General features: G+C 52.2%; 41 protein-coding genes and 1 other RNA gene (1 of these 42 running past the window's edge). 20 read left to right on the top strand and 22 right to left on the bottom strand.

The window, feature by feature from the left end; genetic code table 11:
* The 7 genes from HOV93_RS05945 to HOV93_RS05915 form a co-directional block, all read right to left on the bottom strand.
* Positions 1 to 316 carry the beginning of a Holliday junction DNA helicase RuvB C-terminal domain-containing protein gene (locus tag HOV93_RS05945; RefSeq protein WP_207395567.1) on the bottom strand. Its footprint begins 641 nt before the window's first position, so only the first 316 of its 957 coding nucleotides appear in the window; the start codon lies at positions 314 to 316; its stop codon lies beyond the left edge, outside the window.
* A 52-nt stretch (positions 317 to 368) separates the two neighbouring features.
* Positions 369 to 590 (bottom strand): hypothetical protein, encoded by a 222-nt coding sequence (locus HOV93_RS05940; RefSeq protein WP_207395566.1) that lies wholly within the window; start codon positions 588 to 590, stop codon positions 369 to 371.
* A 67-nt stretch (positions 591 to 657) separates the two neighbouring features.
* A complete protein-coding gene (locus HOV93_RS05935) occupies positions 658 to 1278 on the bottom strand; it encodes a hypothetical protein (RefSeq protein WP_207395565.1) in 621 nt (206 codons plus the stop codon).
* A gap of 117 nt (positions 1279 to 1395) precedes the next feature.
* Complete coding sequence (locus HOV93_RS05930) at positions 1396 to 2298, bottom strand: ArdC family protein (protein ID WP_207395564.1); 903 nt, start codon at positions 2296 to 2298, stop codon at positions 1396 to 1398.
* Positions 2299 to 2648: 350 nt separating this feature from the next.
* Complete coding sequence (locus HOV93_RS05925; protein ID WP_207395563.1) at positions 2649 to 4544, bottom strand: ATP-dependent helicase; 1896 nt, start codon at positions 4542 to 4544, stop codon at positions 2649 to 2651.
* Positions 4513 to 6315 carry an ATP-dependent nuclease gene (locus tag HOV93_RS05920; RefSeq protein WP_235989928.1) on the bottom strand — a complete coding sequence of 601 codons (1803 nt, stop codon included), beginning with the start codon at positions 6313 to 6315 and terminating at the stop codon, positions 4513 to 4515. The genes HOV93_RS05925 and HOV93_RS05920 overlap by 32 nt, the downstream gene beginning before the upstream one ends.
* 140 nt (positions 6316 to 6455) lie before the next feature.
* Entirely contained in the window at positions 6456 to 6803 is a 348-nt protein-coding gene (locus tag HOV93_RS05915; RefSeq protein WP_207395561.1) for a helix-turn-helix domain-containing protein, read from the bottom strand.
* A gap of 141 nt (positions 6804 to 6944) precedes the next feature.
* Here HOV93_RS05915 and HOV93_RS05910 point away from each other — a divergent pair, with 141 nt between their 5' ends.
* The 6 genes from HOV93_RS05910 (at position 6945) to brxL (ending at position 19443) form a co-directional block, all read left to right on the top strand.
* Positions 6945 to 7736, top strand: coding sequence for a BrxA family protein (locus HOV93_RS05910; RefSeq protein WP_207395560.1), 792 nt, complete (start codon positions 6945 to 6947; stop codon positions 7734 to 7736).
* On the top strand, positions 7723 to 8295 hold the full coding sequence (locus HOV93_RS05905) for a BREX protein BrxB domain-containing protein (protein ID WP_207395559.1): 573 nt from the start codon (positions 7723 to 7725) through the stop codon (positions 8293 to 8295). The genes HOV93_RS05910 and HOV93_RS05905 overlap by 14 nt, the downstream gene beginning before the upstream one ends.
* Positions 8292 to 11750 carry a BREX system P-loop protein BrxC gene (brxC, locus tag HOV93_RS05900; RefSeq protein WP_207395558.1) on the top strand — a complete coding sequence of 1153 codons (3459 nt, stop codon included), beginning with the start codon at positions 8292 to 8294 and terminating at the stop codon, positions 11748 to 11750. Before HOV93_RS05905 ends, brxC begins: the two co-directional genes overlap by 4 nt.
* A gap of 290 nt (positions 11751 to 12040) precedes the next feature.
* Complete coding sequence (locus HOV93_RS05895) at positions 12041 to 15028, top strand: Eco57I restriction-modification methylase domain-containing protein (protein WP_207395557.1); 2988 nt, start codon at positions 12041 to 12043, stop codon at positions 15026 to 15028.
* Complete coding sequence (pglZ, locus tag HOV93_RS05890) at positions 15025 to 17388, top strand: BREX-1 system phosphatase PglZ type B (protein WP_207395556.1); 2364 nt, start codon at positions 15025 to 15027, stop codon at positions 17386 to 17388. Before HOV93_RS05895 ends, pglZ begins: the two co-directional genes overlap by 4 nt.
* Positions 17389 to 19443, top strand: coding sequence for a BREX system Lon protease-like protein BrxL (gene brxL, locus HOV93_RS05885; protein WP_207395555.1), 2055 nt, complete (start codon positions 17389 to 17391; stop codon positions 19441 to 19443).
* Between the two features lie 311 nt (positions 19444 to 19754).
* Here brxL and HOV93_RS05880 read toward each other — a convergent pair whose 3' ends face one another.
* From HOV93_RS05880 to ssrA, 8 genes are all read right to left on the bottom strand, one after another.
* Positions 19755 to 20468 (bottom strand): hypothetical protein, encoded by a 714-nt coding sequence (locus HOV93_RS05880; RefSeq protein WP_207395554.1) that lies wholly within the window; start codon positions 20466 to 20468, stop codon positions 19755 to 19757.
* 76 nt (positions 20469 to 20544) lie between these two features.
* Positions 20545 to 21210 (bottom strand): hypothetical protein, encoded by a 666-nt coding sequence (locus HOV93_RS05875; RefSeq protein ID WP_207395553.1) that lies wholly within the window; start codon positions 21208 to 21210, stop codon positions 20545 to 20547.
* Positions 21211 to 21268: 58 nt separating this feature from the next.
* Positions 21269 to 21814, bottom strand: coding sequence for a hypothetical protein (locus tag HOV93_RS05870; RefSeq protein WP_207395552.1), 546 nt, complete (start codon positions 21812 to 21814; stop codon positions 21269 to 21271).
* Entirely contained in the window at positions 21798 to 22025 is a 228-nt protein-coding gene (locus HOV93_RS05865) for a hypothetical protein (RefSeq protein WP_207395551.1), read from the bottom strand. Before HOV93_RS05865 ends, HOV93_RS05870 begins: the two co-directional genes overlap by 17 nt.
* Positions 22026 to 22304: 279 nt before the next feature.
* On the bottom strand, positions 22305 to 23174 hold the full coding sequence (locus tag HOV93_RS05860; protein ID WP_207395550.1) for a DNA-methyltransferase: 870 nt from the start codon (positions 23172 to 23174) through the stop codon (positions 22305 to 22307).
* Positions 23175 to 23286: 112 nt separating this feature from the next.
* Complete coding sequence (locus HOV93_RS05855) at positions 23287 to 24171, bottom strand: AAA family ATPase (protein WP_207395549.1); 885 nt, start codon at positions 24169 to 24171, stop codon at positions 23287 to 23289.
* Positions 24172 to 24497: 326 nt separating this feature from the next.
* Positions 24498 to 26210: a helix-turn-helix domain-containing protein gene (locus tag HOV93_RS26335; RefSeq protein ID WP_207395548.1), complete on the bottom strand. Its 1713-nt coding sequence runs from the start codon at positions 26208 to 26210 to the stop codon at positions 24498 to 24500.
* Positions 26211 to 26421: 211 nt separating this feature from the next.
* Positions 26422 to 26781: a transfer-messenger RNA gene (gene ssrA, locus HOV93_RS05845) on the bottom strand.
* Positions 26782 to 27042: 261 nt separating this feature from the next.
* On the opposite strand from ssrA, the gene HOV93_RS05840 reads away from it, so the two are divergent.
* Positions 27043 to 27969: an MBL fold metallo-hydrolase RNA specificity domain-containing protein gene (locus tag HOV93_RS05840; RefSeq protein WP_207395547.1), complete on the top strand. Its 927-nt coding sequence runs from the start codon at positions 27043 to 27045 to the stop codon at positions 27967 to 27969.
* Here the strand turns inward: HOV93_RS05840 and HOV93_RS05835 are convergent.
* Positions 27945 to 28910: a DUF368 domain-containing protein gene (locus HOV93_RS05835; protein WP_207395546.1), complete on the bottom strand. Its 966-nt coding sequence runs from the start codon at positions 28908 to 28910 to the stop codon at positions 27945 to 27947. The two genes, HOV93_RS05840 and HOV93_RS05835, sit on opposite strands and share 25 nt — an antisense overlap.
* Positions 28911 to 29678: 768 nt before the next feature.
* On the opposite strand from HOV93_RS05835, the gene HOV93_RS05830 reads away from it, so the two are divergent.
* From HOV93_RS05830 to HOV93_RS05780, 11 genes are all read left to right on the top strand, one after another.
* On the top strand, positions 29679 to 30911 hold the full coding sequence (locus HOV93_RS05830; RefSeq protein ID WP_207395545.1) for a tetratricopeptide repeat protein: 1233 nt from the start codon (positions 29679 to 29681) through the stop codon (positions 30909 to 30911).
* Between the two features lie 43 nt (positions 30912 to 30954).
* Positions 30955 to 32637, top strand: coding sequence for a tetratricopeptide repeat protein (locus tag HOV93_RS05825; protein WP_207395544.1), 1683 nt, complete (start codon positions 30955 to 30957; stop codon positions 32635 to 32637).
* 313 nt (positions 32638 to 32950) lie between these two features.
* Positions 32951 to 33907, top strand: coding sequence for a 4-(cytidine 5'-diphospho)-2-C-methyl-D-erythritol kinase (ispE, locus tag HOV93_RS05820; RefSeq protein ID WP_207395543.1), 957 nt, complete (start codon positions 32951 to 32953; stop codon positions 33905 to 33907).
* 31 nt (positions 33908 to 33938) lie between these two features.
* Complete coding sequence (locus HOV93_RS05815) at positions 33939 to 34571, top strand: SpoVG family protein (RefSeq protein WP_207395542.1); 633 nt, start codon at positions 33939 to 33941, stop codon at positions 34569 to 34571.
* A gap of 285 nt (positions 34572 to 34856) precedes the next feature.
* Positions 34857 to 36281 (top strand): class II fumarate hydratase, encoded by a 1425-nt coding sequence (locus HOV93_RS05810; protein ID WP_207395870.1) that lies wholly within the window; start codon positions 34857 to 34859, stop codon positions 36279 to 36281.
* A 98-nt stretch (positions 36282 to 36379) separates the two neighbouring features.
* Complete coding sequence (locus HOV93_RS05805; RefSeq protein WP_207395541.1) at positions 36380 to 36808, top strand: hypothetical protein; 429 nt, start codon at positions 36380 to 36382, stop codon at positions 36806 to 36808.
* Between the two features lie 88 nt (positions 36809 to 36896).
* Positions 36897 to 37139, top strand: coding sequence for a hypothetical protein (locus HOV93_RS05800; RefSeq protein ID WP_207395540.1), 243 nt, complete (start codon positions 36897 to 36899; stop codon positions 37137 to 37139).
* Positions 37140 to 37306: 167 nt separating this feature from the next.
* The gene (locus HOV93_RS05795) at positions 37307 to 38365 is read left to right on the top strand and encodes a tetratricopeptide repeat protein (RefSeq protein WP_207395539.1); all 1059 of its coding nucleotides are present in this window, start codon (positions 37307 to 37309) and stop codon (positions 38363 to 38365) included.
* A gap of 636 nt (positions 38366 to 39001) precedes the next feature.
* Entirely contained in the window at positions 39002 to 41095 is a 2094-nt protein-coding gene (gene fusA, locus HOV93_RS05790) for an elongation factor G (protein ID WP_207395538.1), read from the top strand.
* Between the two features lie 292 nt (positions 41096 to 41387).
* Complete coding sequence (locus HOV93_RS05785; protein ID WP_207395537.1) at positions 41388 to 42542, top strand: LLM class flavin-dependent oxidoreductase; 1155 nt, start codon at positions 41388 to 41390, stop codon at positions 42540 to 42542.
* 100 nt (positions 42543 to 42642) lie between these two features.
* Positions 42643 to 43425, top strand: a complete 783-nt coding sequence (locus HOV93_RS05780) for an alpha/beta fold hydrolase (RefSeq protein WP_207395536.1) — start codon at positions 42643 to 42645, stop codon at positions 43423 to 43425.
* Here the strand turns inward: HOV93_RS05780 and HOV93_RS05775 are convergent.
* The 4 genes from HOV93_RS05775 to HOV93_RS05760 all read right to left on the bottom strand — a co-directional run bounded on the left by HOV93_RS05775 (position 43422) and on the right by HOV93_RS05760 (position 48155).
* Entirely contained in the window at positions 43422 to 44225 is an 804-nt protein-coding gene (locus tag HOV93_RS05775) for an SDR family NAD(P)-dependent oxidoreductase (protein ID WP_207395535.1), read from the bottom strand. The two genes, HOV93_RS05780 and HOV93_RS05775, sit on opposite strands and share 4 nt — an antisense overlap.
* Positions 44226 to 44289: 64 nt before the next feature.
* Entirely contained in the window at positions 44290 to 45147 is an 858-nt protein-coding gene (gene sdhB / locus HOV93_RS05770; RefSeq protein ID WP_207395534.1) for a succinate dehydrogenase iron-sulfur subunit, read from the bottom strand.
* An 83-nt stretch (positions 45148 to 45230) separates the two neighbouring features.
* A complete protein-coding gene (sdhA, locus tag HOV93_RS05765; RefSeq protein ID WP_207395533.1) occupies positions 45231 to 47225 on the bottom strand; it encodes a succinate dehydrogenase flavoprotein subunit in 1995 nt (664 codons plus the stop codon).
* 81 nt (positions 47226 to 47306) lie between these two features.
* Positions 47307 to 48155, bottom strand: coding sequence for a succinate dehydrogenase cytochrome b558 subunit (locus HOV93_RS05760; RefSeq protein WP_315853357.1), 849 nt, complete (start codon positions 48153 to 48155; stop codon positions 47307 to 47309).
* Positions 48156 to 48619: 464 nt separating this feature from the next.
* Between HOV93_RS05760 and HOV93_RS05755 the strand changes: the two genes are divergently transcribed.
* Positions 48620 to 49021 (top strand): response regulator, encoded by a 402-nt coding sequence (locus tag HOV93_RS05755; protein WP_207395531.1) that lies wholly within the window; start codon positions 48620 to 48622, stop codon positions 49019 to 49021.
* Positions 49022 to 49117: 96 nt separating this feature from the next.
* On the opposite strand, the gene ftsH is transcribed toward HOV93_RS05755, so the two are convergent.
* Positions 49118 to 51181 carry an ATP-dependent zinc metalloprotease FtsH gene (gene ftsH / locus HOV93_RS05750; protein ID WP_207395530.1) on the bottom strand — a complete coding sequence of 688 codons (2064 nt, stop codon included), beginning with the start codon at positions 51179 to 51181 and terminating at the stop codon, positions 49118 to 49120.
* A gap of 444 nt (positions 51182 to 51625) precedes the next feature.
* A complete protein-coding gene (locus tag HOV93_RS05745) occupies positions 51626 to 53440 on the bottom strand; it encodes an alpha/beta hydrolase (protein ID WP_207395529.1) in 1815 nt (604 codons plus the stop codon).
* Positions 53441 to 53755: 315 nt separating this feature from the next.
* On the opposite strand from HOV93_RS05745, the gene HOV93_RS05740 reads away from it, so the two are divergent.
* Positions 53756 to 57671, top strand: a 3916-nt coding sequence (locus HOV93_RS05740; RefSeq protein ID WP_207395528.1) for a DUF6340 family protein, incomplete at its 3' end; no start/stop codon positions are given.

Raw genomic sequence — 57671 nt, 5'->3', positions numbered from 1 at the left:
CATGCACTTCGTCGATGTGGATAAGTTCGCCATCCTTCGCGTTCAACAGCAATGCATTGAGTTCAGCGGGTCCTGAGATCGACTGACCCAACGTCTCGTGTAGTGCGGTCGCTAACTCGTGTGCGATAACATTGGCGAGACTGCTCTTTCCCATACCGGGTGGTCCTGTCAACAGACAATCGCAGAAGCGAACTTGATCCTCAAAGGCCGCATCGAGTGCGACCTGAACTTGTTGCCGCACATGATCGTTTCCGATCAAGTGGCGGAGGCTCGTTGGCGTAAAGTCCTGTACATCATTCGCTTTCGTTTCACTCATGTCGCCGTTTTTCCTTTCTGCGTGATTGTTCGCGTCGATTTGAATGTAGTCATCAGCTATCCCATTGCTGATGCAAATATCGGTCTTGATATCGCTTCGTCCTCTGTTCCCATCGTGGTCCGCAAATCATATTACAGTTGGCGATGATACGTTGAGCCTTTTCGAGCTTGCCCTGGTCTTCGTATTCGAAGATGTTCAGTCGAATGCGTCGAAGCATTCGTTCGTATTTGTAGTGGCGACGATTGTTTCGAATCGCTTTCTTCAGCGTTCTCATGGCTGGCTCTCCTCTCGCAGTATTAACGCCGACCGAAATTGGTCGGCGTTCCTGTGAATTGGTCCAACTACTCGTTGTTGGTTCGTTCGAAAAGTGCATTCATTGCCCGTCGCATCGCTTCCTCGGATGGGTAGCCGCCCTGGTCGCTCGTGCTTTCAAGTTCACCGGAATCATTGTCTGACAACCACGAATAGACTTCGTATTGCCAGTCATCAGGCAACTCGAATTCGTCATCGAGTGACCTTGCAGCATCGACAATGTTTTCAACAGTCGCTTCGTATTCCCGATTCGAGTAATCCTCCTCATCGAGAATCGGATATTGGTCCATCGCCTCGTTCAGTTCGGCGTATCGCTTGAATGCTTCGGTCACCTTGCCCGCTGGGTCCAAGCATCGAATTGAAAATCCAGCGATCCAGCCAACGGCAAAGTGACTGTGTGTTTCCATTACCACATCGGGATCGTCATCATCTCTCTCAGTGAACGGCATCATCGCCTTGCCGATCACACCAGCATTGCTGCCGTCCAGCAATCCTGACTCTCGATGATGCGTGTAGATGATTGCCCAATGATCACTGTCATCGATCTCGCTTTCCCGAAACCAAGCGAAGGAATCCATCCGCTTCCAATTGCCCGCCAGTTCATTGGCGAGGTCCAAAACTTCGCTGTCTGTCAGTGTTGCCGTCGTCATTTTCTTGTCTCCGTTGAGGGGCGGTTGCCGTTACAGAGATCAAGGTTGGTCCGATGTTTCGAACACAAATGCAAAGAGCCAGCGACACGAGATCGCTGGCTCTCCATTGGTCACGGACTACACCGCAACCGGTTCTTCTTGCCGACTGAAACTCAGCACGAAATCGGCGGCTTTGCTTGCAGCGGTTGACGCCTTGAATATAAACTTCGGATCATTGTCCAAAGCGGACAACCAATTCTGCAAATATGCTTTGACGTTGGTCAGATCATCGCTGTTTGGGATATCCAATTCGGCACACATGAACGCTGCCGCCATTTCAGCCCGAAGCTCACCTTCGGCGTAGTTGCCGGTCCAGTCACATCGTTTCTCGCTCCAGTGACTCAGTTCGTGAAGTAGTGCGGCATAGAACTCCTTTTCGAACTCAAATCGATGTTTCTTCACCATCTGGATGTGGTCCGTTGACGGGGAGTAGAAGCACCTGTCGCCACCACACATGATTGTTGCACCAGTTGCCCGAATCGCTGCTTCAGCAGGAGCGAAGTCGATGAACTCACCGTTCTTCGATTCTGGTTCAACATCAGCCAAGTGTTGCAGATTTTCGGGCAATTCAACTTGTTCAGCATTGAACACGCTGTACTGCTTCATCATCGGGAAATTGACTTCGACCTCCTCACCGGTCCGAGGGTCTTCCTTAGTCCGTTTGATTGGGGCGTAGAAAATGATTCCCGCACCCCACTCACCCGGTGCTACGTCGTTCGGACGCCGCATCACGTTGGCACCAAGGTCCCGCCACTGGTTCCATGTTGCGTACCACTTGCTACGGAAGTCGTTCTCATGGCGATGCAATTCCAAGAGCAGTGGATTAATACCTCTGTAACGCTTTCCGCTCACGAGGTTCGTGGGTGCTCCGCAGTTCGGCGAAGTCGTCCACGGTTTCCGCCACGGAATCGTGCCTTGCTTGAGCGACTCGATGATCTTGTTGGTGATGTCTTCTTGAATTTGTTTGGCGGACTTTGCCATCGTGTGTCTCCTGAGTGGTTGAGGTTGCCGATGGTTGGCGACCTTGGTCCAAGGAGACATAAGGCGAGTTGCATAGTTGCAACAAAAGATAAGTTGATGGATTAGGAAGGCGATCTCAATCCAATGAGTATCGTCGTTTCACGCTTTGATGGGTCGTCGCAGTGATGAACGTAGATTTCGATTGTTGATGACCAAACGTTTTTCCAAGCCAAGTTATCGAAGCACTCCAATTCGCTGGCAACGCCTGATACGGACCAGCGTGAACCTGCTACACGTGAAGTTGCAACGCGATATCGAAAGCTTTGAATTCAGTAGTAGTCCAGAAAAGTCACTGTTGGTTTGTTGTTGAACTACTCAAGAATCTTGTCCACGAACCGCGAACGATCTTGTTGCTTGAAGTCTCCCCACGGCATCAGCCGCACGTTCGGGTAGGTGACATACAGCAGTCTTTTCGACCGTGTGACCGCTACAAATGCGTTTCTCTGTTCTTCGTCGAGTGAGGCTCCTTTGGCACGGTAGTCAGGGAACGTGCCTTCATTCATTGATATGAGGAATACGACATCAAACTCCATGCCTTTGGACGCATGGACCGTTAGCAAGGCAACACCATCTTCGTTTGGTTGCTGGGTTGTTCCCAGTGCAATTTGACTGAGGAAACTGGATATGTTGTGTGCTCCTCCAGATTCAGATCGCAAATACGCATTCCAATGTTTTTTCCATTCGCCAAGGTCTTGAAGAACCAATGCTCGTTGTTCAGTTGGAAAACTAACCGCCAACTCTTCGATTCTCGACAATGCCTTTTGGAAGTTGAACGCCTCGCCTTCAATTCCGAGTGACTCAAGAATTGTAAATACCAGCGAGATGGACGTGCCTGAGAGACTCTTCAATTGCGTGAGCAACTGTTTTCCAGTCAGTTCTCTCAGGGATGCGTTTCCGTAAATCTCTTGAATTGAATGTGTGACTCCTATCCGCTTGGCAAGCATTCCTAGATGCAGTCGGTCCAAAGGGTTCGCGAGCAATCGAAGAGCAAGTTCAAGTTCGGCAATCACATCGGATTCGCTCTGAACTGCCGTACCGCTCAACTTCTTGTAAAACTTGACATCGGATTCTTCGAACGCAGATTGCAATGCACCAAAGACAAACTTGTTTCTTCCGATAACGGCACACTTTTCGAGTGTGATCTCCCCCTCAACATCTGGGTGGCCATGTTCACAAAGTTCTTGGATAGTGGTCAGGATGAACTTTGCTTCGTCTTCCTCGTCCTCGCATTCGTCGACCTGTACGACTCCTTCAACGGGCAGTACGCCTTCAACACTGTAGTCATCATTGAGTTTACGAGCCGCCGCAACCACCGCCGCCGAACTGCGAAAGTTCTCTTGAAGTTCAACTCTCTTAGCAGAGAAATCAGACTCGAAAAGTTCGAGATACTTTGGGTGAGCACCGTTCCACATAAAAATGGCTTGCTTCGGATCACCCACCATCATGATGTTGAAATACTCAGTGCCACATAGAGCACACAAAACGCGATATTGTGCCTCGTTAAGGTCTTGAGCCTCGTCAATCGAGATATAGCGATACTGCCGCCGGTAGAAAGCAGCAATCTTGGGTCGCTCTTCAAAGAGCCTGTAGGTCAAAAGCAACAGATCATCGAAGTCCAACGCGTTTGACGCACGAAGTTGATTGTCATATTCTGCGTAAAGTCTCGCAAATCGCTCGTCTTCCACCATTTCTGGAACAACGAGTTCATTCTTTAGTTCGCCGATTCGCTTGAGCCATTGATCAACTTTTCTTGATTGGCTCCTGCTGTCGCCAGCATTTTCAAGTTCGCGTTTTAGGTCACTGTGTTGGCGGACCGCGTCTAGCAAGACCTGCTTTCGATCTTGGTATGAGTCAAAGATGTTCGGTAGTCCATTTACGCCGACTGATTTGCCCCGATTGGCGAGTACCTCGGTGCAAAAGCTATGCATAGTGCCGATAAAGGCCCGTTCATCAACACCAGGAATACCGGCTAAACGATCAGCCATTTCATTGGCGGCTTTGTTTGTAAATGTAAGTGCCAGCACGCGGAAGTGCTCGCCTTCCTGTTTCAGGAGTCGGCGGACTCGTTCCGTAAGTACGCGAGTCTTGCCTGAACCCGGTCCAGCGACTACAAGCAATGCACCTTCGTCGTGATTCACCACAGTCTGTTGTGATTCAGTTAATCGAATTGTCATTCTATTCCAGTTCTCCGTCGAGCTTCGCGGCAATCGGCAATGCTAAATCGAATGCCGCTTTTAGCATGGCCGGAATTTGCTCCTCTGGAAGCTCAATATTTTTGAACGCGTCTGCAACACGAGCACCATAGGCGGTCTTACTGTTACTCATTTCAGTAAGAATTTCTGCTTCGGTTTTTCTTTCGCAGGTGTCGCGGAGTTTTGAGATTGCCGTTTGGTGCGTCATCCCAGTTGTCTCGACGATAACTTGAAAAACCAGTTCACGTAGTGCGGGCAATGACTTTGGAGTCGTTAGATATTGCTCAAAACACATTCCACTTGGCAATATCACGCAACGATCATTCGCGTCACACTGTGGATGTCCAGATTTCTTGAGAGCAACATTCAAATCCCTGATCGCATTTGGTTCCCCATCAGAAAAGATTACCCAGGGAATATTGAAGCTTGTAACAAGTCGAAGAAACGGCAAATAGTTACCGGCTCCGCCGACCGATATGAAGGAAATACCAACCTCGTTTGGATGTCTTTTCCAATACAGTTCGGCAAATCGAGGAAGTGCCTGTTCCTCGGTCTCACCTTCAAAAAATACAACGCACCGACTAAATAATAGGTCTCCGCGAGTGTTCATGACACGACGATTGATAGCCCTCAAGTCATCCTTGCTGAGCGTAGTGTCGCCCGGTCGATAAAACCGTGACACTTTTGTTTCGTGCCCATGCTTAAAAAAGTGGACGAAGGACTGAATATCAGCTTGAGAGCAAACGTATGGCGAGTGAGTGCTAATCAGTTTTTGCCCAGGAAGATTAACGAGAAGTTGAAACAACGACCTTTGGGCTTGCGGGTGAAGGTGGGCTTCGGGTTCTTCCACTGCGACGAATGGGTGCAATGCGTCGGTAGCCTGTTGCTTTTGCCGCCAGGACATGTACGCCCGAAAGAGCAGAACACTGGTAAGGCTTCTCGTTCCCATCCCGTGTCGTGATAATGGAAATTGCGGTGCTCCCTTCGTCGCCAAAACGACATCCATTCCTCGGCTCAAATCTCTCAGTCGCCGAGCGACCGGATTTACCGATATGTCTTCTTCATTGCAGTTGACAACGTCACTCACTCGATGAAGGTGCTCTTGAACGTGCGAAAGCACGCCGCTCTTATTCACCAATAATTCGTTGATCGCATTCAGTTGTTTCTCAATGGTTTCAACGTCTTCATTAGATAGTCCGTGGTTTGAAACCAAGCGATTCCATACTGATCCACGCGTCTTCATTTCCTCGGCTGCATCGCGTTTGGCATCGAGAAAGTACATTGACAACGGAGCAGTTTGAGCGGCGGTTACTTGAGTAATCTGTTGTGCAACTTCCGCTTCAAGCATCTCGGCGAGCGACTCTTTCCACTCTTTTAAAAAACGCCGTTGAGTGAAGTAATCGCCTTTGATTTGATCCCAGGACATTGTCATTCGAATCGCGACAAAATCGCGATCCTCGTCGTCTTGGACGATTCCATTCCCCCAGAGTTGAAGCCAAGGGCTACCCTCAGGGAACACATCGATGCGAACACCGTGTTCATCAGCGGGAATGATGAGAAGGTCAACCGTTATGCTTCGTTCGATTGGTGGCTTCAACTCGCTGGCAGCAAGATAGACATCATCCTCGCTCAGATGTCGTGGGCCGCTACCCACAACCGCGTAGATTGCGTCGAGAAAACTGGTCTTACCGGCGTTGTTTTCGCCAATCAAAACGGTGGACGGCGTCAGCACTACTTCAACTTCACGGAGGCACCGAAAGTTCGAAATACGAACGCACGATATCATGACGCCACTTGTGCAGGGCTTTTCGCTAGTCTCCGTCGTTGCCATGTGATGACGTTCCTGCTTCGTAAATAAACCGAATCATGTGGTATCAGGACCGTCAACGATTCTGCTGGGTTCGCTCGGTCTTGGTAAACTGTGCTCTATTTGCGATTCGCTTCAGGCCTCGTTCGTTTAAGTGAATTTAGCAACGCATCGATGGAGCGGTCGTCCATCGCCGCAATGCGGCGGAAGACTTCTGGTTTTTGTTGGATTCGCTGACGAATCTTCTTGGGGACTCTGTCCGTCAACAAAAGCAACTCGTCTTCGTCGCATTCAAGTACGTCCGCGAGTCGGTGGACGAACTTCTCACTCGGATATTCCCCCGCGTTCAATCGTTCGTTCTCAACTTTTGACACGTAAGAGAGGCTAACCGACAGCCGTTCCGCCAATTTTTGTTGCGTCAATCCACGCATCTGCCGAAGTTCACGAACCCGATTGCCGAATCGCATTGCTTCGTCCTTTACCCTGGATTGTCGGTACCTTCCGCACACTGTACGGTAGTGGTACAACTTGGTCAACAATCAGAGACGTTGTCGAGATTCTGCAAATGAGTCCATTTAAAGAAGCCCAGCTTGTTAGGTTCAGTTGTCGTGGACGGAGTTCAAAGCTATTTCCCTCTAGCCCTTGGTTTTCGTAATGGAGCATCCAGCGTCCATACCAGCCGGACGATGATGTTCGAAGAACTGTCCATCGTGATGGAGAAAGTTAATCCAAACGCCGGGGCCGACGTTTATGGGGCAGCCATTGTTGATGACAACATCCTCGGAAAGCCGACTCAAACCACACGTCAGCGTTCCGCCAAGCGGCTCTCCGAACTCTACGCAACCGATCCGTCTTGCACGGTATTTCGACTGCTCCGTCACTTCTGGAATGCGGATAGTGCTGGACGCCCAATGCTTGCCTTTCTAGTTGCCGTGGCACGGGACCCGCTACTCCGCGACATGACTCCCACAATTCTTCTGGAGCCATCAGGCCAGGATGTCAACGCTCGCGAGATCGCCGTTTGGCTTCGCGAGAAGTTTCCAGGCCGGTATCGTGACACCACACTCAAGTCCACGTCCCAAAACCTCGCCTCAACCTGGACACAAGCGGGCATCCTCACCGGCAAGATCAAGAAGCAGCGGGCACGGCCTGTGGTCACTCCTGTCGTTGCGGCATTCGCAGTGCTGCTCGGTTATCTTTGTGGTCTCCGGGGAAAGATGCTCCTGGACTCCCTATGGACACGGATGCTGGATCGCCCTTCATCGGACGTTACTGATTTGGTGGCTGAAGCATCGCGACAAGGCTGGTTGAACTACAAGGCGGCTGGCAGCGTCGTGGAAATCACTTTCCCCGGCCTCCTGAGATCGCAAGAGGAAAGGGCCGCATATGAGCAGGATTGATGTCCTCCGCAAAAACTACCAGCGGATATGTAGCCTGCCCTGGGACGAGCATGTCGCAGGACCGCAGCGAGTCTGGATGGCCGTTTACGACAAGGAAGATGAGCGAAAACTTAGGTTCCGACTCGGTCTTTTCAAAGAGGCGACGGAGCAAGCTGGACACCAGTGGCACGCGATTGACTTTACGGATGCTTTCGCGGATTGGCTTTGTAGCCCGCCGTATTCCGACTACGCAGAAAGTTATTTTGAGTCACCAACAAGGCTTGGCACGGCTCCAATGGCGGCGTTCAAGAAGTCGGTTGCCAGTCAATTGACCGATGCCCTGCGAGCGGTCGAGCCAGCCGAGAACACAGTCGTCGCGGTTTATGGAGTCGCGTCCTTGTTCGGGTTCCTCCGCATTTCCGAGATACTACCACTGTTTGAGAACAACATCCGGGGGCGACTGCTGGTCTTCTTTCCCGGCGTGTACGAACAGGACAACTACCGACTACTCGATGCCCGCGACGGTTGGAATTACCACGCGGTTCCAATCACTTCCACCGAAGGGGAATTGCGACGATGAAAAACCGAGAGATTTACGATGAAGACCCTCGCGTAAACACGCTGCTCAACCAGGGTGTCGCCAAAGTTAATGCCCCGGAATCAGACCCCGAAGGCAAGACTCGCTGGCTCGACACGCTTCGGTTCGAGTTAACGAAATTCGTCTGCGATGGGCAATACGCGGAGGGAATGACTCGTATTCTCAGCACTTATCTCGGTCATCTGGACAAGGCGGAGCAGCCTGGAGTTTGGGTCAGCGGATTCTTTGGCTCCGGTAAAAGCCATTTGGTGAAGATGCTTCAGCACCTATGGATCGACTTCGAGTTTCCCGATGGCTCCAAGGCTCGCGGGCTGCCAAAGAACGTGCCCACGAATATCAAGGACCTTCTCAAAGAGTTATCGACCCAAGCAAAACGGATGGGTGGATTGCACGCTGCTGGTGGAACTCTTGGAGCAGGAGCCGGTGACAGCGTTCGCTTGGAGGTACTCAGCATCGTCTTTCGGTCGGTGGGACTGCCCGAACACTTCGCTAGTGCTAATTTCGTGATGTGGCTTCGGCATGAAGGTTTGGAAGAGGCCGTCCGCGAACAAGTGAAGAACGCCGGACGAGATTTCGATCTCGAACTGGCGAACTTGTACGTGTCCGATGTGATGGCGAAAGCAATCCTCGCAGTCCGACCCGATTTTGCGAACTCTTCCGCCGAAGTGAAGATGCTGCTGGAAAAGCAGTTCCCTGAAAAGGATGACGTTACCATTGACGAAATGGTCGCCAAGACGAAGCAGGCACTCACCCGCGATGGCAAGCTGCCATGCACGCTCATCGTCCTCGATGAGGTTCAGCAGTATATTGGCGACAGCGTTGAACGAGGTTACGAGATCGACATCCTGCAAAGGCAGTTCACGTCGAAGATGGGGGCCTCGTTGATGGTCGTCGCCACCGGGCAGAACGCCCTGAACGGCACGCCGTTGCTCCAAAAACTCCAAGGTGACTTCCCGGTTACTGTAGAGCTACAAGATACGGACGTGGAACAGGTCACACGGGAGGTCGTCCTGAAGAAGAAACCTTCTTCGGTCGAAACCGTCAAGAAACTACTCGAAGATCACAGTGGCGAAATTGAGCGGCAACTTTCCAACACGAAGATCGCCAGCACGACCCGTGACCGACAGTTGATCGTCCAGGACTATCCAATCCTTCCGACTCGTCGCCGATTTTGGGAAAGGGTACTTCGGGCCGTAGACAAAGCAGGAACGGGTGCCCAACTACGCAATCAACTGTGGATCGTTTACGACGCCGTTCTCAAGACCGCCGACTACGATCTCGGTACCGTTGTGAGTGGAGCGTTCATTTATGATTCGTCAATCAAAAGCAAGATGCTGCAATCAGGCGTTCTGCTACAAGAAATATCCGAGACGATTGCCAAGCAGAAGCAGGAAGATGACGGCGACCTGCGGTATCAACTTTGTGCATTGATCTTCCTGGTTGGCCAACTTCCGCACGAAGGCCCTGCCGATGCTGGAATTCGAGCGAACCCCGACACCCTTGCAGACTTGTTGGTCACGGACCTGAACGTCAGCAGTGCCGAACTTCGCAAGAAAGTTCCAGAACTCCTGGAGAAGCTCGTCGCGTCCGGTGCAGTGATGCAGGTGGAAGACGAATATCGGATGCAAACCCGTGAAGGTGCAGAGTGGAACCAAGCCTTCCAGGAAGCTCGCAACAAACTGCTGACAGACTCAGGAAAATTGGCGAGCGAGCGATCCCAACTTCTCAAGACGCATTGCAGCGAGATTCTCAAGAAATCGAAACTCGCCCACGGTGTCAGCAAGGAAACTCGCAAGTTCGCATTGCACTTTGGTCCCGACGCTCCTTCCACCGATGGAGGCGAGATTCCCGTTTGGATTCGTGATGGTTGGGAAGTCGAAGAGAAGACCGTCCTCGCCGATGCTCGTACTGCCGGTGACGAAGCTGCAATCGTTTATGGATTTATTCCGCGTAGCGACAAAGCCGAAGCGATTAAGCAGTCGATTGCCAATTATTACGCGGCTGAAAAGACGTTGGAGATCAAGGGAACGCCAAGCAGTGATGAAGGCTTGGACGCGAAGAAGTCGATGGAGACGCGGCATACTCAAGCCCTCAAGCATCGTAATGACCTGGTTTTCGAGTTGCTCGATGAAGCCTCCGTGTACTTGGCAGGCGGAGAGCAAGTCAACGGACTTTTGCTTACCTCAAAGGTTGAGGATGCAGCGAAGTCGTGTTTAGATCGCCTCTATCCACAATTTCACCTTGCGGACTCTCCCGATTGGCACAAAGCATTTGAGCGTGCCAAGAAGGGTGATGGCGATGCCTTGGCGGCTGTGGGTCATAAAGGTGATCCCGATGCTCACCCCGTTTGCAAGGCGGTTCTCGATTTTGTCGGGACCGGCAAAAAGGGAACCGAAGTGCGGCGGAACTTTGGCAATCCACAATATGGTTGGCCCCAGGACGCCATCGACGCCGCACTGGTTGTCCTTCACACCGGGGGGCAGTTGCAGGCACGCATCGGAAGTGAGCTTGTCGTCAAAGGCAAGCTCGACCAGAAGAATATCACGACCGCTGAGTTCCGCGTTGAAACTGTGACGTTGTCCAAAGTGCAGTTAATTGCACTTCGCGGCCTCTTCAAGAAGGTTGGCCTCAACACGACGCCCAACAACGAATCAATTGATGCTCTCAAGTTTCTGAACAGGATGGTCAAGCTGGCAGAAGAGTCTGGTGGAGACGCCCCGCTTCCCAAGCAACCAAGCACTGCCCACTTGACCGACCTAAGCAATCGAGTCGGCAATGACCAGTTGATGGCGATCCACGAAAACAAGAGTCAATTGGAGCAAGAGATTGCGGACTGGCAGTCTCAACGTGACGTGATTCTCAAGCGTCTACCGAAGTGGAAACAACTGACGGCGTTGCTCGACAATTCCATTGATCTGCCAGTGGCCGCAGAAGTCCAACCCGATGTTGACGCAATCCAAGAGAACCGCAGCCTTCTGGTTGATCCCGATCCTGTACCTGGCCTTGTCTCAAAGCTGACTGACGCGTTGCGAGAAGAAGTCAACCAAGCTCATGCGGCTTGTACTGCGAGCCATGAACAAGGTCTTACCGACCTGGACGATTCTCCTACTTGGCAGCAGCTAACTGCTGAGCAACGGTACGACCTGTTGTCTGCGAACAGTGTCAGGCAAGTGCCCAACGTCGCCATTGGTACAACGGAAGAGATTTTGGAGACGCTTCGGCAAACGAAGCTCAGTGAAATGAAGGCACTCAGCGATGCTTTGCCAACTCGATTCACCAAGGCCGTTAATGCCGCTGCGAAACTGCTGGAACCCAAGGCACAGCATGTGTCGTTGCCGGGTGGCACGATCAAGAATGGCGACGATTTGAAAACATGGCTGGTCTCTGCGGAAGAGGCAATAAAAGCGAAACTGAAAGATGGTCCGGTCATTGTTTGACATAACGACATAGGTGACTTCTCATGCCAGCACTTGAATCCAAACTTCGATCCGACCTCGATACCGTTTGCCAAAAGGCCCGCGAGAAGGCGGAAGAAGCGGCACGTTCCGCGTTGCAGAAGCGGGCGGTCGATGCTGTTGAACCGTACAGCCACTTCACGCCTGCGGAACGAGAGCTACGGAATCGTCTCCGTGCCCGTGGTCGTCAGGTTGGTGACGTTCGTAAATCCAACAAGACACAGACGATTGACCATCTGACGCAAGAGCTTGCCTACGAATACTGGCATCGAATGCTCTTCGCTCAGTTCCTGGCCGAGAACCATCTGCTCATGCACCCGGATGGCGTGGCGGTCAGCTTGGAGGAGTGCGAAGAACTGGCGGCTTCAGAAGGGGCGACGAACGGCTTTGTGTTGGCGGCTCGGTACGCCAGCACCATGCTACCCCAGGTCTTCCGAACTGACGATGTTCTTCTGGAAATCGAATTCGCCCCTGAACATCGTTTGGCACTGGAGAAACTTCTTGCGAGCCTGCCGAGTGAGACCTTTCTCGCGGACGATAGCCTGGGGTGGGTTTACCAGTTCTGGCAGACCAAACGGAAAAAAAAGGTCAACGACAGCGGAGAGAAGATTGACGGTGACACGCTCCCCGCAGTGACGCAGCTTTTCACAGAAGATTACATGGTGCAGTTCCTTTTGCAAAACACCATCGGTGCATGGTGGTGTGCAAAGGAAGGAATTACAGGGCCTCCGGGTGGAGCAGGCATTCCCCCAGAACAATGTCCGGTTGAAATGCCGTATCTTCGTTGGCGAGAGGATGGATCACCCGCCGCAGGATCATTTGATGGCTGGCCCAAGACTTTGGCCGAGTTCACGATGCTTGATCCGTGTTGCGGAAGCGGACATTTTATTGTGAATGGATTCAATCTCCTCGTTCCATTGAGGATGCACGATGAGGGGCTTTCCGCCAGCGAAGCCTGCGATGCCGTACTACGCGACAATCTGTTCGGCTTGGAGCTTGATCCTCGCTGCACTCAGATTGCAGCGTTTGCACTTGCCTTAGCGGCATGGCGAATCAGGGACGAAAGCGGAGAGCAGCTAGGCTATCGCGTCCTCCCTCAACCACACATAGCATGTTCTGGCCAAGGAGTTGCGGGTAGAAAAGAGGAGTGGTTGTCTCTTGCTAATGGTGACTCGCGGCTTCGCAATGGCATGGACAAACTGTATGACTTGTTTCAAAAAGCACCACACTTGGGTTCACTAATCGACCCGCGTCGGGAAGCTGGTGATTTGTTCGCAGCAGGGTTCTCTGAATTGAGACCATTGCTGCAAGCTGCGTTGTCTACTGAACGAGTGGGGAACGACGCCGACAAAGATGCAATCGGAGTTGCAGCGATGGGCATCGCTGCCTCCGCACATATCCTCAGTAGCACGTTCAACTTGATTGCAACGAATGTCCCTTATCTCGGTTTTCGGGATCAAGCCGAGGTATTGCGAAATCGTCTGGAGTCTCACCATCACGATGCACTCGCCGATCTTGCGACCGCATTTGTTGAGCGATCCCTTCGCTTAGCATCTAAAGGTGGTGCAACAGCACTAGTCACTCCACAAAACTGGCTATTTCTCAAGCTCTATCGAGACCTTCGCAAAAAGCTGCTTCGAGATACATCGTGGCGACTGGTGGCCAGACTTGGGCCACGGGCATTCGACACGATCTCAGGTGAGATAGTTAATGTGGCCTTAGTAGTCCTTTCGCTTGATCCTCCGACTCAATCGCTTGATTTCGTTGGCATTGATGTGTCGCATGAGCGAACTGCAACGCTTAAAAGTCAGTCACTTCAGAACACAGGTGCCGTGTCCACTCCGCAATTGTCGTTGACAAAGAAAGCCGACGCCCGCGTCGTACTAGGCGAAACATCACACAATGAATCTCTTGGTAAGTATGCACATGCTTACAAAGGTCTCGGCACAGGTGACGACCCACGCTATCGTCGAAACTTTTGGGAAATGGACCATATCCCTCAAGGATGGGTTCGATTGCAGAGCAGTGTTGATTCCACGATGGATTTCGGAGGATGTGAAGGAGTGGTGTGGCTCGATGCGATGACGAATCCCATCCAACCTGGCGTGTATTTGCGTGGTGAAGAAACATGGGGTAGGCGTGGAGTTCTGGTGAGACTCGTTGGGAATCTTCCGTGCTGCTTATCTGTCGGGGAAGCGTTCGACCAGAATGTTGCCGTCGTAATGCCTAACGATCCTAGCATCTTGCCTGCTATATGGGAGTTCTGCAAATCGCAAGAATTTGCACCGACTGTTCGTTCAATTGACCAAGCTCTGAAAGTCACGAATGGCACTTTGGACCAAGTTCCCTTTTGCATGGATGATTGGATTGAGGCCGCAAATGAAAATGCAGTTCCCGAACCTCACTCATCCAATCCTACACAATGGCTCTACGACGAAGTGCTGCCTAACAGTGATTGTTCGCTTCAAGTTGCAGTATGCACGGCGGTTGGTTATCGGTGGCCGTGTCGGCAAGTAGCAATTGATGAGCAGCATGGGATTCTTTGTGTTCCAGCCGTAAGAGGGAAGAAGACCGCGAAGGATGTTGTAGAAATGACTATTAAGTCGGCCTTCGGAGACGATTGGAATACACATACAGTTGGGGCGATGTTGGCCTCATCTGGATTTGGTAGCAACTTGTCTTTATCGGATTGGCTGCAAACCCGCTTCTTTGAAGATCATATCCGAGTGTTTGAGAATCGTCCTTTTGTTTGGCACATTTGGGATGGTCGCAAAGACGGCTTCTCTTGCTTGGTGAACTACCACAAACTCAATTACAAGATGTTGGAAAACTTGACATACTCCTACCTCGGAGACTGGCTGAAAGCTCAAGAGGGCGATGCAAAATCCGGTAAGGCAGGATCGGACCTTCGGCTGGCCGCTGCCAAAGAGCTTCAGGCGAAACTCAAGCTAATCCTAGATGGCGAGCCTCCATATGACATTTTCGTTCGATGGAAGCCATTACATGAACAAGCAATTGGTTGGAATCCTGACTTCAACGATGGTGTTAGAGTAAACATTCGGCCTTTTGTAGAAGCGGGCATATTACGAAAAACGCCGAACATCAAGTGGACTAAGGATCGCGGAAAGGAGCCGGAACGCACCAAAGACGAATTTCCTTGGTTTTGGGATGGCAACACACCAAAAGGTGAGCGTGTCAATGACGTTCATTTGACCAACGCGGAGAAACAAGCTGCTCGTGAAGCGAAGGGGGTCGCATGAGCACCTCCCAAGCCCTAGAGGACCCCACCCTATTCGACGCTATTCTCCTGTCACTTCAGAATGCTGCCGACTATCATCGCGACGATGTTGTGCAGCCTGCCGCCGTACTTTGGCCGGACGAGAAGCGAGAGTGGGAGCAACTGGTTCCTCGACTGCGAATGGTACTACCCCATTTTCTTGTTTTCGGGCCTTACGACCAGACTAATCGAAGCGGTCCCGCCATCTGGCTGCGATGTGTTTTGTCTGGCAGAGTTTCTTCCGTCTCACTGGCCGAAGGCACCGTTCCAATCATCTATCTGCCAGGTGTAAGCCGAGCGACCATTCGTGCAACGGAGGACTGCCCCGCCGACCTCAAGCCACTTGCTGAATTGCAGTACCGGGGCGTCTTCTGGTCGCAGTACAACGGCAAGGACTGGACGATCAATGCGTTTCTGCAAACCAATCACGGTGGTTTGGAACTGAAGATCGCCAAGGATCGTGCCACTACGGAATCCATACGACGAGCCTTGGTCAAGCTGGTGGATGTTCCGGTAGCCGACCTTGAATCGAAGGCAAACAGCGGAGAACTCAACAGCACTTATTTTGATTCGCTGGTCAGCGATGATTTCGTAGACGACTTGTTATCGTGGCTGTCTGATCCGAAAGGGACGCGAGATCGGTGGGAGACAGGTCGTTGGGAAATCCTGTGTAGTCGCTGTATCGCCGACTTCGGTTTCGATCCGGCCCGTGACGGTGAGTTGATCGGTGCCGAGTTGTTGGGCAGGCAGGAGAAGAATGTTTGGAAGACGGCCTGGAAACGGTTTGCAGTCGCCCCCTCGCGTTACGCGGGATTGGCAGAGCTTTTGCGGAAGGCCAAACCATCCCCCAAACCTGGCGATCTGTTAGGGCACTTGCTCGTCGAATCGTGGCCTCAAGACAACGACGCGGAAGAAGATCGACTTCGAGCAGCACTTACGGAATTGTCTTCGTCGAGTCTGGACGATGCCCGAAAGAGTTTGCTGGAACTTGAGAAGCAACATGGGACTCGACGTAAATGGGTTTGGGCAAAAGTTGGGCACTCACCACTCGCGTTCGCCATCCAGCACCTTGCCACACTGTCCGAGTCCACAGAGAAGTGTCTGGCAGGAGCAACCACAGCAGACATGGTTGAAGTCTACACCAAGGGTGGATGGCGTACCGATGCCGCGATGTTGGACGCTCTGGCCTCAGTCACTCGCCCTCCTGACCGTGACGCGATCACGGTGGCAATAGTAAAGGTCTATGCCCCCTGGCTTCGAGATTCGGCGGAACTGTTTCAGCAACGAGCCAAAGTGCATCCGTTACCAAATCGTGAAGTGCCTCGCCTGGCTGATGTGCCGAAAGGAACTTGCGTACTGTTTGCGGACGGGCTGCGTTACGATGTGGGTCAGAAGTTCAAGGAGGCCCTTGAGACGAACGTCGGAAAGGTTGATTGCCACCACCATTTTTCCGCCCTTCCCTCGGTGACACCAACCGCCAAGCCCGCTGTTTCACCTGTCGCATCAAAGATTACGGGGTCCGAGGTCGGAGAAGAGTTCCGCCCGTGTGTTGAAGAAGGTTCAAAGCCGCTGACGATTGATCGTTTTCGTAAGCTGATGCTCGATGACTGTTTTCAAATTCTGAAATCTGACGAAATCGGCGATCCGACAGGTAGAGCATGGGCCGAGTTCGGGAACCTGGACAAAACTGGCCACCAGGAGGGAAGCGGCATGGCACACCGTATCCCCGAACTCATCAGTACATTGGTCTATCGCGTAGAGTCGCTGCTTGAGGCTGGTTGGCAAGAAGTGCGAATTGTGACGGACCACGGCTGGCTCTTGCTACCTGGCGGATTGCCGAAGACCGACTTGCCAAAATACCTGACGGCAACACGTTGGCGGCGATGTGCAGTCGTGAAAGATTCCTCAAATACTGAATTGTCCTGCTTTTCCTGGTTTTGGGCAGACCAAGTGCGAATTGCTTGCCCGCCCGGCATTGACTGTTTCATGGAAGGTGCGGAGTACAGTCACGGTGGCCTAAGTCTTCAGGAATGCGTTGTACCCCAACTGTCGATCAAAGCAGGAACTCAGCCTACGGCTGGAGCGAAATTCGAGACGGTTAAGTGGGCTGGCCTGCGAGTGCGAATCAAAATCTCAGGTCCCTTCGATGGTTGCAAGGCCGACTTACGGGATAAGGCGGCTGATCCTTCCACGTCTTTGGCGGGCGAAAAAGCGATTGGCACCGATGGCACTTTGTCGTTGATCGTAACGGACGAATCGCGAGAAGGGAGTGCTACAACTCTGGTATTGCTTGACGCCACTGGTAGTGTGATCGACAAGTCATTAGTGACGGTGGGAGGTTAAATGGCTGCCATTGAATTGGACCAATTAGATCGCATCGCCACCAGAGCCTTTGACGGGTATATCGTCCGAAAGGACCTCGTTCGGCAATTTGCACGACAATACCCGGTGCCGACATACGTCTGCGAGTTTCTCCTGGGACGCTACTGTGCGAGCATCGACGAAGAGGAAATTCAAGAAGGACTGGCAATTGTTGAGCGACAGCTTCGAGATCGAGCGGTTCGCAGCGGCGAGGAGGAGCTTTTCAAGGCTCGTGCCCGAGAGTCGGGGTCCGTCAAAATCATTGACATCATTTCTGCCCGCCTCGACACGAAGACCAACTCGTTCCTGGCATCTCTTCCGAGCGTTCAACTTAAAGACGTGAGCATTGGCGACCGGATCGTCCATGACAACGAGCGAATGTTGACGGGCGGCTTCTACGCCGAAATCGACCTCAGCTACGATGCGGTGATCGCGGAGGAAAAGAACGGAAGACCATTTACGGTATCCGCTCTGCGGCCAATTCAACTGTCTAAGCGTGACGTTCTGGACGCACTGTTTGAAGGGCGACGAGAGTTATCGACTGAAGACTGGAAACATTTTTTACTACGCAGTATCGGTCTTGAACCAACTCAGGTTACGGGTCGCAACTTGGATGCCATGTTGCTGCGAATGGTGCCGTTTGTTGAGAACAACTACAACCTCGTCGAACTTGGTCCGCGAGGAACAGGCAAGAGTCATCTGTTCCAGCAGATTTCTCCCTACGCTCATCTGGTATCCGGGGGAAAAGCAACGGTTGCTCGGATGTTTGTGAACAACAACACCGGACAGCGTGGGTTGGTATGTCAGTACGATGTGGTCTGCTTCGACGAAGTGTCTGGCGTTTCCTTCGATCAGAAGGATGGCGTCAACATCATGAAGGGATACATGGAGTCGGGAGAATTCAGTCGAGGCAAAGAAAGCATCCGAGCTTACGGCAGCGTCGTGATGGTTGGCAACTTTGATGTAGACGTGCAACATCAACAACGCATTGGACATCTATTCGGACCTATGCCACCTGAAATGCGACATGACACGGCTTTCATGGACCGCATCCACTGCTATCTCCCCGGTTGGGATGTCCCAAAGATCAGTGAGCCGGTCAAAACGAATCACTTCGGTCTCGTCTCTGATTTTCTCAGCGAATGCTGGAGTCGCCTGCGAAGCCATAACCGCATGGCAGTTCTGCAAGGCCGGGTGACCTGGGGCGGTGCCCTCAGTGGCCGCGATCAGAACGCCGTCAACAAAACAATCAACGGATTGCTAAAGCTCATTCATCCCTGCCCCGATGACAAAGTGTCGGACGACGATCTTGAGTGGGCGATCCGGTTGGCATTGGAATGCCGTCGCCGGGTCAAGGAACAACAGAAAAGAATTGGAAGTGCTGAGTTTCGCAACACTCAGTTCAGCTACACGCTCGGTTCGGACGGAATCGAGCAATTCGTCGTCACGCCAGAACTTCAGAGCGAAGACCACATTGCTCGCGATCCGTTACCGCCAGGGCAAGTTTGGTCGATAAGCCCAGGTGATCAAGATGAAGGTTCTGGTCTGTATCGCATCGAAGTCACGGAAGGACCTGGCAGCGGCGTCAGAATTCTAAATCGACCGGCTCCTCCAGCCTTCGCAGAATCAGTTAAATATGCCGAGGCCAATCTCTATTCCCGTGCCGGTGAATTGGTTGGGGATCGTAACCCACGAGAGCATGATTTTTCGGTTCAGCTTCGAGCGTTTGACGCGAGCAAGGGTGGGCGAGCATTGGGAGTAGCGGCGTTGCTGGCAATGTGTTCCGCTCTCATCAGCAAAAGCCTGCGTGGCGGACTTGTCGTCGTCGGTGGCATCAATCTTGGTGGCTCGATTGATCCGCTCCACAACGCAATCGACGTTGTTGAGCTTGCGGTCGAAAAAGGTGCTTCCGTTGTTCTCATGCCAGTTTCAGCACGAAAACAACTCTTCGATCTTTCTGACGATTTGGCGACGAAAGTAACTGTCGTGTTTTACACCGACGCTCGCGAAGCTCTGATTAAAGCGATTGCGGATTGATGCTATTTTGGTAGTGAAGGAAACGGACGAATCGCTCGTTGCGTCGCCGCGATTAAATCCGGTCCAATCTACAGCACGCTTCCAAGCCTTTCATTTCGTCAATCGGGAATGTGGTTTATCCAACCAAAGATCAGCGGCACATGAGTTGCCTAAAGCGTGCCGAATCGTCGGATACTGACCCAGCAACTGGCTGGCGATAAACTTCTGTGCCAATTTGTATTCGGTGCTATGCTGTTGCTCTGAAAGCTCCATCTCTAAATCCTCAATAAAATGCGTTTTCTACAGTTGGCGAAACATAGTGCGTGAAATGCTTAAAAGCCTTCTTTAACCCACGACTCGTCGATTTGGCACTCGTGAGTTTTACGCACGTCGGCGAACATGCTCTCATCCTCAGCGACGGGAATCTGTTCGAGAGAAATTGCAGTTGTAATCAATGGCTCCAGTTCAGAAGTAACGCAACAGGTTTCGTCAGAATACTGGCCATGCTCAAGAACGAAGTTCGTCAGTTTTTGATCGCGGATTATCACTCCTTCAATTCGAGTGCCATCCGATTTGTCGTCAGTCTTGAATGCCGTAGCCACAAACTGTCCGTAGGTTCTACCCATTGAAACGATGAAGGCTAATATTGCACTCCATTCCCGACCAGGGCCTTCGACCGTGCCATGCCAAACGTCTCCACCAAGCGTTGCATCGCGAATTTCGCTTCGAACCCGATGACTATAAATAGACGGTCCTTCAGCTTCGTTTTCCGGCAAGTGTTCCCGCAAGGTATCGTAGTGATCTTCGATTTCTCCAATGCTGTTGTTGTCAGAATTCCAGATTAGCTCTATCGATATTGAGTGAGCTTCTAGGTTTGAATCGATCTTTTTTACTTCATTACTCATGATTTGAATTCCTGATCTAAGTATTTTGATTTCTTGTTTTGATCCAACCAAGCCGTTTGCATTTGGTTGTTTCGACTGCTTCGTTATACGAACGAATTTGGGTTTGACAAACAAGAATGTTGCCGATTTGCGATCCAACATTTACTCGTGTTGCAACGGCAGTCAAATGTCTCGGAAAATGCTTGGTAGCACGTCAACTCTTAAAGCAGAGAAACCTTCAAGAAAAGTTTCCCTCATCGCCAAATTCTTGAACAATGACTCCTTCAATCGACTTTCGCCCCACTCGCTTCCAGAACGACAACCATCTTGGATCGGCAAGATTCTTTCGATCAACGAGTCCATTTCTGATTGCTTCGAGTGCGAGTGGGTCCATCGCAATGTGATTGATTTTCGAGTCCCATATCTGTTTGGGAGTTCGACTCGCAAGTTCCTTCGCTGGCTTTGTATAAAAGTTGCCCACGGTGAACGTTTTTCGTTTCTCGGTCGCGAAGTTGCTGAATGATTTTGAGAAGTACCGAAAGACTGCTCTCTTGGATTTGATCCTCGAAATTGAGAGTCGGAGACTCTTGCTCTCGACACCCTGCTTGTTCAGGAGCATGACTAGGACAGAACGAAATTTGGCTTTGTCAGGATCATCGTGCCACAAGAAATGCAGGTGACTTCGCTTGCCTCTCTTTGATCTTTCAACCTTTGAAAAAAGGGGAGCGACAAGTCCGTTTGCCGCTCCTCTTGATAGTTCTCTTCGAAGCATCGCCAGATCAAAATCAACCGATACGTGCATCGTTCCCTGAAAATTGATCGGGTTGATCCTGTCCTCGGCAAAGAGAATTCGACAGGTACGCTGTGCCGTTCTGGTTCTGCTAATTCTCTCTTTCTGATCCATTTCAATTGTCTATTCGTTTCCTTCTATTGGGATTTTGTTTCCTACTACATAAAGATGATCACGTAGATTGGTAAATCTGGAATTCGCTTGTGCTTGCGTCATCTGAAGCGACTTCGGCCAATGGCTGATTGCTTTGATGTTGCTCGGAGAGTGCTTGGCTCTCGGAAATTCGGTTAAGGATTCCGGCTCGATGGGCGATGTTCATCACACGCTTTACGGCGTCCGCGTTCCGTTCACCTCTGATGACAATCGTTACCTGGTTATCGTTGCCGACCAAATGCCAGTTGTCTGCATCACTTGCACGAAGTGTGAATGGCCCTTTTACAGCCGGTGTCTCAACAACTTGAGTCGGCATGATCGATGCCAACGGGTGCCCCGCTTCTTCCAATATCCTTGCGGTTCTCTCCGCGTGCCATACATAGCTATAAGTTCCATTCGTGTCGAAGTTCTTGCTGACGAGTTTTCGCTGGAATGCCTCACTCGACGGTGAACCCTTTTGATTCCTTAATTCTAAGTCTCTCAACCACTTCCCAACGTCATGGCTCGTGGCGTTGAAAAGTTGTCCCAATTGGCGTTGATTCATATATTCATAACGTAGCTTCATTTTGTACTCCTTCGTCGGTATTACCGACTTCGATTGTCTTGCCAAAGTATTTGGCGATGGTATTGACCTCTGATTCGTTAAACGCTCGCTTATTAGCGATGCGAATCTTTGGTTCCAAGATCGATCCGTTAACAATTGCGTATTCGATCTTGTGTCTCGCGATGCCAATTTTACGACTGACATCGCCGATGCTTGATAAGTCTTGATTCATGTTGAACCTCCTTTGCAGATATCTATGTGGCAGCGACGATTTCTTCATCATGGCGACGAAAACTTCTTGGTCTTACGCGATTCGCAGATGACGTGCGGGCGTGTTAGCCGGTTCAGATAATGAACGGCAAGAGAAACCGTTCAATTGCACCTAAGTGCTTGCAAGAAAGTAAGTTACGAAGAACCTGACCGTTCGTTTTCACTGGGGTGAAACGTAAGAAGTAACGCGATCCGTTATCGTCAAACGTGGTGCAAAAAGATTTCGCCGATTGAGATGCAACTAGATTGCGGCGAGCGGATTGCAGATGTGTTCATCCAGTTGAATGATCGCGTCCATCGTGTCTTGATCGAGCAATCGCTGAAAGTGCGTTACGCGGCGTTGGGCGAGGCTAACATAATCAGAGGAACAGTCGATCCCGATAAACCGTCGATCACGTATCAGTGCAGCAATTGGGACTTGGCCACTGCCGCAACAGATATCTACTACGACATCGCCTCGGCTTGACCACGAGACGACGTGATCTTCGGCTAACTTCAATGGCATTACCGCTGGATGCTGCTTCCACAAATTATCTGGGGCGGTATGGATTCCTCCCGCGTCATACGTCCAGATGTTTCGACGCACTCCTAGCGTTTTTCCTTTCGGCTTCTTCACCGTCTTCCGCAGCGAGCCGTCACGATTTCGGTTCGTGTAGTTGAACGCTTGTCCCGCACATTGGTTTTGACGGTCTCGAATTTGATTTACTGTTCGCGGCTTGCCCTTCGAAAACACCCACATGAACTCGAAGCACGGATAGTACCGAATCGTGTCTGGGTAACGAATGCCACGCTTTTCATAAATCATCGTGTCGTGAATGCGGAACCCTGCATTTCGAAAAGTTAGGCATTGAGAAAAACTCGATCCCGACTCCGATCCTTGAATGGTTTCGTCGGCGATGATCCACACGACCACGCCACCCGGCTTCAAAACTCGAAGCAACTGTTTCGCGATAGCTGCGACATCGAACGAGAAACCGTTGTACGCTCGCAGCGTATCGTAGGGCGGACTGCTGATGCAGAGATCGATTGACTCATCTGGGAATTGACTAAGCACGGTTGCAGCGTCACCGTGAACGATTGAATCAATCGGGATGGGTGGATATGGTTGCATATGTTGTCACTTATTGAACCCTTTGTCGGCGGATCGGCGGCGAGGTCGCTGAAAACCGCGTTCGCGGAAAACTGGAAAACTGGAAAACTGGCGTCCGATCTCTGTGACTCAATCACACGGGCTGAATTTCTCGCAGTCGCTTGTAGTACGTGGTCTTTTTGAGATTCGCCTCTTCCATTTGACGCTTGGTGTCACCGGGGAACTTTGCAACAGCATCTTTCACTCGCGTTCGTTGCTCCTCGATATCATCTGACTTCGTTCTCGCCACTGGAGTGCCGAACAACACTTTTTTGAGGCTGGTGCGAACAAGGTCTTGCCACGGGGTTTCAGCGTGGCCATGCTCCCATTGCCTTCGGTCTTCGAACGCTTTCGTCATGTGACGTAGATCAAGACGTTCATCGAAGTTTCGAGTTTCTGTGATGACGAAATCGACGACCTCGCGGCACTGGACTGGCGACAACTCCTTGTGGCCATGCTGAGAGAAATGACGCATGAAGGCAGCAATCTCGTCATCGCTTGGCTCGTGTTCGACTTGAGTAACGCGACTCGCCACGGCAGTCGCCAACGGATCGTTGCGTAGGGGAACGTTGCTGATTGCGACGATGCCGCCCGCGAATTCAAAAGAGATGTCCTTGTCTTGCGATTTGTACGTCACTTTCCTGGGCTTACTTGAGTCCCCATCAAGTGCCGCCATCAAGATTTGGACGGCTAAGTCGTTGCGAAACAACGAACCAATGTCATCGAGAACCACAACGTGTTCTGGGTGCTCGTTCAAAAAGTTGAACAAGCCCATTGCGGACATACGAGCGTTGCGAATAATGAATGGAACGTCGAGCTTCTCTAGCTCCTGCTTGACCGTGTAAGTCTTCGACGTACCAGGGCGTCCCACTAGATAGCAGGCGGTATAGTACCGATGGGCCACGCCCCGCACTCGGTCGCGTATCAGTTGCAGCTTCCGTTCGAAGCTCGCGAGCAAGATCGTATCTGATGTGGACAAATCAACGTCTCCTATGAATGCTTCGCTACGGGTGCGTAAAGCCGTACCAATAGCGTTTTTGTGCCCTGGGATAAGATGGGCTGAATAGGCGGCTTTTGCCGCAACGTGCGACAAGCCATAAAGCTTTTTCATAGGAGTGACGCGGCGGCAGATTCGTGATCCATCGTCGCGTCGGGAGGATTATACGTAGCTTTTTTGATTTGACAAAGTTGCGGTGCTTGAAATTCCTCCCACGACTGCGAGCGTTGGTGCGTGGAATAGATGGATAATCTGAGAAGCGAGGCTTTGTCTCGGTCAATCTGTGCGAACTGATCGCGGAAGATAAATCACGGTTGTGTGTCTCGCAGTCCAGCACGTGTCAAGTGTCGATAAACCGTCATGACGGAAACACCAACCTCATCAGCAATTTGGTACGCTGAACTCCCAGCGTTATGCTGCTCAATGATCTGTGCCGCCTTGTCGCCGATGTAGTTCTTGGGCGGCTGCTCAAACGCAGGCCGCTGGGTTGCCAGAAGCGGTCGCACCGTTTCGCCGTATGCTTTCTGTGCCTCGTATAGTTTTTGCCAAGGGATGGTTACATACGCCGAAAGAATTTTGTCTTCCGATGGAATTCCGTGAGCCAAAATCATGCTTGCGGCTTCTGCATCAGCAAGTTCGATGATCCGAATGGCAGCCGTTTTACGCAGCTTACCGAAGCTATAGCGGTGGAACTTGGGATGGTCTTTTTGGACGCGATCTAACAGATCAGTCCATCGTTTTGCTATCCCGTTGTTGTAGTTGCCCGCCTTCGATTTTTTCCAAAGCGGTTGCCCACTTTTCTCCGACAGAAAGAATATGTCCTTGCTCGTTTCTTGCTTCGGAATTGCCTTCCGGCGATTTAGCTCCCACTGAAGTGCTTCAACTGTTTCGGGCCACAAATGATGTCGTGTATCGCTCCCCGTTTTGAAGCGAATGCCATCAATTTCAGATGTCGCGAACTTTACGTAGGGGATTCGTAGGTTTCCGATTTCACCAGAACCGAACGCACAATTCAGTCCCAGCACTAGCAGCACACGTTCAACCGGAGTTGCGTATTTGACTAGCGTTTGAATCTCGTCGTCGGATAGCCGCCAACGCTCTTTCTTAAGCTTTTCTTCGTGTGACTCTTGTGGGGTCAACTCTGCTACTTTGAACTTCAGTTTTCGGAAACGCGGCGGTTCCCACCAGTGCCATTCATCCGACAAATCGAGCCAATCGAAGAAGTGCTTGATCTTTTTGTTGATGCTCAACGCCGTTTTGACCGCCATGCGACGAGACTTCTTGCTCTCGAAAGTTAAAGGTCTGTTTCTCGTTGCATCGACCATTTGCTGAGCCTTTGCAGGTGTGACATCGGCTAGATCAGTTTGCAGCAAAAGCAATGGAATCTTTTCTCCATTTCGACTCTCTGTCGCAACCTCCATGTAATGACGCCAGGACTTCAGTTGGTCGATCTGCGTCTTGCCCCAAGGGGATAGGTTTCCGTCAGGCAACGTGTACTGGGTGGTAAGGTAGTCTGTGAATGCATTAAGAGCTTGATTCACGGTTTGTCCGGTTGGATCGCGATCAGGATTTGTGCCCAGCAACCACGCGTTAGTCAGACGATGTCGCTTCTGATCGGCGGCTACATCTTCCAACGCATCAGCGAAGTCTTCTGAGCATTCAGGTTCAAATGCATCGCCTCGGCGATTAAGGGCTGCAAGAAGCCGAGCATAACTTTCCCCGGACTGTCGAATGGAATCCGTCTCGTTCGCGGGAAGGGTTAATCGCGGCAGTATGGCCTGCTTGCCCTTTGCGATTTGCTTCGCAGCCTTGAGTTGGTCGGGGAACCACGTTCCGCCGTTAAGCTTCGCGGCATCCACCTGGGCTTCGTAAAGTGCAGTTATTAGTCGAAGGCGACGCTTCGCTTCGGCTTTCTCCTTACCCAGCCTAAAACACTGCTTCGTGCCCGACTCGTTCTCTCCAAGCCAACGTATCCAAACGCCTTGGTCCTGCTTTAAGTCTGTGTCGTAAACTGATCCCACTCTGACTTCCCTCCACCCACCGTAAAATATTGAAGTTGAGCCTACAATACGCTTTCTGGGACCAAGCGGGAAGTCCAAAGTCAATATTTCGCCCTTTGAAAGTCAACAAAATGTCCAGGTGTGGCTGGATTTATGGCCGGTAGTGTTACACAAAAGGATTTAAAAAACCAACGAAAAAAGGCACCCAGAGTAAACCTGAGTGCCTTTTCAAAAATGGAGGCGGCGGGAATTGAACCCGCGTGCCGCGACATTTCCATGCAAGCGTCTACGTGTGTATGCGATTATTTGAGTTTCGCAACCTGGGACTCCAATCGTCAGGATTCCCAGGAAACTAGAGGAGAACGGTTTTTAACCTCAGGCGTGCTCCACATGACCCTTGGCTAGTCGGAATTGGCATCCAACTTTCAGGTCTCTCCGACAAAGACCCTCAGTTGGGGCTACAGCTAATTAGGCAGCCAGTGCAAAGTTATCGTTTGCAATTATTGTTTGGTCGGCTTTTTACGTGGCCTGCTGACCAACCACGACACGCAACTTACACTTCAGACTATCCGGTCGATACCAGTTCGCCCCCGTGTAACCTTCCTCAAACCTAGGTTCCCATTTCTGAGATTTCGTCTTCTACCTATCGGCAGTTGACCCCACAAGCTTGAGTAATGGAGTACAAAGAGGTAGAACGTCCAACGTGAACGCCCTAACCTCAATTGTTAATTCTAGGTTGTCCTTGTCCGGAAGAAAAGCGACCAACACGTCAGAAAGCGCGAAACAACAGATGCTTTCGTCCGATTTTGCCCCTTTGCCACGAAGGGCAGGGCATATTTCTGGACTTTTCGCGATGGATCGTGGACTTTTCCTGCTTCCTTCCCGCATTGCTCTCGATGTGACACGACGTCAGGCCATTGGGTTTATTTCTCACGCCCACATGGATCATGCCGCCCACCACGCCATGGCCCTGTGTACCGAACCGACAGCAAGACTCGTTCGTTATCGTTTGGGAGATGTTTCCACCAAGATCATGCCGTTGGGAGAAGCGATCGAAATTGCCGGCCTTAAACTCACGGCACACTCTGCTGGTCATATCTTGGGTTCTGCTATGGTCTACGCAGAACACGACAAGGGAACGGTGCTTTACACCGGAGACTTCCGACTAGGACCTTCGGCGACGGCGGAAGAAGCCCAACTTCGGTCGGCGGACTACTTAATTATGGAGTGTACCTTCGGCCATCCGAATTACCGACTGCCGCCCCGGGACACTGTGATTGAGATGCTTTTGGAAAAGGTCCATGAAGCCTTCCGCCGTGGAGCAACGCCGGTTATCTCGGCTTACGTGCTGGGTAAGTCTCAAGAGGTCACCAAGATCTTGACGTCCAACGGCATCCCTGTCCTTCAGCATCCAGACATTTATGCGATCAGCCAGATCTATCAAGAGGCTGGCTGTGACTTGGGCGATTGTCGACCTTACCAGGGGCGGCCTGTCCCAGGCTGTGTCGTGATCGTTCCCCCGAAACCAATAACGCCGGGGGGATTACCTGGTGCCGTCCACGTTGAAAAGTTCCATGTTACCGGCTGGGCCTTCGATCCTCGACGAAGGCGAAATGCCCCCCAGGATCACTGGATTCCACTCTCCGACCACGCGGACTTCGATCAACTAATTCGAGCCGTTGAAGAAGTTGAAGCGAAGACTGTCTTTTGCACACATGGCCCGAAAAGCTTTGTTGAGGAACTCAAGAGCCGGGGTCACGATGCCCGCTGGCTGGAATGATCCGCTTCGATTTGCTCTTCAACATTCGGGCGGGCCAAGAAGTCTATTACGATAACAACGATTGCCGCCAACACCATTAAGCCGAAGCAAATTGCAGACTCATTGGCAAAAGGCGTTTCCACTTCGTCTCCTTGCCATGGCCAGAGCTTGCGCAACGCTCCGATCATGAAACCACCCATCACCGAAAGTGTAACGGCTTCATGCTGATGTAATAGCCACTTGAGAACCTTGCTGAACGAAAGCAGCCCCACCAGGCATCCCACGGCAAAGCAGACAAATGCAAACAGATCCCCAACGACAATCTGCCCTTTTGCCAATGCCTTGGGAACACCACTAAAATAGTGGTAAGCACCAAAGACCAAAAGTAAATAAGAACCACTGAGACCAGGCAAAATCATCGCACAGATCGCGATCGCCCCCAATAGAAAAGAGATGAAGGGGCTAGGGGCCGAGCTGAAAGCCTCGAGTGCCGGAAGTCCGGTCAACCACCAAGCGAATGCGGCGCCGACTGATGCGAGTATCACACATAGTATCGCGTGGTTAGCGTTGGCCGGCCGAACCATCTTGCCGACAAGAAAGCCAGAGGCGACGATGGCGCCGAAAAAAACTGCATAAACTAAAGGCCGCGTCGAAGCCGGATGCCCTGCCTCTCCGATGAGCTCGTGCAATATCACTACGAAGGTAAGTAGGCCGCAAGCAATTCCCCCCAGCAGCACCAACAGAAACCAGAAATCGAATCGCTCAGCCAATGTTCGCCATTGACGCTTCCACAGCAATTGGAACGCTTCTACGTTCACCTGGCTGACTGCGTCCACTAAGCGACGGTAGATACCAAGCACCAATGCGACCGTCCCCCCTGAAATTCCTGGTACCGCGTCAGCAGCTCCCATGGCGATACCGCAGAGAAAATGTCGAATTCCGTTGATCTTCAAGGGTGCCATCGCACTGGTCCGTTTATTTCGCGTTCAAAGCCAGGATTCTAGAGAACCTTGGCCGAGAAGGGCAGGGCAATCTAGAGAACTTCGGGGCGTTAAGGTTTGAAGAAAAGATGTATCTTCGCTGAGGCTCTTCCTCGGATAGGTGGAATGCCTCGGATAGAATGGGGCGTTTGGCATCAACCTTAGTTTCATCCCAGACATTTTCTGCTTCCCATGCTTGAGGTCTCCGATAAAAAGTCTCGCCAGACTTTGCTGCTTTTTGCGGTAGCAATCGGGATCGCGTCCGCTGTTTGCTACCACCGAACGCTCGAATTCCCTTTTCACTTCGATGGCGAAAAACAGATTGTTGATAATTCACAATTGGGGGATCTCTCTTGGCACCATTTTCCATCGGGGCCACGAACCCTGGTTACGGCGTCATGGAGACTCAATTATCGGACCTCCGGAAAGAACCCCTTCAGTTACCATTTAGTCAACATCGCGATCCACACTACGAGCGGGCTCCTTCTTTTCGGCTTGGTATATAAAACACTTCGCTCCCAGGACATACCTGCTCGATACCGTGACCAGGCAGCCCTCCTGGCGGGAATCATTGCTCTGATATGGACGGTCCACCCACTGCAAACCCAATCGGTGACTTATATCATTCAGCGTTACGAATCGCTCATGGGTTTGTTTTTTCTGCTGGCCTTCTTTTGCTTGGCATGCAGCGTTGGCTCTTCGCGAAAATGGCTTTGGCTGGCTGGCTGCATCGTCGCTTGCTACTTGGCTATGGTCAGCAAAGAAGTAGCAGTCGCCTTACCGATTCTCTTACTATGGTACGACCGAACATTTATTTCACCTTCGTGGAAGGAATTGGTTCGCAGCCATTTCCCACTCTACGTCGCTGCCCTGTGTACTTGGCTGGTATTTTTACCTTTCGCCAATCAATCTGAACAAAAGCTAAAAGCTGATAACGTTGCTTACGTCGTCGAGACCTCGATTGTAGATGGACATGTTCAAGAACGGGCGATCACTGCTTGGGATTATCTCTTACGCCAACCTCAAGCCATTTTGCTCTACCTCCGGCTTGTATTTTTTCCGTATGGACAATCGCTTGACCACGGCTGGAGGGCAACAACAACCCTTGTCGAAGCCGTATTGCCGGGGCTATTAATCTTTCTTCTCTTGGGAGCCACGATCTGGTCGACGGTTCATTACCCACGATTTGGTTTTCTGGGGGGATGGTTCTTTCTAATATTGGCTCCGACCTCAAGCATTTTGCCGATCAAAGATGTTGCCGTCGAACATCGTATGTACTTACCGTCCGCAGCCGTGCTTGCGTTTTTGATACTGGTAGTGTTTGAAGGGCTTTGTCGTCGCTATGGTTCGAGTAAGCATTCCATATCCCAAGTGCGTCGCGGAGTGCTTATTTCAGGAGTTGCAGTTGCGTTGATATTTAGTGGCGTCACGCTGGTGCGCAACGAGGTTTATCGCTCGAAGCTTGGCCTCTGGACAGATGTGACATCGAAGGCCCCTGAATACGCACGTGGGTACTATGGGCTGGCAAGAGCGCATATTGATCTGAAACAATTTGAGCCTGCGATTGCTTCTTTGCAGCGAGCCATCGAGTTAGATCCCAGGTACACGGATGCCTACGTATCGCTGGGTAGAATAGTCCATGCAAGTCAACCAGAGTATGCAACTCAGCTATTCACAGCTGCCGTAAAAGTGGATCCCAATTCTTCGGAAGCCCATAGCAATCTGGGGGCAATGCTCACGGAAAAGATGCCGAAACTGGCACTGGTGCATTACCAACAGGCCATTCACTTGAATGAAGAAAATGCCGATGCTCACAACAACATCGCTAATCTGTTCGCTCGACGAGGACAATTTTCGGAAGCGGTCCGCCATTATGAAGCCGCACTTTCAATTCGGCCCGACTTCGACCAGGCTGCCATGAACCTCGAAACGGTACGTCATCTAGCCATCGCTCGGGATCAAGAACAAGTAAACCCGAACTAGCAGTACTTACGTTTCAATTCGAGCTCTCCCAAAAAGTCGTGAAATGCCGATACCAGAAACGATCGACCATTCCGCTAACCGCTGGAAATGGATTGCCATTGTGGCGATCCCTCTTCTCGTACTAGCCGTATATCATCGCACTTTCACGTACCCGTTTCATTTCGATGGCCAGGTCAACATACAATCGAATGAAAGTTATCAAACACTCAGCTGGGAAAATTTCCCCAGGACGCCGCGTTCGCTAGTTAACCTGACGTGGCGACTAAACTATTTTGCCGACGGTGGTACGCTCCTCGGCTACCACCTTGTAAATATCTCTATCCACATCGCAGCGAGTCTGCTGCTATTTGGTTTTATTTCTCAAACACTGAGATTGCCTAAGATCCCTGAGCGATATCGCGATCACGCGACCCTGCTGGCAGCCGGCGTGGCTCTCTTGTGGGCAGTCCACCCGCTGCAAACTCAGTCGGTCACCTATATTGTTCAGCGATACGAATCGCTGATGGGGATGTTCTTTCTACTATCGCTTTTTTGCTTCATCCGAGGCTTCACCTCGAAATATCATGCCGCTTGGTATCTTGGCAGCGTAGTCGCCTGTTTTGCTTCCGCGCTGAGCAAGGAGGTGGCAGTGGCCATCCCCTTAGTGGTTCTCTGGTACGATCGCGCTTTCTTAGCCCAGTCTTGGCTTGATTTGATCCGCAACCGATGGCCTGTTTACATGGGCTTGTTTGCTGCTTGGTTAATTCTCGCTCAGCTCGCTCTGGTTCCCCTTACAACTCACAACGAACATGGGACCGTGCTTGTTCATGAAGTGGACTTCTCGGCAGAGGAACCGATTCGCACCCTCGTCGGCCCGAAAGAATATCTGTACAGCCAAGCTCACGCGATTCCGTTCTATCTTCAGCTCACAATCTTGCCGATGGGGCAATCGCTCGATCACAGTTGGCGTGCTACGTATTCGCTGTCCGAAGCAATCTGGCCAGGTATCATTGTGGTAGCCGCTCTGGGACTAACCATTTGGTGTATATTTCGTGCTCCCTGCTGGAGTTTTGTGGGCGCCAGCTTCTTTTTAATTCTCGCACCGACATCAAGCATTCTTCCGATCCAAGACATCGTCTTCGAACATCGGATGTATCTCCCACTAGCGGCCGTGATAACACTGATCGTGCTAGGAATCTATGAAGGCCTCTGGCTGACGCAACCCATGCAAGCATCTGATTCTTCGCACTTGTCGGCGTGGCAATCGCTGATCGTTCTGATTGTCGTTCTGATTGCTGTTTATGGCGGAGTTACGATCGCTAGAAATGAGGTCTACCGAGATGGCAATTCGATGTGGAGCGACGTACTAGCAAAGAATCCAAACAATCCACGGGCCTATCATGGCATTGCCCACGCCTATATCACGCAGGGAGATTGGGCGAAGGCTATTCCATACCTCGAAAAAACCATCGAACTTCATCCCGAGTACCAGTTCAATGGAGGTTACGCCGATAGGTTTAGAAAGGGTGCCACAAAGGCGATCGAAATGGGCGACGTACCCTTGGCACTGCAACTGCTTGACTTGACAATTAAGATGAACCCAGAAGAGGCCGAAGGCTATATCCTGATGGCGAACCTTTTGCAGCACGAGAATAGGCGACAAGCGGTTGCTCTCCTACAGTTAGCGATTCGGCGGGATCCACAGAATGCCGAAGCCCAACAACTACTCAAGCAGTTGACGCAGTAGCAATATCACACGGAATTCACAGACCATTCCCCCTTTCTTATCTGGTCTGCGGTGCCCTATATGGCCCACCTGCGGTTGCAAAAACGAGAGCATTTCAAACACATCGTCAAACGCTAGCGAATTACCTTGACCGAGCAGTGAGGGGGGGATAAATTGCGTTAACACTCACCTAGTTGGTCGTAGTGTGCGCATTGATCGAAACAGAGAATTTGCTTCGTGAGACTCTTCCCTTTTCGACTGTTCTGGCACACGTTCCAGGACACCGTCGCGATCGTTAATAAGAATCTCATGAAGCATCGGCAGGGTAGCACGGATGTTGTTTCAGCGATTGGCTTCTAAGGTATCCGTTCTTGCTCCAGCGAAGATTAATCTCTTCCTGGAACTGCTTGAGAAACGCCCAGATGGCTTCCATGAGCTGGAAACCATCATGGTGGCTGTCTCGCTGTTCGATCGGCTGGAAGTCACCCCCACCGAGGCAAGTGACCTCATTCTCGATTGTGCGTGGGACTCAGGGCAACTTGCGAGAGCCACGCAACTGGGGCATAGCAGTCAACTACTTGGTGATCTTCCCCCTCAGGATAGCAACTTGGTTTATCGAGCCGTGAAGTTACTTCAGACGGAAGAAAATGTCCCGCACGGTGCAAGAATCGCCCTGCGAAAATGCATTCCTTCCGCATCTGGTTTTGGAGGCGCTTCCAGCGACGCAGCCGCCGCTTTATTCGCCGCAAGTCAGGCATGGAATTTGAATCTGCCAATCGACCGTTTGAGCGAGCTGGCTGCGAAACTAGGAAGTGACATACCGTTCTTTTTTTACGCCGGGCAACTGGGAAGTGGTCAGGCAATCGCCACAGGTCGCGGGGAAAACATTGAACCATTTCCGGGGCGACGACTCGACCTAGTGCTGATCCGTCCTCCCGGAGGCGTTTCAACAGCAGAAGCCTATCGGCGCTGCCAATTACCCGAAGTTCCTGATTCCTCAAACAAATTGCTTGCCAGTCTGAAGTCACATCAAAGCACTTCGATGCCACGCCAACTCACCAATCGACTGACGCGACCTGCTCGAGAAATTTCGACTCGAATCGACCAACTCGCTAAGATTTGCGAACAATTAGACGTGGTTGCCCACCAGATGTCAGGGAGTGGTTCCGGTTACTTCGCCATCTGTCGCAATCGTGTTCACGCTAGGCGCGTTGCCGCCAAGCTTCAAGCCCAGAACGTTGGCATGGTATTTCCAGTGACAACGTGCGGGCTCCAATCGCTGCGAAATTGACGCCGCACACTACGTCCGGGAGTAAGCAACCGTGAAGATCACCGAAGTCCGCATCAAACTGATGGAAGATTCCAGCGATCGGTTGCGTGGATTCTGCTCCATCACTTTCGACGATGCCTTCGTGATTCGTGATTTGAAGATCATCGAAGGTGCCAACGGCCCATTCGTTGCCATGCCTAGTCGAAAACTGACCGGGCACTGCCCAAGTTGTGGCTGCAAAAACCACTTACGAGCGGCGTACTGCAACCAATGTGGCATGAAGTTGAAGCAATCACAAACTGAACGCGGATCGGATCAACGAGCGAAGCTCTACGCGGATATCGCTCATCCGATCAACTCCGAATGCCGCGAGCAAATCCAAACCCACGTCATCGATGAATACCTCAACGAAATCGAAGAGGCAAAGACCCCCGGCTACCGCTCGAAGTATGACGACTACTTCAGCGATGCAGGCGAAGACTACGATCACGATGATGACGACCAGTCCTCGTCTAGTCCTTCGAGGACTAAGAGCGAATCGTCCCCCAAAGAGTCATCCGGTTCGATTGAGCGCAGCGAAAAATCTTCAGAATTAAAGGGGCCTCATACGTCCCCCTCCGATAAATCAAGCTCGTCCAGATCGTCTCGCCCCCATAAATTCGGGGAAGGTATCTTCGAGGATTAACCTCTGGGGCCCTCTTCTTTCGCCTCGGATCGAACCGTTTTAAAATACTCTCCCTGTCCCTCTACTAAGAATATTTAGCCACAGAGGGCACAGAGATCACCGAGAAGAGCCATGGGCGGAAGCCCCTGAAAGGCGTACCCACAGCAGATTCTTAAGCCCTGAAAGGGCAGTCGAATGGTACCAAAGCTCACTCGCGGATCTCCCGACTTAGATTCGTCCGATTAATGTCCAAGGATCTCAGTGCCCCCTGTGGTTAAGAAACACCCGCTTGATAAGGCCCAATTAATGTCGCAGTTCCGCACCGAAAAAGATTCGATGGGGGAAGTTCAGGTTCCCGCTAATGCTTATTACAGCGCTCAAACGCAACGCGCCGTCGAAAACTTCCCGATCAGCGGTTGGACTTTGCCGCCTGCTTTGATCCACGCCATGGGCTGGGTGAAGTATTCGTGTGCGGTTGCCAACCGTGATCTCGGTAAGCTCACCGGTACCGGCAAAAATCCGCTCAGCGATGATCAAGTCAAAGCCCTCTTAGATGCTTGCATCGAAGTCCGCGAAGGAAAGCTTGACGGCGAGTTTCCGATCGACGTCTTTCAGACCGGTAGCGGCACGTCCAGCAACATGAACGTGAACGAAGTGATCAGTAATCGGGCCATCGAAATCATCGGTGGCGACCGCTTGGCCGCGACCAAGCCGATTCACCCGAACGATCACGTTAACATGGGTCAAAGCACCAACGACACGTTCCCCACGGCCATCCACGTTGCCGCCGCAATGCAGATCAAGTTAAGCCTGATCCCTGCCCTGGAAAAGCTACACGCTTCACTAAAAAAGAAAGCTGAGGCCTGGGATAAGATCATCAAGATTGGCCGCACCCACTTAATGGACGCAACACCGCTTCGCTTAGGCCAAGAGTTCGGCGGCTTCGCTCGCCAAGTTGAACTTTCCATCAAACGTGCCAAGATTGCCTTGGAATCGGTCCTCGAACTTCCGGTCGGCGGGACTGCCGTTGGTACCGGCATCAACACCCATCCACAGTTTTCGGAAAAGGTCTGTGCCGCACTCGCGGAAGGTTTGGACATTCCGTTTATTGAAGCCGTCGACCACTTCGAGGCAGCTGCTAATCGCGACGGCCTGGTTCAGTGCCACAGCGAACTAAAAACGATCGCCACGACCATGTTCAACTTTGCCAACAATGTTCGCTGGCTGGGCAGTGGCCCCCGTTGTGGTTTTTATGAGGTCGCACTACCTACGCGACAGCCTGGTAGCAGCATTATGCCTGGCAAGGTAAACCCGGTGATGTGCGAAAGCATGATGCAGGTAACCGCCAAGGTGATCGGCAACGATGGCTGTATGGCACTATCTGGCGCCGCCGGTGGAAACTTCCAGCTGAACATCATGATGCCGGTCATGGGTCACACCGTTCTGGAAAGCATCCATCTATTGGCCAACTCGTGCGACGCGTTCGTCGATTTCTGCGTGGATGAAATGGAAGCGAACGAAGACCAGTGCAACGCGGCTGTGGAACAAAGCCTGTCGATGTGCACCAGCTTGAACCCACTGATCGGCTACGACAAAGCCGCCAAGATGGCCAAGGATGCGTTCGCCAGCGGCAAGACCATTCGCGAACTTGCCGAAGAGCAGGGGGAGATCGAACCAGAGGCCCTCAAGGATGCCCTCGATCCCTGGAAGATGACCTACCCGCACGAGTAACGGCGTGACAGATAGATTCTTCTCCTGATAAAATAGCCCATGTGTCGACATCTCGATGCATGGGCTTTTTCGTTCAAACTACGAAGGGGACACATCCAATGCGAATTCTTTGCTCGCTTCTCGCAGTTTCTATCGTAGGCATGGCCGCTTACTTCGCGTTCGCCCAAGATCAGGAAACACCTAAGCCCCTTTCGTTCGAGTCAAAACTGCTGGAACTGATGAAAGAACGACGGGCAACGCTTCACCAGGCCCTCGAATATCAAAAGGCTCAGTTTCTGCAAGGGACCGTTTCGCTTGAAGACATGTTGAAAACAGAAGTCGCACTGGCTCACGCCGATTTGGAGATTGCCCCGACGCTCGCCGCCCGGCAGATCGTCCACGAGCGACTGATTAAACAATTACGACAACAAGAAGAAGTTGCCCTAGCCAAATTCAAACTCGGTAAGGTAACGCACATGAATGTATTCGATGCCAAATCCGCCCGGCTTCAGGCCGAGATCGATATGCTTAAGGATCGTAGTGAATAACCTTGAGGACCTTTCGTTACAAAAGCGAGAGCCTTTAAGGACGTTAGAACAAACATCAACGGTAAAGATTAACACTTAGAAAAACCTGATGTCACGAACTCCTGCCTCGGAAACGATCTCAGTCGAACTGACACAACAACAAGCTCTTGTCTTGTTCGAGTATCTTCGCCGCTGCGATGAAGAGGAAAGGTACGTCTTTAGGGATCAAGCGGAACAGCGGGCTCTGTGGGATTTGGAGTGCTCATTGCAGTCACAACTTACGGAAGTGTTCGCCCCCAATTACGGTGAACTTTTAAAAGCGGCCTGGGCACAGCTGCGAGATGACAACTAGTCTGATCTATGCCAGGCATCGCCACCTCCATTCTCCCAACATCCTCTCTCATGCTATCATCCCGCCGAATCGCTCTATACCTCTTTCGGTGAACTCGCTAAAGTCGCCGCCGGTCCCCTTAGGCTTTCGGGCCTGTAGCTCGGTTTTTTGTGGCGAGAGTTGCTGTCATGCAGAAGATGCTTTGGCAATCCATTTGGACGTTGCTTGTTCTATTGGCCTGCGTTTCGATAGGCTACGGCCAAGATATCAAGGCCATGGTCACCGAAGCGGCGCAGCTGAGTGATACGGCCGAAAACCAGGACGAACTCACGCGTTTAATCCAAATCTGTGAAGAAGCCAGCCAACTCGAACTCGCTCAGTCTCAAGTCGAGTACTTCACCAAGCTTGAGGCCTGGGCACGCAACAAACGGGGTGAGATCTACGCTGAAACGTCCCTTATGACGGACGATCCCGAGAAAATCCAAAAGCTGGAAGCGGCCGCCCTCAAAGATTTTTCACTGGCCATCAAACAGAACCCTAAGCATTGGCAAGCGATTCACAATCGCGCCTTATCGTATGCCATGTTAGGCCAGACCGAACAGGCTTTGGCCGACCTGAATACAGCGATCCAACTAAACCCCAAATTTGAATCCGCCATCTATAACAAAGCCGAACTGCTGTACGAAGCCAGTCAATTCGTCTCGGCATTGAAAGAGTATCAAACCGTACTGAAGTTAAACCCCAAGGACGTGGGCGCGATGACCGGTCAGGCCCACTGCTTTTATCGACTGGAAAATTACGAAGCGGCCATGGTCGCCTATAATCAGGCCGTCAAACTTACGCCTGAGAACCCATTGGTTCTGGCCAATCGGGCCGACGCCTACAGTGATCTCGGTTATTTCAAAGAGTCGATCCTCGACTATAAGAAAGCCCTTACCCTAGAAAAGGATCTTCCGAGAGCCCAGCAGGGTCTCGCGTGGATTCTGGCTACATGCCCCGACGACACCTACCGCAACCCTGAACTGGCCCTACGATTCGCTAAGGCAGCGGTCACTCAATCCGACGGCCTCGATTTCCGTTATTTCGATACCCTCGCGGCCGCAGAGGCCGCCACCGGGCAGTTCGACGTCGCCAAGCAGCGGGTTGGCGAAGCGATCAAGAAGGCACCGACCTCGGAGAAGCCCTTCCTGCAACATCGGCTTGCCCTCTATGAAAAACGCCAGGCCTATCGCGAACCGAAACGGTAAGTCAGCCCTCTAAAACTCGTAGACCGGTTATGCCAACGAACCGTTCAATAGGCGAAAACACGCTCGTCCATGCTTTCTGAGGGCAGCTCCATTAATAAAAAACGGTGAATTTTCACCTTCCCCATTCGAGGGCCTTGGTATACAAATAGAGAGTCGAGTGGTTAGGGCGATTTGCCATCCCTTAACACTTTGTGATTCCCCATAAGGGACGCAGAGAGCCTTTTGATGGGCACTCGCGAGAGTTAACTATTGGCCAGATAAGCCTTTACAGGGATTTTGTCCCGCGCATTTATGAAGACTATCCATCTTCTCATTCTTCCGACGCGTCGTCCCATTGTTGTGGGACCAGGAATTTCAGCTGCCGCTTAGGCTGACGTTCCCCTCTGGACATGTGCGATGGCTTCTCCTAAGTGACCTAGCAGGAAAAGCCAAAACCAGTAAGATGCTGGATCAATATACTCAGGCTCCGCGAGCCCCCTTTAGGGGAAACTGGGGCCGATGTCCGAGACGAGTCAGCTGCGGTTTTACCGGATTCTGTTTCCGAATTATGGTTCGGGCCATCTCACCTAAAACCACCGAGACGCCTCGAATCTTGTTCGCCTCCTTACACCTGTTTTTTATTTCAATCGTGACATTATGGACCTGAAGAAACTACGAAACATCGGTATTTCGGCTCACATCGACTCCGGTAAGACGACTTTGAGCGAACGCATCCTGTTCTACAGTGGTCGTATCCACAAGATCGAGGAAGTCCGCGGTGGTGGCGATGGCGCGACCATGGACCATATGGAACTGGAAAAAGAACGTGGTATCACCATTACCTCGGCTGCTACCAGCGTCGCGTGGAATGGCTATCCGATCAACCTGATCGATACCCCAGGCCACGTTGACTTTACCGTGGAAGTGGAACGCTCGCTTCGCGTGCTCGATGGTGCCATCCTCGTTCTCTGCTCAGTCGGTGGTGTTCAGGCTCAGTCCCTCACAGTCGACCGCCAGATGAAACGCTACAAGGTTCCACGCCTGGCGTTCATCAACAAGATGGACCGTACCGGTGCCAACCCAGACAGCGTCATCAAGCAGATGCGTGCCAAGCTGGGCGTCGATGCGATCGCCTACCAAGTTCCAATTGGAGCGGAAGATAATTTCAAGGGCGTCGTTGACCTGATCGAAATGGAAGCGATCTACTACGAAGGCGAACAAGGCGTAACGGTCCGCAAGGAAGCGATTCCGGCTGACCTGGAAGAAACCGCGCAGGAAGCTCGCCACGACATGCTCGAAGCGCTGTCGAACTACAGCGACGAGATCATGGAACTGCTTCTGTCCGAAGAAGAAGTGCCCAAAGATTTGATCTACAAGACCACGCACGATGCCGTCGTCGGTCTGCAGATCACCCCAGTCTTCATGGGTACGGCCTACAAGAACAAAGGTGTGCAAACGCTGCTGGACGCAATTGTGCGTTACCTGCCGTCGCCACTGGAAGTGAAGTACAGCGCCAACACCTTCGAAGAATCGGAAGACAAAGTTCCGCTGGCTTGCGATCCCCAAGCTCCGTTTGTGGGCATGGCGTTCAAGATCGTGGAAGATCCGTTCGGTCAATTGACCTTCATGCGAATTTACCAGGGTACGATCGAAAAGGGTCAGCCCTACGTGAATCAGCGTACCGGCAAATCGGAACGTTTCGCCCGTATCGTGCGTATGCACTCCAATAAGCGAGAAGAAATCGATAGTGCAGGGGCAGGCGACATTGTTGCCGTCACCGGTGTCGATTGTGCTTCCGGTGATACGTATGCCAAGGACCGCGAATTTTGCTCGCTGGAAAACATCTTTGTGCCGATCCCGGTCATTAAGATCTCGGTCGCGCCAAAGAGCCGAGACGACAGCGACAAGCTGAGCAAGGCACTGCAGCGTTTCCGCAAGGAAGACCCAACCTTCCACGTGTTCACCGATCCCGAGACGAACGAAACGATCATCGCGGGCATGGGTGAGTTGCACTTGGACGTTTACGTTGAACGTATTCGCCGCGAATACAAGGTGGAAGTCGTCACCGGCCCACCTAAGGTTTCGTACCGCGAAAGCCCAACGCAAATCGTCGATTACAATTACAAGCATAAGAAGCAGACGGGTGGTTCCGGCCAGTTCGCTCACATTGTGGGTAGCATGGAACCAATTCCACAGGATACCGAAGACGCCGAAAACTTCGTCTTTGAAGACAAGATTAGCCAGGGTCGTATTCCCAAGGAATACATCCCAGCCGTCAAGTCAGGCTTTGAAGTTTGCATGGCCAAGGGGCCTTTGGCTGAGTTCCCCGTGGTGGGTATGAAGATCATCTTGAGCGATGGTTCGTACCACGATGTCGACTCGTCCGAAATGGCATTTAAGATTGCCGCCCAAGGCTGCTTCCGTGAGAACTTCATGAAAATGAAGCCAACCTTGCTCGAGCCAATCATGAACGTCGAAGTTGAAATCCCCGAAGCGTTCCAGGGGCCTGTTACCGGCGACATTATCGTCCGCCGTGGAATGGTCAATCAAACCGATATGAATGGTGACACGACGGTCATCCTAGCCGAAATTCCTTTGGCAGCCATGTTCGGTTACGCGACGGAACTTCGCAGCATGACCCAAGGTCAGGGCACGTTCAGTATGGAACTGGGTAGCTACAAGCCAACTCCTTCCCACATTCAGGAAGAAGTGGTTGCCGAACGTAAGAAAGAATTGGAATTGGCGAAGTAAGCACTGCTTGCTCCGTTTTGACATACGAGGCACCCCGTTTAGGTCTTTACACCTTTCCGGGGTGCTTTTTTTGCGCCTGTGGGTAAGAGAAACCAACTTCTCGGGTTGTCACAGATGCGTATTTTGGCGACTTTATTAGAAATCCATTGGGGCTCTGCAAAAGCCTTTTCACCTGGTTATTTCCCGCCGCCTACGGGGGGTCCAGACAGGGCGAAAAGTCGAACCTGACCCACGCTTCCGCCCCTCATCCTAACCCTCTCCCCAAAGGGGCGAGGGGACAAGAGAATCACCCATGAAATTCTTCGCCTTCCATTTGATGCCCTGGGACCGACTTCCTGAGGACTTTTCCGAGAAGTACGATACCGCGTGGACCTGGCTCCCTAACGAAATCTTCGATCCCGAGCACGGCGGCGAACTCTATAACAACTACCTCGATCAGCTCGTCCTTGCTGACCAGCTAGGGTTCGACGGGGTTTGCGTCAACGAACATCACCAGAACGCCTACGGCACGATGCCTAGCCCCAACCTGATGGCATCGATCTTGGCGCGACAGACGAAGAACTGCCGCATTGCCGTGGTGGGAAATGCCATACCCTTCTACGATCCGCCAACCCGCTGCGCTGAAGAATTTGCCATGATCGACTGCATCAGCGGCGGTCGGCTGATCGCTGGCCTCGTTGTCGGTGGCGGTCCTGAATACTACAGCTTCTCGAAGAACCCAACCTTTGCCCGCGAGATGTACCGGGAAGCGTTTGATCTCATCATGCGAGCGTGGACCGAGCCTGGTCCATTCGAGCACTACGGCAAGCATTGGAAGCTGAAGTACGTCAACCCATGGCCACGCCCCATTCAGCAACCGCATCCACCAATCTGGATCCCTGGCGCCGGTAGCCGCGAAACGATTCAGTTCGTGGCTCAGCGTCGGTTCGCTTATATGGGTATTCCCTACTTCCACATGGACTTCTTCCAACGCAACTTCGATATGTTCCGTGATGAATGTGAGAAGTGCGATTACACCACCGACCCGGAACAACTCGGCTGGCTTCTGCCCATCTATTGCGCGGAAACCGATGAACAAGCCTGGGCCGAGTACGAACCGCACCTCTGGTACTTCGTAAAGAAGCTCCTCAAAGGATTGGTCGTGTTTCCGCCAGGCTACACATCGGCCCGCTCGATCGCTGGCATCCAGAAGGGCTTGAAGCAATTCATGAGCACCTGCGAATCCCGCGAAGACATCGAAGCTGGCGGGTACGCCATCGTCGGCAGCCCGGACACGGTTCGCCAGAAGCTTTCAGAGCGTATCAAAAGATTGGGCGTTGGGAACCTGCTAGGCTTGTTCCAACTCGGCACGCTGCCGCACGATATGACCTGCAAGAATATGAAGCTTTTCGCCGAAAAGGTCATGCCTGGCCTCCGCGAAGAACTCGACGTCACCCTCTCCAGCTAGAGACATGATCCTCCCTCCCCACAGGGAAGAGCGCTAGGGCGAGACGCCGACCAAGGTACACGCAATCCACAACCAACCCACTCCGCGCAAGACGCGTTTTATGAAAACAGAAAACAAGACTTTAAATATCGCCGGCAAGAAGACGCAGCTCACCATCCTGGGCGAAGGGCCTCCGCTGCTGTACCTGCACTCGGCCGGGGGCGAGACTGAACCAATCGCGTTTCACAAGAAGTTGGCCGAGAAATACACGGTGTACCTTCCAGCTCATCCAGGATTCGCACTAAGCGAAGGCCTAGATCAGATTCAGGATATCCACGATCTGGCCTGGCATTACGTCGACCTGCTGGGCGAACTGAACCTGGAGAATGTTCCGGTCGTGAGCTATTCGCTGGGTGCGTGGACCGCAGCCGAAGTAAAACTGATTCGTCCCGACCTGATAGGCCCCCTGGTGATGATCGCTGCAGCTGGCTTGCACGTCGACGGGGCTCCCATGGAAGAACTGTTCATTGATAACTTCGACAAGCTACGTGAACTACTTTTCTTCGACTCGAAAAGCCAGCAATCAATCGACCACTTCCCCAGCGACATCAACGACCCACGCATCCTTATGTGGCTACGTGCACGTGAGGCAACGGCACGCGTCGGCTGGAACCCCTACCTGCACGATCCCAAACTGGCGAGTCACCTCCACCGCTTAAGCGGCCCGGTGCAAGTGATATGGGGGCGTCATGACAAGCTTATCCCGCTGGCCCACGGCGAATACTACGCAAAGCATTTGCCCAATGCCAAACTAACCGTCCTGGAAGAGTGCGGGCATATGGTCCCATATGAAAAAATGGACGAAGCTGCAGAGATTGCTTTGGAATTTATTGCCTCAGCTTAAACATACCGATGCATCGGCAGGTTATAGTGCGGAGCCCAACCCAGCGGCAGCGTGACGCCGGTGATCCAGCTGGCTTCTTCGGAGACGAGAAACGCCACCGCGTTGGCCACATCATGAGGAACGCCAACGCCCAGCGGATGACACGCTTCGATATCCTGACGCAGTCGTTCGACTTCCTCGCGGGTGTCGCACTCTTCGGCAAATCGCATGGCCATCGGCGTGGTGACGATGCCAGGGGCAACGGCGACAACACGGATCTTCTTGGGTCCCAGTTCCCATGCCAACGACTGCGTAAAACCGGTCAGGCCGGCCTTGCTGGCACTATAGACCGAGAAGCCAACGCACCCACCCAGCCCCAGAGCCGAAGCGACATTCAGCACAACCCCGCCGGGTGAGGGTAGCAACGGAAGGAAGGCGCGAGTCATGCGTATCGCGCCGGTCAGATTGATATCAAGCAACTCTTGCCATTGACCTTCTTCATAGTCTTCCAGGTTCTGGCAAAGCTCGATGCCCGCATTGTTGATCAGGTAGTCGACCTTGCCGAATTTCTCCTGGGCAGCGGTCTTCAATGCGGCAATTTGCTCGTCGCTGGTAACGTCACAATCTTGATAGAGAAAGGGCGTTTTCTGACGCTCTAGACGTTTGAGAACCCGCCTGGGTTCGTGACGATTCGCAACAACAATTGAGGCCCCTTCTTTCGAGAGACGCTCAACAATCGCTCCACCGATACCACGATCGCTGGCCCCGGTTATCAGGGCAACCTTGCCTTGAAATCTTAGAGAAGTGGAAGCATCTGTCATGCGTGGCTGCCCCTTAGCATCTCCCCTTAACCCTCTCTACAATGGGGCGAGAGACCAGAATGGTTTAATGCTTATTCGCGGGACGGTCGAACCACTTGCGAAGCGTGTTGAAGGTCGTTTCTCGGCCAACCCTGCCGATACTCATCGTCAGCGGGATCTTCTTCGGACAGACGGCTACACAGTTTTGAGCATTCCCACAAACCTGAATGCCTCCTTCTTCGGTCAAAGCGTCGAGCCGCTCACCGGCCATCATCTTTCCGGTTGGGTGCAAGTTAAACAGCACCACCTGACTGATCGCAGCAGGGCCCACAAAGCCATGACTGTAGGCGTCAAGCTTACGCTCCTCAAACTGTTCGTCCGATTCCCCGGAATGCGGCAGTAATTCAATCTTAGAATACTGAGGGCAAGCCTCCACACAGCAACCGCATGTCATGCACTCGCTCAGCGGATAGGCCATCTCCTGATTAGCACGCGACTGGCGTAGCCCTGGCCCTAGATCGTAGTAACCATCCGCTGGAACCCACCCCTTGATCTTTTTGAGCGAGTTGAACATCCGGCTACGATCAACGAACAGGTCGCGCACGATCGGGAACTTGGTCATCGGACGAAGCTCGATCTCGTTGCTGTCCTCTAGAAGCTTATCAACCAAAGCCGAGCAGGACTGGCGAACCTTGCCATTGATCACCATCGTGCAGGCGCCGCACACTTCCTCCAGGCAGCCACAGTCCCAGCAAACCGGAGTGGTCTTTTCGCCGCTGGAAGTCTTTGCCTTGGCGGCGATTCTCTGCAGCACGCTAATCACGTTCAGCTCTGACTCGTAGTCGAGTTCGAACCGCTGCCAATAGCTTGGTTTCCCCGGACCATCCTGGCGAAGGATTTTGACGAAGAACGTTTTCGGCTTATTTTGGGAATGGGCAATCATATTCTTAGCTTTTCAGAATCCAGTTTTCTGTGCCGTAGGTTCGGTCGAAACCGAACAATCTTTTACACATGGGAAGGCGGAAACTAATTGGCAGTGGCGGCTGGATCACCTTGAGCGGCAGCTGCTTCCTGCTTCTTTCTCTTCCGTTCCTTCCAAACATCGCTGATCTGTTCCGCACCAACGAGGCCATACAGGCGAGGCCTCGGTGGCTCGATGCTTGTATCTACTTCTTCGTAGCTGATGCTTACGTCTTTGCCATCGTACGTGGCGATCGTACTCTTGAGAAACTTATCAACGTTCGCCTCAAACTTATCACACCATTGTTCGGCCTGACGGCGATGCTCGGCAGGATTTTCGGCAGTTAGGCCAGGCAATTCGAATTCTGGCTTATAGTGAGCACCTCGGCATTCGTCACGCTGCAAAGCCCCCTTGAGGATAGCCTCCGCGATCGGGAACATGTCCTGCAAAGCCTTGGTAAAGAGCACGTTTTGATTCGACCAATTGCCGGTATCGCTGAGAGAGCACTTCCAGACTCGCTCATTCAGGTCAGCCAGCTTGCCGATGCCTTCGGTGAGCTGCGAATTTTTACGCACCACCGTTGCGACGTTGGTCATCAGATTGCCCAACTCCTGGTGAATCAGGTAAGGGTTCTCATCCCCCTTTTGCTTCAGCAGGCTATCGTGACGCACTTGGTGCTTCTTCACAGCTGCTTCGTACAACGAAGCCGGTTGATCGGCTGCCGACGTCCCTGGTGCCATGCTACCGAGCAGTGTCTCTAAGCCGGGTGCGACGAAAAGCCCTGAGAAGATACAGGACAACAGCGAGTTCGCACCCAAGCGATTGGCACCGTGATAGTGGTAGTCGACTTCGCCAATCGCATACAAGTTCGGAATGTTGGTGACCTGATTAGTCGGCGATCCGGCGACCAAGCCGCCACTAGCTTTCTTTTCGTAATTAGACCACAAACCGCCCATACTGTAGTGCACGGCCGGGAAGATCCGCATCGGCGTGTAGCAAGGATCGACCCCTTGGAACTTCCGATAGATATCGAGAATACCGCCCAGCTTACGATTGAGCTCGCTTGCTTCAATATGCGTTAGATCCAAGTAGACGCACTGGCGATCTTGCTCAACACTGAGGCCACCATTCACGCAGACATCGAAAATCTCGCGTGTGGCAATGTCACGAGGAACAAGGTTGCCGTATTCCGGATAACGTTCCTCCAGGAAGTAGTAACGCTCGGATTCGGGAATGTCTTTCGGGCCCCGAGAATCGTGAGGCGTCTTTGGAACCCAAACACGTCCCCCTTCACCACGGGCCGATTCGCTCATTAGTCGAAGCTTATCGGCACCGGGAATGGCCGTCGGGTGAACTTGAATACATTCGCCGTTACCATACTTAGCACCGGCCTGAACACAGCGACTCGCGGCCGAACCGTTACAGGTCATGCTCATCGTGCTGCGGCCATAGATCAGACCACAACCACCGGTCGCGACCACGACGGCGTCGGCCTTGAAGGAGCGAATCTCCATACTGTAGAGATCTTGAGCAACCGCCCCGACACACGTTCCCTCGTCATTCAGGACAGGTCCGAGGAAGTCCCACATTTCGTACTTCTTGACCATACCCTCGACTTCCCAGCGGCGGACTTGTTCGTCGAGCGCGTAGAGAAGTTGTTGACCGGTGGTCGCCCCGGCGAAAGCCGTTCGCTTGTACAGTGTTCCACCGAATCGACGACGATCGATAAAGCCTTCGGTGGTTCGATTAAACGGAACCCCCAGGCGATCCATCAGGTCGATCACCTTAGGAGCCCACATGGCCATCTCGTACACCGGTGGCTGGTGATTCAAGAAGTCGCCACCGTAGACGGTATCGTCGAAGTGCTTGTACTCGTCGTCGCCCAGTTGGCGCGTCGCGTCATTGACGCTGTTGATTCCCCCCTGAGCACACACACTGTGCGAGCGTTTGACCGGCGTGAGGCTCATCAAATCGACTTTGATGCCTAACTCGGCCAGCTTCATGGTGGCAGCCAGACCGGCCAAACCACCACCGATAACTAGAACTCGCTTCTCTGCCATTCCCGTCCACCTTTGGCTCTTGGATTTTTAATTGGCGGCGTTTCTCTTCCCGGTGTATTAACCGAAATGAGTCGCGTGGCTTTAACGCTTGGATTCGACCTTTGCAGCGTCGTCGGAATCTTCCGCGTGGTAGTATTTTGAATCTTTGGAATGCTTGTGATCGTTCGGCTCGATGTCGCCAATTTCGACCAGAAGTTCGTAGGCCTTGTCTTCTTCTTTGCGGGATTCGGCTATTTTCTCTTGGCTCATCGAGTAGAGTCCGACGATCGAAGTCATGCCCACGACGGCGAGCAATACGAAAAGCACGTTGGCAACCACCTTGGCCCGCTCTTGCGCTTTGGCACTGATCCAGAACCCCCAGGTAATGCCGAAGGTGAATAGGCCATTGCAGAAGTGGAACGTGATTGCCAAGACACCGATAGCGTAAAGAATTGGCACAATAATCGAGGCCTGCATCGCTTCGGCCCCACTACTTGCTGCGTTGTAAGGGGAAAACTGGGCACCGAATAGCGGATGAGCAATGTTATTCACCCAAAAGCTGGCATGAATCCAACCATGCATGTGAAACACGTGCCAGGCAATAAAGAGGAACGCAATCAGCCCTGTTGCCCGCTGCATCGTATAGCGGAAGTTGCTGTTATAGGGATAGTTTTGCGTATTGGGGTTGCCATCTTTTGTGATGATCAACCCATAGACGCCATGGAAAATGATCGGCAGAAAAATGAACGCCCACTCGACCAGCGGCAACAATGGCCCCAAGGCGTGGATATGGAACACCAACCGCTGAAAAAGAAGCGGCGACGCAAAGACACTGGCGTTCACCGAAAGGTGCATCACCATGTAGGCACCGATAGGAACAAGGCCGGTCAAAGAATGCAGGCGACGCAACAGAAACTCGTTGCGCTGTAAAAAACTAGGTGCCGAGCTCACCACAGACCCTTTCCCAAATCGAAACCTCGCTGGTAGGGCGAGATATCGCTTACAAGTGTTGTCTTCAGATCGCTTTTTGGCGCAATCAGCGCCCTTCGGCCGCTACTCCGACCATCCATCGAAGAGGGCCGCTCGCATGCCACAAGTTATAGCGGAATCACGACTTAGTTATAAGTACCCCTGTATTAAGAGACCGAAAATCTAAGGTAGTATCAACATTGCTGATAAAGCGGGCAACTTTCCTTCACTGTCCTGTCATATTGGCAGGCAACGAGCAGGGACAGACTGTTTAAAACTTTGAAAAAGGCTAGATGCTTGCCTATTTCACACGTATTTACCGCATCTGATCGATCAGTCTTGCAACGGTAAGGCTTTCTAGCCAAAAATGGGAACTACATTTGCATGTTGAAGCGTCAAAGGTTTTGTCCTGCCAACACGTTACGCGTGCGTAGCGACTTAGTGCCATGCGAAATTCTGAACATCCAACCATGCTGATCACCGATGACGATCGCGCTTTCCGCGAGACGATGGCGGAGGTGTTCGCGCGTCGCGGGTTTGAGCCGATCTTGGCGGCCAACGGCGAAGAGGCAATCCACGTGGCTCAGGGAACTACGGTTCACGTCGCACTATTCGATTTTCATATGCCTGAGAGAACAGGCTTGGAATCGATTACGGCCTGTCGCAGCCTGGGAATCAACATCCCTTACATTCTTCTAACCGGCGGCCTCGACCAGGCCATCGCCACCCAGGCAGAAAGTGTGGAAATATTCTCTCTGCTTGAGAAGCCAGTCAGCATTCAGATTGTGACCGGCGTGGTGAAAGATGCGATGGCAAGCCATTACCCGTGGTACGAAGCAGGGCGTTGAACCAGGCACTGCTTCTGCGTGTAGCAGAATAAGAATGATAGTTGGCCAGGGGCAGTTCGCCCGAGCCAACTCATCCTTTTAAGAGTAGTATTGCTACTAGATTCCCTGGTCGACTGAACCTGCTGGGGGAATATCGTCTGAGTTAATTTCCTTAGGCGTTCCATGCCGCTTCACTTCCGTGCCGGGCACAATTCTTGGACCGTCTGCGGTTTCTTCGATAACTCGTGTTAATTCTGCTGCGTCGACCACCTCTAGTTCCATCAATCGCTCTGTTAGAGAAACGAGGGCGGCCCGACGATCTTCCATCATCTCTTTGGTGCGTTTCAGGAGTTCGTCGATGATGCGTTTGATCTCCAGATCGATCTCACGGTAAGTTTCTTCACTGTGCGAGCGGGCTCGCTCTTCTGACTGTTCGGCAATGAAAGCCGAACGCCCGCTCGCTCGGAAGTTAACCCGTCCTAAGCGACTCATGCCAAAGTCGGTAACCATGCTCCGAGCGATCTCCGTGGCCCGTTCAAGATCGTTTTGAGCACCGGTCGAGATCTCTTCGTAGACCATTTCCTCGGCAAGCGTCCCAGCAAGCAACACTTGAATTCGGCTTTCCAGTTCGCTTTGCGTCATCAAAAAGCGATCTTCGGTCGGCCGCTGCATCGTATAACCGAGCGCCGCCAATCCACGTGGAATGATCGAGACTTTGTGCACCGGGTCAGTATTGGGAAGGCAATAGGCCACCAGTGCATGACCGCTTTCGTGATAGGCCACCCGAAGCTTTTCGTCTTCGTGCATCACGCGTTGCTTCTTCTCAAGGCCGGCGGTAACGCGTTCGACCCCTTCGTCGAACTCTTCCATGCCTACGGCGGATTTACCCTTGCGAGCGGCAAGCAGCGCGGCCTCGTTGACCAAGTTTGCTAGATCGGCACCGGAGAACCCTGTGGTGATTGCGGCCACACTTTTTAAGTTAACCGTATCATCCAACTTTACGCTTCGAACATGGACACGCAGAATATCTTCACGGCCGCCTGCGTCTGGCCTGTCGACTAGTACCTGTCGATCAAATCGGCCAGGACGGAGCAGGGCAGGGTCCAGCATTTCCGGACGATTTGTTGCGGCGATGATAATGATCCCGGCGTTCGCTTCGAAGCCATCCATCTCGACAAGCAGCGCATTGAGCGTTTGTTCCCGTTCGTCATGCCCGCCGACAATTCCGCCGCCACGAGCCTTACCCAACGCATCCAACTCGTCGATAAAGATGATACAGGGGCTTTTCGCCGCCGCTTGTTGAAACAAGTCACGCACGCGAGCAGCACCGACGCCCACGAACATTTCAACGAAGTCGCTTCCGCTCATACTGAAGAACGATACACCTGCCTCGCCTGCGATTGCTTTGGCTAGAAGAGTCTTACCTGTTCCAGGAGGGCCAACCAGCAGTACCCCTTTGGGAATACGTCCGCCGAGTTCCTGATACTTTTCAGGTGAGCGAAGAAAGTCGACGATTTCTTTCACTTCGTCCACAGCTTCTTCAATGCCGGCGACATCTTCAAAGCTAATATTTAGATCGTCTTGCATGTGCAACTTGCCACGACTTCGTCCGAACGCGATCGCACTGCCTGTCCCACCGATCCGACGAATCATGAAGTAACAGAACGCAATCCCTAGACCAATCATCAGCAGTGGACCGCCGTAGATTTCAAAGAAGTTGGGCGGACCGGTCGCTTTGTAGTCGGTGAATCCCACCTCGTCGAGCATCGATTGAATCTTGCCCGCAGCATTTTCGCTGCGAACCAAGTAGGTCACGATCTTCTGACCGTCAGTCTTTGCTTTGCTGGGGTCTTCGCTATCGTTGTTGTAGCGATCCACCACGGCCGTGACCGAGCTTGGCCCAATTTCGACATTTCTTAAATTCGAGTAGCGGATACTGGAAACTTTGCCATCGCTATCTTTTCGCTTGACGGTTAAACCAGGCTCGACACCTTCGTTCGGCTTGTCGTCAATCGAAGCAATCAACTTCTCTAGATCTGGCTGGGCCAGTTCTTCGGTCCCTGATTGCAATAGGTACATGGCGACCAAAAACACGACCGCCCCGGCCACCAAGATGTACCATAGATTGCCGGAATTTCCTTTATCGCCTCTCCGTTTGGGAGATTCGTCGTTGTTATCCATTGGCTTTCGCTTGGTTTCTGTAGATTTTTCGGGCTGCCCAGCGTCTCACGCTGCCTCGTGGGAATCTCATAGTATACCGGGCAAGTCCCTACGACCATCTTCGCCATCTGGCAAAACTAGACAAGCTGCTAGCTCTCGGCCGGAGGATACGGGCTGGTCCGGTTTTGACGACAGCCTGGACAACAATGCTCACTGACAACCTCTGCTGGAGGGTGCGTAGCGTATAAATCCGACCACCCGTTGGCCGCCACCAATTTAACAGAAGTAGTGATCATGTCGATTCTGGTGACCGAAGATGAGATCACTTCCAATTGCACGGAGGAACAAGAGCCTGCATCGAGAAGCAAGCTCTAAAGAACGGGCAATATCTTTCCATCGACATGTAAGCGACTGACGGCAACGTAACTGTCGGGTTTATAGCAGAAGCCACGGATAACCACTTGGCTACCGTAGTGGAGGGCTGGATGGCGTTCGCGTAACGGAATTGTTGTACTGCGGATCGAAGTACCAATACATGCCGCCTGGGCTTGAGATATCTCGCAACCACTGCCGCTGCGTCGGCATACGGGCATTCTGCATTAACGCATAGATATCGCTGATGACTGTCGTGTTGTCGCCATAATAGGCATGTCCCATCAAACTGGTATCAATTTGAGTGACATCGATGGTATCGATGCCATTGAGAATCAGTATGTTAGCTCCGACGTCGCCTGCTCTCGGATACCCGTTGACTGCCCGAGAGGCGATCAGGGCCAAGTCGTTCTGCGAGGCGTAAAGCGTAACATGCTGGGACAGGCCAGCGAGATTGGGAGCGATCTTCTCTTGGAAAACACGCGCGTCGACGTCGGGTGCTGCCAAAATGACTTCATTAAAGATCTTCTGATTCAGTTGAAGGTCTTGCGCCAAAGACTCCACCGCAGCACCAAAAGCCCGGTTCCCCATGCTATGCGCAATAAGGTGCACCGACTGTGCACCGCTGTGTTGATGTACTTTTAGTAAGAATTCTTTCAGATGGGACGCTGTCCAAAACGAGTTACCACGATCGGTGACATAACCGAGTAATTCCCCCTGCGATGGCCAACTGAAAAAAACAGGGGCCCCGCGGAAATCCAGGTCATGGGCAATCTGAGCTGTACGCCTGGCCGCGTCTTCAAAGGTAACATTAAAGCCATGGATGAAGATTAGAAGGTCATGGTTGGGAGACTCTTCAACACGCAGCTTAAGCATGTTGAAGAATTCTTGCTCCTCCTTTGACTTCACTTCCATCAACATGACATGGTCTTCGGGCTTCTCTTCAAATTCCCAGTGCACGACCGAAGGAGATTCGAGCTGACCGGCCTGATGCGATTTAGGAATACTGACCTTACAGGTTCCTAGCTCCAAGTCGCCCTGCTCTTTGCCATAAACGACGGAGTCGTTCGAGAGAAAACGATCGAACTTGTGGTACTGCACCCAACCTTCTTGCCCGACAACAACTGCTCCGGTCACGGCAACTACCACGGTCAGCCCAGCAACAATGTACTGCTTGAATTTCGTGAGCAGCAACGCGACCGCAATTCCTAAGATCATGCAAGTAATCGCGGGCAGGAGCGCATGAAACTTATGCGGTAGCACTCCGCCAGGCCATAACATGGGCGCACGGTCGGTTCCATAGAACACCTCGACGACATCGAACGGATCATCGCTCGGGGCCTCTGCTTGCATCGGTACAGGTTCCGGCTCTGCGGCCATGGGCTGCATTTCGGCGGGTGCCTGCATCATCCTGGGTTGCAATGGCGGAGCTTGCATGGCTTGAGGTTGCTGCATCTCCAACGGCATTGCCTGAGGCTGAGAATACGGACTCATTCTCGGAGCCGTACTTCGTTGCAGATTCGGAGAACTGTCAGAGGCTTGAGGTGACAAGCTTCGGGGGGCATATTGTGGCTGAGGAGCAGCCCCCGATGGCTCGGAATAACCGAACCTGACGTCTGGCTCAGCCTTCGGTGCGCCACCCTGGGGAACCAAATGAGGTTCGACCATCTCTGGCGCGAACGCCGGCTGCTGATGCATAGGTGCCGGATCTTGTACGGGCGCAACTACGGTAGGACCAGAAGGCTCGACATACGGAGCGTCATCCGGGCCTCCCGATGCAACCTCTTGCTCTCCTTTATCCTGTGCGCATCCCAGGACGATTGCTAGTAGAAATAGGCTTAGTGAAACCGCTTCCATATAGCGAAGAATTGACGGAGAGTACTTAGCTTGCTTTGCGTTATTGGACATGGTCCAACCCCCTATTCGCATCCATGCATCCAGCCCACTGTCTGGTCAGAGTGGGGGTGAATCTTAACGGCGTTCCCGAAGCGGCAAAAGATCGATTTCTTCACAGTAAGGATGATTAAGATCAACTCAAAATGTATTGACCTCTGACGCTAAAACGTTGCTAATTGGTTACTTACGGTCTAGAAACAAGTTAGACGCACAAAATGAGTAATGCCCGAAAACGGTAAAAACCATTTCCTGGCCCAATTCGTCTAAGTCTGAGATAAAGAATCTAGTCGCGACACTCTTCTCTCCTTTAGCCCCAGGGACTCTCTGATGTTGCCGCTATCTCGACCGCTGGCATGGACGTTCGTATTTGCGTTATGCCTGCCTGCAATCGCAACAGCTACGGAAATTGATGTCGCAGAAGCAACCAGCGTCGATGAAACGCTTTACGCCCTGGCCCCGATTACAATTCGAGATGCCCTACAAGATCGCGATTACGACGAAGCGATTCAGCGGATTGATGCGGAACTAGCGAATGACGAAGGCGACAAAGAGCAACTGCTCTATCTCAAGGGCCGAGCATTACATTTCGCCAAAAAATACGAAGATGCTGTACGGGTCTTCGAAGAACAATTGAAACGATTCCCTGACTCTAAGTGGTCGCGCAAAGCCCAATTTGGCATTGGCTTAGCACATGCACGACGAGGAGACTATCGCAGTGCCGAGGTGGCCTATCGCGAACAAGCCCGCTACTTACTATCACTCGATCGTAAAGAGGAAGTCGCTGAAATTTACCTCACTCTTGCCAGCGCAGCCTACCAGTGTGGCGAGGAAACGAATGACAACAACGAATATTCCAAGGCATTGCAGTTTTACCAAAAAGCTCTGGAAGTCGGTCCCAAGCCCAAAACACGGGACAACGTTAATCTCCAAATCGCTCGCAGTCAGAAGCACCTGGGCCGCCATGGAGATGCGATTAACGTCTACGCGACCCTAGTCGCCGATAGCACGGATCGCCCCATAAAACTTATCGCCCGCTATGAGTTAGGGGATCTCTATCTGCAAGCAGGACAGCATGCAGCAGCGAGGAAGACCTGGGAAGATCTTCTTGCCGTGCATCCAGATGAAGACTCAAAGCTTCTCCCCAAAGCAGCGTTTCGTTTGGCAGAAACGTACCACTTTCCCAATCCACCGTCCGAGCAAGATTTAGAACTCGGTGTTGCAGAATTGGAAGAGTATTTGACCAAGTATCCTGAGCACGAAAGTGTTCCAGAGGCCCATTTCCAACTCGCTCGTGCTTTCTCAAGTCGCGGTCGCGGAGACGACGCAGTGCAAGCCCTGCAGTCGTTCCTAAAGATTGAGCAGTATGCCAACACCGACGCCTACGCGGACGCACGATTCCTATTGGGATCGATCTATGCTCAACAAAACAAGTTCGATGAAGCGATCACGTCGTGGAGCGAATACCTTTCCAAACACCCCACACACTCGAATTGGAGCGAGGCCCAAAAGCGGATTATCAATACCCAGTATCAAAAGGCTGAGTTCGCCTATGCCGAAGAGAACTACGACGAGGCCCGAAAGCTGTGGCGTGAATTCCTGGTGAAGTATCCAGTCGACTCGCGTGCACAGCAGATTCAATTTCGCATTGGCGAGAGCTTTCATCAACAGAAAAACTGGCCCGAAGCGATCTCGGCGTGGCAGCAATTGGCTAGTAAATTTCCGGGATCACAGATAGCCGCCCAAGCAAAGTACAACATCGCGCTGACTACAGAGCAGAAGCTAGGAAAATTATCCGAAGCGATCGAGCTTTATAAAGAGCTCGCCAAGACGCCTTTGGCTTCCCAAGCTCAGCAGCGCATTACCCTTCTCACCGGCGAGCAGTTGGAAATCGCGACGCTGAGTAAGTTTCGCTCAAACCAAAAGCCATCGATCCAACTGAAAACACGGAACCTCGAAAAGGTGACCGTGCAGATCTATCCGATCGATCTCGAAACCTACTTCCGGAAAATGCAAACGACCGGCGGCATCGAAAGTCTCGACATCGCCCTGATCGATCCGGCCGAAAGCTTCACCTTTGAAGTGCCCAAATATGAAAAGTATCGCCTCGACACGCACAACGTCGAGATCCCGATCCCCCTTGCCGGAGAACAAGACGATGACAAGGTGACTGAGGCAGGGGTCGTTGCCGTTACCGTCACGGGCGCAACGAAAGAGTCAACCACCGTCGTGCTACAGAGCGATTTGGACATGATCGTCAAGAGTTCGCGTGACGAGGTATTTGTCTACGCTCAAAACATGAAGACAGGTAAGCCTTGGGGCGATGTTCGTCTTTTAATGTCTAACGGCAGCGAGGTCTTTGCCGAAGCGACCACAGGGGAGGATGGCGTTTTTCGCGCGAGTCGTGACGAGCTTCACAGCTCTGGTGATATCCGCGTGCTGGGCGTAATACAGGGACATTCGGCCGCCAACATTGTGAACCTGAGTGGACTCGATGCGGCCCGTGGACTCAAACGGCGCGGATACCTGTACACCGATCGCCCCGCGTATCGCCCTGGTCAGCTCGTACATGTCCGCGGAATTATTCGGCATGTGCAAGACGACCGCTATACGGTCCCCTCTGGAGAAACCTACCAACTAGAAGTACTCGACCCGCGGGGCCGTTCCCTCCTTTACCGTGAAGTAAAGCTATCCGATTTTGGTTCCGCAGGCGGTCACTTACTGCTTCCAAGTGAGTCGCCGGTTGGTTCTTATCAAGTTGTGATGAAGTCGATCAAGGACAAAGAAGAGGCCTACTACGGCAACTTTCAGGTCGCTGAATTCCAACTGCCGCGAATCTTCCTTGAGATCGACACCGAAGAAGACGTTTACTACCGGGGCGAGGTCGTCAAGGGAACGATCACCGCAAAATACTACCACGGCGATCCGGTCATCAGTCGCAACTTGCAATACTTCCTGGATGGCAAGCAAATCGAAGCGCAAACCAACAAAAAGGGGCAGGTCGAATTTGAGCTACCAACCCGTGATTTGCGAGATTCAAAGGTGGTGCAGATTCAAGCTCGGATGCCTAGCGAGAATGCTTCAACCGCCAAGAGTGTATTCATCTCGGCAGTTGGCTTCACGATCAATGCCTCGATCGTTCGCGATACTTACTTGAGCGGCGAGTCGTTCGATGTTTCTGCAAGCGTGAAAGACCTGGAAGGCGAACCTCTCGAGACCGACCTAACGCTTTCGGTTATGCGCTTAGCCAGCGATCAGCCAGGCCAAGCTCAGGAAGTGCTCGTGGCGAAGCATGAGTTGAAGTCTAACGAAAAAGGAGAATCACGACATACACTAACGCTTGAAAAGGGAGGACGCTACATCCTGCGTTTTGCTGGCGTCGATCGATTTAAACACGAGATTTCCACTCAAACAGCGGTAAATATCTCCGACGAGAACGACCGTATTCGGCTGCATATTCTGGCGGACCGACATCTGCTTAAGTCAGGCGAAAAGGCGGCGATCGATGTTCACTGGCGAGGTGAACCAACGATCGCCTTAGTCACGTTCGAGGGTTCGAAGATCCTCGACTATCGCCTGGTGCAATTAAAGTCCGGCAAAAATGCGCTGAAGTTCGACGTCGACACGTTCTTAGCGCCCAACTTTCAACTCGCGATAGCCGCGATGACGGATGCGCGGAAAAACGAGAAACTTGAAGGCAATCAATCACCTATCCGTTTTCACACTGCGGTAAGCATTTTCCAGGTCGAGCGAGATCTTCGTATCGAGCTGAAGCTACCCAAGAATGCTCGACCTGGAGACACCGTTAAAGCCGAGTTGAAGACAACAGACGCACTAGGCAATCCGCTTCCGGCTGAATTGAGTCTAGCCCTGGTTGAAAAGAGCCTTCTCGATCAATTCCCGCCCAACTGGACTAACCCCAGTATGTTCTGGCAAGGCAATCCGCGTGTTTTTGCCATGAGGGCAACCTCCAGCATCGACTTCCATTATCAGCCAACCACAGAAGAAATTGACGAGCAACTACTAGCGGAAGCAGAGCGACTGGATGCGGTCGAGGAAATACGTCTCGAACTGAGCGACTTCAGTCGAGCAGGCATGCGCGACTTCGACGGTGCCGCGAACGGTGATCAATTCGGCGACTCTCCCAATGGCAACGATCCGTTTGCCCCCTCTTCGAATACCGAGACGGATGAATACGGCATGAATGCCAACGCGGGGGGCATCGGGGGCAGTGGTGCCTATGGAG

The organism is Bremerella alba, from assembly GCF_013618625.1.
Classification (GTDB): Bacteria; Planctomycetota; Planctomycetia; order Pirellulales; family Pirellulaceae; genus Bremerella; species Bremerella alba.
The sequence above is the reverse complement of the archived record's forward strand: the minus strand, read 5'-3'. Positions and strand labels throughout refer to the sequence as shown.

What these genes read in the sequence shown, in the direction of transcription:
- HOV93_RS05940 (WP_207395566.1), bottom strand. Translation starts at nt 590, where the DNA reads ATGAGAACGCTGAAGAAAGCGATTCGAAACAATCGTCGCCACTACAAA.
- HOV93_RS05935 (WP_207395565.1), bottom strand. Translation starts at nt 1,278, where the DNA reads ATGACGACGGCAACACTGACAGACAGCGAAGTTTTGGACCTCGCCAAT.
- HOV93_RS05930 (WP_207395564.1), bottom strand. Translation starts at nt 2,298, where the DNA reads ATGGCAAAGTCCGCCAAACAAATTCAAGAAGACATCACCAACAAGATC.
- HOV93_RS05920 (WP_235989928.1), bottom strand. Translation starts at nt 6,315, where the DNA reads ATGATATCGTGCGTTCGTATTTCGAACTTTCGGTGCCTCCGTGAAGTT.
- HOV93_RS05915 (WP_207395561.1), bottom strand. Translation starts at nt 6,803, where the DNA reads ATGCGATTCGGCAATCGGGTTCGTGAACTTCGGCAGATGCGTGGATTG.
- HOV93_RS05905 (WP_207395559.1), top strand. Translation starts at nt 7,723, where the DNA reads ATGAGCAGGATTGATGTCCTCCGCAAAAACTACCAGCGGATATGTAGC.
- brxC (WP_207395558.1), top strand. Translation starts at nt 8,292, where the DNA reads ATGAAAAACCGAGAGATTTACGATGAAGACCCTCGCGTAAACACGCTG.
- HOV93_RS05895 (WP_207395557.1), top strand. Translation starts at nt 12,041, where the DNA reads ATGCTCTTCGCTCAGTTCCTGGCCGAGAACCATCTGCTCATGCACCCG.
- pglZ (WP_207395556.1), top strand. Translation starts at nt 15,025, where the DNA reads ATGAGCACCTCCCAAGCCCTAGAGGACCCCACCCTATTCGACGCTATT.
- brxL (WP_207395555.1), top strand. Translation starts at nt 17,389, where the DNA reads ATGGCTGCCATTGAATTGGACCAATTAGATCGCATCGCCACCAGAGCC.
- HOV93_RS05880 (WP_207395554.1), bottom strand. Translation starts at nt 20,468, where the DNA reads ATGTTGGATCGCAAATCGGCAACATTCTTGTTTGTCAAACCCAAATTC.
- HOV93_RS05875 (WP_207395553.1), bottom strand. Translation starts at nt 21,210, where the DNA reads ATGGATCAGAAAGAGAGAATTAGCAGAACCAGAACGGCACAGCGTACC.
- HOV93_RS05870 (WP_207395552.1), bottom strand. Translation starts at nt 21,814, where the DNA reads ATGAAGCTACGTTATGAATATATGAATCAACGCCAATTGGGACAACTT.
- HOV93_RS05865 (WP_207395551.1), bottom strand. Translation starts at nt 22,025, where the DNA reads ATGAATCAAGACTTATCAAGCATCGGCGATGTCAGTCGTAAAATTGGC.
- HOV93_RS05860 (WP_207395550.1), bottom strand. Translation starts at nt 23,174, where the DNA reads ATGCAACCATATCCACCCATCCCGATTGATTCAATCGTTCACGGTGAC.
- HOV93_RS05840 (WP_207395547.1), top strand. Translation starts at nt 27,043, where the DNA reads ATGGATCGTGGACTTTTCCTGCTTCCTTCCCGCATTGCTCTCGATGTG.
- HOV93_RS05835 (WP_207395546.1), bottom strand. Translation starts at nt 28,910, where the DNA reads ATGGCACCCTTGAAGATCAACGGAATTCGACATTTTCTCTGCGGTATC.
- HOV93_RS05830 (WP_207395545.1), top strand. Translation starts at nt 29,679, where the DNA reads ATGGTCAGCAAAGAAGTAGCAGTCGCCTTACCGATTCTCTTACTATGG.
- HOV93_RS05825 (WP_207395544.1), top strand. Translation starts at nt 30,955, where the DNA reads ATGCCGATACCAGAAACGATCGACCATTCCGCTAACCGCTGGAAATGG.
- ispE (WP_207395543.1), top strand. Translation starts at nt 32,951, where the DNA reads ATGTTGTTTCAGCGATTGGCTTCTAAGGTATCCGTTCTTGCTCCAGCG.
- HOV93_RS05810 (WP_207395870.1), top strand. Translation starts at nt 34,857, where the DNA reads ATGTCGCAGTTCCGCACCGAAAAAGATTCGATGGGGGAAGTTCAGGTT.
- HOV93_RS05805 (WP_207395541.1), top strand. Translation starts at nt 36,380, where the DNA reads ATGCGAATTCTTTGCTCGCTTCTCGCAGTTTCTATCGTAGGCATGGCC.
- HOV93_RS05800 (WP_207395540.1), top strand. Translation starts at nt 36,897, where the DNA reads ATGTCACGAACTCCTGCCTCGGAAACGATCTCAGTCGAACTGACACAA.
- HOV93_RS05795 (WP_207395539.1), top strand. Translation starts at nt 37,307, where the DNA reads ATGCAGAAGATGCTTTGGCAATCCATTTGGACGTTGCTTGTTCTATTG.
- fusA (WP_207395538.1), top strand. Translation starts at nt 39,002, where the DNA reads ATGGACCTGAAGAAACTACGAAACATCGGTATTTCGGCTCACATCGAC.
- HOV93_RS05785 (WP_207395537.1), top strand. Translation starts at nt 41,388, where the DNA reads ATGAAATTCTTCGCCTTCCATTTGATGCCCTGGGACCGACTTCCTGAG.
- HOV93_RS05780 (WP_207395536.1), top strand. Translation starts at nt 42,643, where the DNA reads ATGAAAACAGAAAACAAGACTTTAAATATCGCCGGCAAGAAGACGCAG.
- HOV93_RS05775 (WP_207395535.1), bottom strand. Translation starts at nt 44,225, where the DNA reads ATGACAGATGCTTCCACTTCTCTAAGATTTCAAGGCAAGGTTGCCCTG.
- sdhB (WP_207395534.1), bottom strand. Translation starts at nt 45,147, where the DNA reads ATGATTGCCCATTCCCAAAATAAGCCGAAAACGTTCTTCGTCAAAATC.
- sdhA (WP_207395533.1), bottom strand. Translation starts at nt 47,225, where the DNA reads ATGGCAGAGAAGCGAGTTCTAGTTATCGGTGGTGGTTTGGCCGGTCTG.
- HOV93_RS05755 (WP_207395531.1), top strand. Translation starts at nt 48,620, where the DNA reads ATGCGAAATTCTGAACATCCAACCATGCTGATCACCGATGACGATCGC.
- ftsH (WP_207395530.1), bottom strand. Translation starts at nt 51,181, where the DNA reads ATGGATAACAACGACGAATCTCCCAAACGGAGAGGCGATAAAGGAAAT.
- HOV93_RS05745 (WP_207395529.1), bottom strand. Translation starts at nt 53,440, where the DNA reads ATGTCCAATAACGCAAAGCAAGCTAAGTACTCTCCGTCAATTCTTCGC.